55 protein-coding genes and 1 tRNA gene (2 of these 56 cut by a window edge) are annotated in these 54,884 nt (G+C 67.0%); 30 read left to right on the forward strand and 26 right to left on the reverse strand.

From position 1 onward, the window contains the following. Positions 1-933 carry the 3' portion of an MFS transporter gene (locus tag QRN25_RS21260; protein WP_271181927.1) on the forward strand. The gene continues 321 nt to the left of window position 1, outside the view, so only the last 933 of its 1,254 coding nucleotides appear in the window; its start codon lies beyond the left edge, outside the window; the stop codon is at positions 931-933. Position 934: 1 nt separating this feature from the next. Here the strand turns inward: QRN25_RS21260 and QRN25_RS21265 are convergent, their stop codons facing one another. From QRN25_RS21265 to QRN25_RS21305, 9 genes are all read right to left on the reverse strand, one after another. Then, positions 935-1,729, reverse strand: coding sequence for an NUDIX hydrolase (locus tag QRN25_RS21265; RefSeq protein WP_271181926.1), 795 nt, complete (start codon positions 1,727-1,729; stop codon positions 935-937). A gap of 442 nt (positions 1,730-2,171) precedes the next feature. Beyond that, positions 2,172-2,501, reverse strand: coding sequence for a Grx4 family monothiol glutaredoxin (gene grxD / locus QRN25_RS21270; RefSeq protein WP_271181925.1), 330 nt, complete (start codon positions 2,499-2,501; stop codon positions 2,172-2,174). Between the two features lie 31 nt (positions 2,502-2,532). Beyond that, complete coding sequence (locus QRN25_RS21275; RefSeq protein ID WP_008832123.1) at positions 2,533-2,766, reverse strand: BolA/IbaG family iron-sulfur metabolism protein; 234 nt, start codon at positions 2,764-2,766, stop codon at positions 2,533-2,535. A 10-nt stretch (positions 2,767-2,776) separates the two neighbouring features. Continuing rightward, positions 2,777-3,094 (reverse strand): DUF1476 domain-containing protein, encoded by a 318-nt coding sequence (locus QRN25_RS21280; protein ID WP_036529513.1) that lies wholly within the window; start codon positions 3,092-3,094, stop codon positions 2,777-2,779. 232 nt (positions 3,095-3,326) lie between these two features. Next, complete coding sequence (gene leuD, locus QRN25_RS21285; RefSeq protein WP_285021236.1) at positions 3,327-3,926, reverse strand: 3-isopropylmalate dehydratase small subunit; 600 nt, start codon at positions 3,924-3,926, stop codon at positions 3,327-3,329. After that, positions 3,926-4,108, reverse strand: coding sequence for a hypothetical protein (locus QRN25_RS21290; RefSeq protein ID WP_036530245.1), 183 nt, complete (start codon positions 4,106-4,108; stop codon positions 3,926-3,928). Before QRN25_RS21290 ends, leuD begins: the two co-directional genes overlap by 1 nt. Before the next feature lie 18 nt (positions 4,109-4,126). Then, positions 4,127-5,575: a 3-isopropylmalate dehydratase large subunit gene (leuC, locus tag QRN25_RS21295; protein ID WP_211149784.1), complete on the reverse strand. Its 1,449-nt coding sequence runs from the start codon at positions 5,573-5,575 to the stop codon at positions 4,127-4,129. A 216-nt stretch (positions 5,576-5,791) separates the two neighbouring features. Further along, positions 5,792-6,055, reverse strand: a complete 264-nt coding sequence (locus QRN25_RS21300) for a hypothetical protein (RefSeq protein ID WP_008832914.1) — start codon at positions 6,053-6,055, stop codon at positions 5,792-5,794. Between the two features lie 102 nt (positions 6,056-6,157). Further along, positions 6,158-6,520, reverse strand: coding sequence for a hypothetical protein (locus QRN25_RS21305; protein ID WP_285021237.1), 363 nt, complete (start codon positions 6,518-6,520; stop codon positions 6,158-6,160). A 214-nt stretch (positions 6,521-6,734) separates the two neighbouring features. Here QRN25_RS21305 and QRN25_RS21310 point away from each other — a divergent pair, with 214 nt between their 5' ends. Further along, positions 6,735-7,250, forward strand: coding sequence for a sterol desaturase family protein (locus QRN25_RS21310; RefSeq protein WP_285021238.1), 516 nt, complete (start codon positions 6,735-6,737; stop codon positions 7,248-7,250). Between the two features lies 1 nt (position 7,251). On the opposite strand, the gene QRN25_RS21315 is transcribed toward QRN25_RS21310, so the two are convergent. Both QRN25_RS21315 and QRN25_RS21320 read right to left on the reverse strand, forming a co-directional pair. Further along, positions 7,252-7,611, reverse strand: coding sequence for a YbaN family protein (locus QRN25_RS21315; RefSeq protein WP_008833376.1), 360 nt, complete (start codon positions 7,609-7,611; stop codon positions 7,252-7,254). After that, positions 7,598-8,008 carry a SufE family protein gene (locus QRN25_RS21320; RefSeq protein WP_036530240.1) on the reverse strand — a complete coding sequence of 137 codons (411 nt, stop codon included), beginning with the start codon at positions 8,006-8,008 and terminating at the stop codon, positions 7,598-7,600. Before QRN25_RS21320 ends, QRN25_RS21315 begins: the two co-directional genes overlap by 14 nt. A gap of 199 nt (positions 8,009-8,207) precedes the next feature. Between QRN25_RS21320 and QRN25_RS21325 the strand changes: the two genes are divergently transcribed. Beyond that, positions 8,208-10,268 (forward strand): NAD(+) synthase, encoded by a 2,061-nt coding sequence (locus QRN25_RS21325; protein WP_502910487.1) that lies wholly within the window; start codon positions 8,208-8,210, stop codon positions 10,266-10,268. A 623-nt stretch (positions 10,269-10,891) separates the two neighbouring features. Here the strand turns inward: QRN25_RS21325 and QRN25_RS21330 are convergent. From QRN25_RS21330 to QRN25_RS21360, 7 genes are read right to left on the reverse strand one after another with little or no spacing between them, the layout of a single operon-like run. Continuing rightward, positions 10,892-11,143 (reverse strand): hypothetical protein, encoded by a 252-nt coding sequence (locus QRN25_RS21330; protein ID WP_271181919.1) that lies wholly within the window; start codon positions 11,141-11,143, stop codon positions 10,892-10,894. Beyond that, on the reverse strand, positions 11,140-11,448 hold the full coding sequence (locus QRN25_RS21335) for a hypothetical protein (protein WP_271181918.1): 309 nt from the start codon (positions 11,446-11,448) through the stop codon (positions 11,140-11,142). Before QRN25_RS21335 ends, QRN25_RS21330 begins: the two co-directional genes overlap by 4 nt. After that, entirely contained in the window at positions 11,445-11,753 is a 309-nt protein-coding gene (locus QRN25_RS21340; RefSeq protein WP_285021241.1) for a hypothetical protein, read from the reverse strand. Before QRN25_RS21340 ends, QRN25_RS21335 begins: the two co-directional genes overlap by 4 nt. A gap of 10 nt (positions 11,754-11,763) precedes the next feature. After that, on the reverse strand, positions 11,764-12,045 hold the full coding sequence (locus QRN25_RS21345; RefSeq protein ID WP_008830687.1) for a hypothetical protein: 282 nt from the start codon (positions 12,043-12,045) through the stop codon (positions 11,764-11,766). Between the two features lie 34 nt (positions 12,046-12,079). Continuing rightward, complete coding sequence (locus QRN25_RS21350; protein WP_008830686.1) at positions 12,080-12,472, reverse strand: PspC domain-containing protein; 393 nt, start codon at positions 12,470-12,472, stop codon at positions 12,080-12,082. 27 nt (positions 12,473-12,499) lie between these two features. Next, a complete protein-coding gene (pspA, locus tag QRN25_RS21355; protein ID WP_008830685.1) occupies positions 12,500-13,330 on the reverse strand; it encodes a phage shock protein PspA in 831 nt (276 codons plus the stop codon). After that, positions 13,327-13,530: a hypothetical protein gene (locus QRN25_RS21360; protein WP_271181914.1), complete on the reverse strand. Its 204-nt coding sequence runs from the start codon at positions 13,528-13,530 to the stop codon at positions 13,327-13,329. The genes pspA and QRN25_RS21360 overlap by 4 nt, the downstream gene beginning before the upstream one ends. A gap of 160 nt (positions 13,531-13,690) precedes the next feature. On the opposite strand from QRN25_RS21360, the gene pspF reads away from it, so the two are divergent. The 9 genes from pspF to QRN25_RS21405 all read left to right on the forward strand — a co-directional run bounded on the left by pspF (position 13,691) and on the right by QRN25_RS21405 (position 22,199). After that, positions 13,691-14,707: a phage shock protein operon transcriptional activator gene (pspF, locus tag QRN25_RS21365; RefSeq protein ID WP_285021242.1), complete on the forward strand. Its 1,017-nt coding sequence runs from the start codon at positions 13,691-13,693 to the stop codon at positions 14,705-14,707. Positions 14,708-14,766: 59 nt separating this feature from the next. Beyond that, positions 14,767-15,009 carry a type II toxin-antitoxin system CcdA family antitoxin gene (locus tag QRN25_RS21370; protein WP_069709076.1) on the forward strand — a complete coding sequence of 81 codons (243 nt, stop codon included), beginning with the start codon at positions 14,767-14,769 and terminating at the stop codon, positions 15,007-15,009. Continuing rightward, entirely contained in the window at positions 15,009-15,308 is a 300-nt protein-coding gene (locus tag QRN25_RS21375) for a CcdB family protein (RefSeq protein WP_285021243.1), read from the forward strand. Before QRN25_RS21370 ends, QRN25_RS21375 begins: the two co-directional genes overlap by 1 nt. 148 nt (positions 15,309-15,456) lie before the next feature. Continuing rightward, positions 15,457-16,029 carry a ribosome maturation protein RimP gene (gene rimP, locus QRN25_RS21380; RefSeq protein ID WP_036530229.1) on the forward strand — a complete coding sequence of 191 codons (573 nt, stop codon included), beginning with the start codon at positions 15,457-15,459 and terminating at the stop codon, positions 16,027-16,029. 3 nt (positions 16,030-16,032) lie between these two features. Continuing rightward, the gene (gene nusA, locus QRN25_RS21385) at positions 16,033-17,655 is read left to right on the forward strand and encodes a transcription termination factor NusA (protein WP_285021244.1); all 1,623 of its coding nucleotides are present in this window, start codon (positions 16,033-16,035) and stop codon (positions 17,653-17,655) included. Further along, complete coding sequence (locus QRN25_RS21390; RefSeq protein WP_285021245.1) at positions 17,636-18,394, forward strand: DUF448 domain-containing protein; 759 nt, start codon at positions 17,636-17,638, stop codon at positions 18,392-18,394. Before nusA ends, QRN25_RS21390 begins: the two co-directional genes overlap by 20 nt. 22 nt (positions 18,395-18,416) lie before the next feature. Beyond that, positions 18,417-21,158 (forward strand): translation initiation factor IF-2, encoded by a 2,742-nt coding sequence (gene infB, locus QRN25_RS21395; protein ID WP_285021247.1) that lies wholly within the window; start codon positions 18,417-18,419, stop codon positions 21,156-21,158. A 93-nt stretch (positions 21,159-21,251) separates the two neighbouring features. After that, positions 21,252-21,413 (forward strand): hypothetical protein, encoded by a 162-nt coding sequence (locus QRN25_RS21400; protein WP_285021248.1) that lies wholly within the window; start codon positions 21,252-21,254, stop codon positions 21,411-21,413. A gap of 249 nt (positions 21,414-21,662) precedes the next feature. Next, positions 21,663-22,199 carry a DUF1697 domain-containing protein gene (locus QRN25_RS21405; RefSeq protein WP_036530253.1) on the forward strand — a complete coding sequence of 179 codons (537 nt, stop codon included), beginning with the start codon at positions 21,663-21,665 and terminating at the stop codon, positions 22,197-22,199. A 50-nt stretch (positions 22,200-22,249) separates the two neighbouring features. Here the strand turns inward: QRN25_RS21405 and QRN25_RS21410 are convergent, their stop codons facing one another. Next, positions 22,250-22,597, reverse strand: a complete 348-nt coding sequence (locus QRN25_RS21410) for an RcnB family protein (protein WP_008830675.1) — start codon at positions 22,595-22,597, stop codon at positions 22,250-22,252. Between the two features lie 110 nt (positions 22,598-22,707). Here QRN25_RS21410 and rbfA point away from each other — a divergent pair, with 110 nt between their 5' ends. Both rbfA and QRN25_RS21420 read left to right on the forward strand, forming a co-directional pair. Then, positions 22,708-23,100 carry a 30S ribosome-binding factor RbfA gene (rbfA, locus tag QRN25_RS21415; RefSeq protein WP_285021249.1) on the forward strand — a complete coding sequence of 131 codons (393 nt, stop codon included), beginning with the start codon at positions 22,708-22,710 and terminating at the stop codon, positions 23,098-23,100. 96 nt (positions 23,101-23,196) lie between these two features. Beyond that, entirely contained in the window at positions 23,197-23,925 is a 729-nt protein-coding gene (locus QRN25_RS21420; RefSeq protein WP_211149794.1) for an alpha/beta fold hydrolase, read from the forward strand. A gap of 12 nt (positions 23,926-23,937) precedes the next feature. Here QRN25_RS21420 and QRN25_RS21425 read toward each other — a convergent pair whose 3' ends face one another. Beyond that, a complete protein-coding gene (locus QRN25_RS21425) occupies positions 23,938-25,521 on the reverse strand; it encodes a DUF1963 domain-containing protein (RefSeq protein WP_285021250.1) in 1,584 nt (527 codons plus the stop codon). Between the two features lie 139 nt (positions 25,522-25,660). On the opposite strand from QRN25_RS21425, the gene QRN25_RS21430 reads away from it, so the two are divergent. From QRN25_RS21430 to QRN25_RS21455, 6 genes are all read left to right on the forward strand, one after another. Next, positions 25,661-26,251: a thymidine kinase gene (locus QRN25_RS21430; RefSeq protein WP_008830671.1), complete on the forward strand. Its 591-nt coding sequence runs from the start codon at positions 25,661-25,663 to the stop codon at positions 26,249-26,251. Between the two features lie 261 nt (positions 26,252-26,512). Then, entirely contained in the window at positions 26,513-27,016 is a 504-nt protein-coding gene (locus QRN25_RS21435; RefSeq protein ID WP_036530221.1) for a DUF2239 family protein, read from the forward strand. After that, entirely contained in the window at positions 27,016-27,921 is a 906-nt protein-coding gene (gene truB / locus QRN25_RS21440; protein ID WP_285021292.1) for a tRNA pseudouridine(55) synthase TruB, read from the forward strand. The genes QRN25_RS21435 and truB overlap by 1 nt, the downstream gene beginning before the upstream one ends. Before the next feature lie 5 nt (positions 27,922-27,926). Next, positions 27,927-28,196: a 30S ribosomal protein S15 gene (rpsO, locus tag QRN25_RS21445; RefSeq protein WP_271181902.1), complete on the forward strand. Its 270-nt coding sequence runs from the start codon at positions 27,927-27,929 to the stop codon at positions 28,194-28,196. A 207-nt stretch (positions 28,197-28,403) separates the two neighbouring features. After that, on the forward strand, positions 28,404-30,707 hold the full coding sequence (gene pnp, locus QRN25_RS21450) for a polyribonucleotide nucleotidyltransferase (RefSeq protein ID WP_008832687.1): 2,304 nt from the start codon (positions 28,404-28,406) through the stop codon (positions 30,705-30,707). A gap of 198 nt (positions 30,708-30,905) precedes the next feature. Continuing rightward, positions 30,906-31,616: an SIMPL domain-containing protein gene (locus QRN25_RS21455; RefSeq protein ID WP_285021251.1), complete on the forward strand. Its 711-nt coding sequence runs from the start codon at positions 30,906-30,908 to the stop codon at positions 31,614-31,616. 16 nt (positions 31,617-31,632) lie between these two features. On the opposite strand, the gene QRN25_RS21460 is transcribed toward QRN25_RS21455, so the two are convergent. Both QRN25_RS21460 and QRN25_RS21465 read right to left on the reverse strand, forming a co-directional pair. Continuing rightward, on the reverse strand, positions 31,633-32,298 hold the full coding sequence (locus QRN25_RS21460) for a peptidylprolyl isomerase (RefSeq protein ID WP_285021252.1): 666 nt from the start codon (positions 32,296-32,298) through the stop codon (positions 31,633-31,635). A gap of 30 nt (positions 32,299-32,328) precedes the next feature. Continuing rightward, positions 32,329-33,027, reverse strand: coding sequence for a GcrA family cell cycle regulator (locus tag QRN25_RS21465; RefSeq protein WP_285021253.1), 699 nt, complete (start codon positions 33,025-33,027; stop codon positions 32,329-32,331). 93 nt (positions 33,028-33,120) lie between these two features. Here QRN25_RS21465 and QRN25_RS21470 point away from each other — a divergent pair, with 93 nt between their 5' ends. Next, positions 33,121-34,023, forward strand: a complete 903-nt coding sequence (locus QRN25_RS21470) for an ABC transporter permease (RefSeq protein ID WP_036530212.1) — start codon at positions 33,121-33,123, stop codon at positions 34,021-34,023. Between the two features lie 124 nt (positions 34,024-34,147). Next, positions 34,148-36,340 (forward strand): putative bifunctional diguanylate cyclase/phosphodiesterase, encoded by a 2,193-nt coding sequence (locus tag QRN25_RS21475; protein ID WP_285021254.1) that lies wholly within the window; start codon positions 34,148-34,150, stop codon positions 36,338-36,340. Between the two features lie 18 nt (positions 36,341-36,358). Here QRN25_RS21475 and hspQ read toward each other — a convergent pair whose 3' ends face one another. Continuing rightward, positions 36,359-36,739 (reverse strand): heat shock protein HspQ, encoded by a 381-nt coding sequence (hspQ, locus tag QRN25_RS21480; RefSeq protein ID WP_008832682.1) that lies wholly within the window; start codon positions 36,737-36,739, stop codon positions 36,359-36,361. Positions 36,740-36,893: 154 nt separating this feature from the next. Here hspQ and QRN25_RS21485 point away from each other — a divergent pair. The 4 genes from QRN25_RS21485 (at position 36,894) to QRN25_RS21500 (ending at position 40,412) form a co-directional block, all read left to right on the forward strand. Beyond that, positions 36,894-36,983, forward strand: a tRNA-Ser gene (locus QRN25_RS21485). Positions 36,984-37,298: 315 nt separating this feature from the next. After that, complete coding sequence (locus tag QRN25_RS21490) at positions 37,299-37,736, forward strand: hypothetical protein (protein ID WP_271181895.1); 438 nt, start codon at positions 37,299-37,301, stop codon at positions 37,734-37,736. A gap of 10 nt (positions 37,737-37,746) precedes the next feature. Further along, the gene (locus QRN25_RS21495) at positions 37,747-39,018 is read left to right on the forward strand and encodes a hypothetical protein (protein ID WP_285021257.1); all 1,272 of its coding nucleotides are present in this window, start codon (positions 37,747-37,749) and stop codon (positions 39,016-39,018) included. Continuing rightward, a complete protein-coding gene (locus QRN25_RS21500; protein ID WP_285021258.1) occupies positions 39,015-40,412 on the forward strand; it encodes a Dyp-type peroxidase in 1,398 nt (465 codons plus the stop codon). The genes QRN25_RS21495 and QRN25_RS21500 overlap by 4 nt, the downstream gene beginning before the upstream one ends. Before the next feature lie 30 nt (positions 40,413-40,442). Here the strand turns inward: QRN25_RS21500 and QRN25_RS21505 are convergent, their stop codons facing one another. The 3 genes from QRN25_RS21505 to QRN25_RS21515 are packed head-to-tail and all read right to left on the reverse strand — an operon-like array spanning position 40,443 to position 45,849. Further along, a complete protein-coding gene (locus QRN25_RS21505; RefSeq protein WP_285021260.1) occupies positions 40,443-41,618 on the reverse strand; it encodes a catalase family protein in 1,176 nt (391 codons plus the stop codon). A 3-nt stretch (positions 41,619-41,621) separates the two neighbouring features. After that, positions 41,622-43,394 carry a GMC family oxidoreductase gene (locus QRN25_RS21510; RefSeq protein WP_285021261.1) on the reverse strand — a complete coding sequence of 591 codons (1,773 nt, stop codon included), beginning with the start codon at positions 43,392-43,394 and terminating at the stop codon, positions 41,622-41,624. Between the two features lie 7 nt (positions 43,395-43,401). Next, positions 43,402-45,849, reverse strand: coding sequence for a hypothetical protein (locus QRN25_RS21515; RefSeq protein ID WP_285021263.1), 2,448 nt, complete (start codon positions 45,847-45,849; stop codon positions 43,402-43,404). Positions 45,850-46,240: 391 nt separating this feature from the next. On the opposite strand from QRN25_RS21515, the gene QRN25_RS21520 reads away from it, so the two are divergent. The 4 genes from QRN25_RS21520 to QRN25_RS21535 all read left to right on the forward strand — a co-directional run. Next, complete coding sequence (locus QRN25_RS21520; RefSeq protein WP_285021264.1) at positions 46,241-50,398, forward strand: hypothetical protein; 4,158 nt, start codon at positions 46,241-46,243, stop codon at positions 50,396-50,398. 10 nt (positions 50,399-50,408) lie between these two features. Continuing rightward, on the forward strand, positions 50,409-52,760 hold the full coding sequence (locus QRN25_RS21525) for a caspase family protein (RefSeq protein WP_285021266.1): 2,352 nt from the start codon (positions 50,409-50,411) through the stop codon (positions 52,758-52,760). After that, a complete protein-coding gene (locus QRN25_RS21530; protein WP_285021267.1) occupies positions 52,757-54,667 on the forward strand; it encodes a gluzincin family metallopeptidase in 1,911 nt (636 codons plus the stop codon). Before QRN25_RS21525 ends, QRN25_RS21530 begins: the two co-directional genes overlap by 4 nt. A 66-nt stretch (positions 54,668-54,733) precedes the next feature. Next, positions 54,734-54,884, forward strand: the start of a protein-coding gene (locus QRN25_RS21535; RefSeq protein ID WP_285021268.1) for an ANTAR domain-containing response regulator. Its footprint extends 428 nt past the window's final position; only the first 151 of its 579 coding nucleotides appear in the window; the start codon lies at positions 54,734-54,736; its stop codon lies beyond the right edge, outside the window.

The raw sequence follows: 54,884 nt of genomic DNA on the forward strand, positions 1-54,884 counted from the left end.
TATGCGCTTTACCTGCTGGCTTACGGGCTTTGCTTCGGCCCTGCGCTGAGCCTCGCCGGATCGATCGGCCCGGCGACGCTGGTGGGACGCTGGTTCAACCGCAATCGCGGGTTGGCGCTGGGTATCGTCCACTTGCCGGTGGTGATCGCGGTGGTGCCGTGGACACTGGAGCGGGCGCTTTCCGTCGTCTCGCCCAGCGTGATCTACCTGTCCATCGGCCTGATCGCGGCGGCGCTGCTGCTGCCGCTGGCGCTGCTGGCGATCGATCACCCGCCGGGGCATACCGAGACGCTGGCGCCCGAACCCGATGCGAAGCGCACCGCCGACGGATCGTTCAGCGTCGCGCAACTGCTCGCGCGGCCGCGCTTCTGGGCGATCTCGCTGGCGGCGGTGGCCAGCATGACGAGTTCGGTGCTGCTGGGCTCGCTGCTGGTTCCTATGGGGCTTTCCTGGGGCTTCACCCGGCCCGAGGCGGCGCTGCTGCAGTCGATCATGTCGCTGGTCGGGATCGCCGGCTCGATACTGTTCGGCTGGATCGCCGACCGCATCGGCGGGGCGAGGGCGCTGGCGCTCATCGGTTTCGACTGTGCAGTGCTGTGGACTCTGCTGTTGCAGCACCCGCCGTTCTGGATGGCGGCCCTGTTGATCGGCCTCATCGGCATGCACGGCGCGGGCGCGATCCCGACGCTGGGCAAGGGGCTGACCGATTCGTTCGGACAGGCGAGCTACAGCCGGGGCTTTGGGCTCAACACGCTGATCGGGCTGCCGTTCATCGCGGTCGCCGTCGTGGGAGCGGCGCGGGTCCATTCGGTCACCGGCAGTTACGACGGTGCGATCGTGGCGATAGCCGTGTTCTTTGCGGCAGCGGTCGCGCTCGGTCTTTACGCCGCGGGTGGTGCGAAAGGGCAGGAGCCGACCGCCGTACCGGCCTGACCTAACCGCGCCGCACCGTCGCCTTGAGCTGGCCCAGCACCGGATAACCGAGCCCGGCAGGGATGACGAGCCATTCGCCGTCCTCGCGCATTTCCAACTCGGGGTGGATGCGGACGACGGGGTGGGCGGCGATGTCGGCCAGCGCTTCGGTATGATCGGCGTACTGCGCAAGGCGGTCGAGATTGCGGCGGGTCGGAAAGATCACCGAAATCTCGCCCCGATCGGCCATCGCCAGAGCATCGGCGGCGCTCGCCCAGAACAGGCGCGAGTTCTCGGTGGCATCGACCGTGACGTCCACCGCGCCGGTGCCGATGTCGGCGACGAAGAAGCGCGTGTCGAAGGCCTTCTCCCACAAGGGGCACCAGTGCGCGAAGAAGGTCAGCGCCTGCGGGTCCAGTTCCCAGCCGAAGCGCTCCAGCACGGTGTCGAGCCGGCCGACCTCCAGCAGCATCGCCCGCGCTTCTGCGGCTTCGCGGGCGGTGACGGGGGCGCGGGTGGCGATCATGAGGCCCGCTTCCTCCAGCGTCTCGCGGATCGCGGCGATGCGGGCGGAGGCGATCTCCTCCGATTCGCCGGGCAGCAGGCGGCGGGCGAGTTCGCGGTCTGCGGGATCGACGCGGCCGCCGGGAAACACCGCCGCTCCGCCCGCGAAGCGCATGCCGTCCGAGCGCTGGAGCATCAGCAGTTCGGGCGGTCCGCCGTCGGCGGCGTGGCGGAACACCACCACGGTGGCGGCAGGGACGACGGCGGGGCCGTCTGTCGGCATCGGCTGGTCGGAGGGAGCGGTCTGGATCATTGCCGCCGATCTTGCCGCTGGGGAAGGGGCACGCAAGCGGAAAAGCGCCAGGCGACTCAGGTGGCAGTGTCGGCAGAATTTACAGGGCATGACGCACGCGCTGACACGTGAACCGAAGAAATGGCTGATTTTCGGGAAAAATCAGAACTGGCACAGGCCATGCTTATGAAGTATCGTACCCCGAGAGAAGCAGTCTCGATAGAGGCGGGGCCGGACAGTCTCCCGGCCCCGCCTCCCCGGGGTTCCCCATACATCCAGGCATTCGTCGTCCCAGCTTTGTCCGGGACCGGTGGCTGTCTTTAGCCCGGTGCAGGCCGCGAGGCGCCTTGACGCAGGCGCCGCTGTTCACGGCCAGCGATCCCGGATCAGGTCCGCGATGACGGGCGATGAAAAGGCCCGGGAATCGCTTCCCGAGCCTTCGTAATCCGGTGCTGTCGGCAGATCAGCCCTGCGCAGCGATCCCGCTGTCGGTCATGAGCTGGTGCAGTTCGCCGGCCTCGTACATCTCCATCATGATGTCGCTGCCGCCGAGGAACTCGCCCTTGACGTAGAGCTGGGGGATCGTCGGCCAGTCCGAATAGGACTTGATGCCCTGACGGATTTCCATGTCCTGCAGCACGTCGACGGTCTCGTAAGGCACGCCGAGGTGTTCGAGGATGGCGATCGCGCGGCTGGAGAAGCCGCACTGCGGGAACAGCGGGGTGCCCTTCATGAAGAGGACCACGTCGTTGCTCTTTACGATATCGCCGATACGGGCATTGACGTCGGACATTTCAGTAAAACCCTTGAGTAGTATGCTTGCGTCAGTTGGGGACGGCGGTGGTGAGTTGCAAGGCGTGAAGGACGCCGCCCATGCGGCCGCCCAGCGCTTCGTAGACCATCTTGTGCTGCGCGACGCGGGGGCGGCCCGTGAAGGCGGCCGAGACGACGTGCGCGGCGTAGTGGTCGTTGTCCCCGGCGAGGTCGGTGATCGTGACTTCCGCGTCCGGCAGCGCGGCGCGGATCATGGTCTCGATTTCGGTAGCGGTCATGCCCATCGGATAGTCCTCAGCCCAGGAAAGCGCGGCGCGCTTCGACCTGCTTGGCGGCCAGTGCGGCGCGCACTTCCGCTTCGGTGGTATCGACGCCGGCGGCGGTCAGGTCGCCCAGCAGCTTGCGGATGACGTCCTCGTCGCCCGCTTCCTCGAAGTCGGCCTGGACGACGGCCTTGGCATAGGCATCGGTTTCGGCCTGCGACAAGTCCATGCGTTCGGCCGCCCATTCACCGACGAGGCGGTTGCGGCGGGCCTGGATGCGGAACAGCGTGTCGGCGTCGTGAGCGAACTTCGCTTCTTCGGCGCGCTCGCGGTCCTGGAAACTCGTCATCGGACAACCTCGGGTTAAAGCGTTGTCCATGCCGATAGGGAACGCGGGGCTGCGGGGCAATCCTTGATTCGCAATAGCGACCGATGGATCGAGAGGCGAAGAATCCTCCCTGTCGCGAAGCGATGGGGAGGGGGACCGCCGCCGCAGGCGGGGGTGGAGGGGGAGAAGACCCCTCCGTCAGCCCTGCGGGCTGCCACCTCCCCATTCCTTCGGAATAGGGAGGATTTTGCGGTCAGGCCGCCAGCACCGGGCTTGCAAGGAACGGCAGCGTTTCGCGTGCCTTGCCTTCGTAGGTGGAGATCGTTTCGCCCTGCGCCATCGTCAGGCCTACTTCGTCGAGGCCGTTCAGCAGGCAGTGCTTGCGGAACGGATCGATCTCGAAGGTGTAGCGATCCTGGAACGGCGTGGTCACCGACTGCGTGTCGAGGTCGATGTCGATCGTCTCGTCCTGCGCCACTTCCATCAGGCGGTCGATCGCCTCCTGCGGCAGCGCCACGGTGAGGATGCCGTTCTTGAAGGCGTTGCCCGAGAAGATGTCCGAGAAGCTCGGCGCGATCACGCACGTCACGCCCATGTCGAGCAGCGCCCAGGCGGCGTGTTCGCGGCTGGAGCCGCAGCCGAAGTTGTCGCCCGCGATGAGGATCGGCGCGCCGGCCCAGCGCTCGTCGGTGAAGACGTTGCCGTCTTCCAGCTTGATCGATTCGAACGCGCCCTTGCCGAGACCCGTGCGGGTGATTGTCTTGAGCCAGTGCGCCGGGATGATGACGTCGGTGTCGACGTTCTTGCGGCCGAAGGGAATCGCCTTGCCGGCGACGTGGTTGATCGCCTGCATCAGTCGGTTTCCGAGGGGAAGTGCGGGGCCGTGTTGGTCTTCGGCGGCTGCGCGTCGGCCTTCTTGCGGTCGCTGCGGCGCTTCACGAAGAGCAGGGCAGCGGCGATGGCGGCCGAACCGATGGCGGCACCGGCGGCGATGGCGGCGCGGCCTGCGAGCGAGTTGTCGGAATCGTTGGACATGGGGGAGATCCTATCAGCTTAGGCCGGTTCAGTCATTGGCGCGAGGTCGCGCACGTCGGTCAGCTTGCCGGTGACGGCGGCGGCGGCGGCCATGGCGGGGCTCATCAGGTGGGTGCGCGCACCCGGACCCTGGCGGCCGGTGAAGTTGCGGTTGCTGGTGGAGGCGCAGCGCTCCCCGGCAGGCACCTTGTCGGGGTTCATGGCAAGGCAGGCCGAACAGCCCGGCTCGCGCCATTCCAGACCCGCATCGATGATGATCCTGTCCAGACCTTCGGCCTCGGCCTGCGCCTTGACCAGACCCGATCCGGGGACGACGATCGCCCACTTCACGTTGTCGGCCTTGTGGCGCCCCTTGAGCACTTCGGCGGCGGCGCGGATGTCCTCGATGCGGCTGTTGGTGCAGCTGCCGATGAAGACGTTCTGCACTTCCACGTCGGTCAACTTCGTGCCGGGCGTCAGGCCCATGTAGTCGAGGCTGTGCTTGACCGCATCGCGCTTGGAGGCGTCGGCGAAGTCCTCAGGCGCGGGGACGAAGCCGCCGATGCCGGAGGTGTCCTCGGGGCTGGTGCCCCAGGTCACGGTGGGCTGGATGTCCTCGGCGCGGATGAACACGGACTTGTCGTAAGTCGCGCCCTCGTCGGTCGCCAGGCTCTTCCACCACGCCACGGCCTTGTCCCAGTCCGCGCCCTTGGGCGCGTAGGGGCGGCCCTTGACGTAGGCGAAAGTCGTCTCGTCCGGTGCGACGAGCCCTGCGCGGGCGCCGCCCTCGATCGACATGTTCGACACGGTCAGGCGGCCTTCGACCGACATCTCGCGGAAGACGTTGCCGGTGTACTCGATCACGTAGCCGGTGCCGCCGGCAGTGCCGATGACGCCGATGACGTGCAGGATCACGTCCTTCGGGGTGACCCCGGCGCCGAGCGTGCCCTCGACGCGGACTTCGAAGGTCTTCGACTGCTTGAGCAGCAGCGTCTGGGTGGCCAGCACGTGCTCGACTTCGGACGTGCCGATGCCGAAGGCCAGCGCGCCCAGGCCGCCGTTGCAGGCGGTGTGGCTGTCGCCGCAGACGATGGTGGCGCCGGGCAGCGAGAAGCCCTGCTCGGGGCCGACGACGTGGACGATGCCCTGTTCCGGATCGGCGTCGCCGATGTAGCGGATGCCGAACGAAGGCGCGTTCTTCTCCAGCATGTCGAGCTGCTGGGCGCTCTGCGGATCGGCGATCGGCACGCGGTTGCCGTTCGCATCGCGGCGCGCGGTGGTGGGCAGGTTATGGTCAGGCACCGCGAGCGTAAGATCGGGACGGCGCACCGGGCGACCGGCGGCGCGAAGGCTCTCAAAAGCCTGCGGGCTCGTCACTTCATGGACGATGTGCCGGTCGATATAGATGAGGCAGGTGCCGTCGTCCCGTTGGTCGACGACGTGGGCGTCCCAGATCTTCTGGTAGAGGGTGCGCGGTGCGGTTGTCATGATCAGGCGCGATTAGGCCCCGCCCTTGCGAAATTCAAGTGGCAGGGCGATTCGCTGCGCCCCTCGAATGAAATTTTCATTCAATCCGAATTGACCTGACGATCGATCGTTGCTGTTGCGAGGCGCTCGCACCGCCATGTAAAACGCGCCCGGTCCTTGCGGCCGGGCGCGTTAGGGAGTGTGCGGGCCGGAATTCAGGGTTACCGGCCCGGTCGATCAGTGGTGGCGACGATCGTAACGGTCATGGCGATCGTAGCGCGAACGATAGCGGCGGTCGTCGTGGTGGCGGCGGTCATTGCGCCAGTAGTGCTTCGAAGCGCGGTGATGCTTCACGTAGCGCGGCGGGGCGTGGTGGCCACGGCGCGCATGGTCGCGCTGGTCGTGGTGGTAGGGTGCGGCCTCGGCGACGGCAGGGGCCAGCGAGGCGCCGCCGAGCAGCGCGACGAGGGCCGGGGCGATGATCTTGGTCAGCTTGTTCATGGGGGGATTCCTGTGTGGGGGGATTGTTCTGCCGGGAGGGAAACCGCGGGCTACGGCAAAGGCTGCCGGATTATTCCGCGACTTGGGGTTCCCGGTCGCCGATCAGCCGCGGCGGCGGTCGTAATCGTGGCGCTCCATCCGCAGCGAGGCGTAGACCTTGTTGACGCGGTTGCCGAGGATGCGGGTCTCCTGCGCGGAGAGGCCGCCGCGCGAATACTGGCCGTAGAGGCGCTGGATATCGACGACGTCGCGGCGCAGGCCCGTGGCTTCGCGCTGCGAGATCGTCCGGCGGGCGGCGGCGCGGTCGATATTGGCGCGCAGGCCCTGGATGTCGGAGCGAATGTCGTAGTGGCGGGCTGCCTGGACGTGGCGGTTCGGCGCGGCCTCGGCGATGCCGGGGGCGATGGCGCCCAGGCCGGTGACGGCGATCAGGGCGGGGGCGATGAACTTGGTGAACTGGCGCATGGGTCGCACTCCTTGCTGGAAACTGTTTTCGGAAGGTCGCTTCCGATGCATTCAGGATTAGGCTTGTGAAACTGAACGTCAGCTAGACGGCCCGTCGCAATGATGTGTGCAATTGTAAGAGAGTGTCGCAGCTTCAGTCGCGTCATCCCCGCCTGCGCGGGGATGACGGGATTTTGTGTGTGAAGAGAGGCGTTGGCAGTATAAGGGCAAGGCCATGTCCGCCCTTGCCGCCGTCCTGATCGTCCTTGCCTCCGCTGCCGCAATGGAGTTCGTCGCGTGGTCGAGCCACAAGTACATCATGCATGGTTTCGGCTGGGCCTGGCACCGCGACCACCACGAGCCGCACGACAGGATGCTGGAGAAGAACGACCTCTATGCCGTGTTCGGGGCGGCAATCAGCATTTCCATGTTCGCACTCGGCTCGCCGATGGTGATGGGCGCAAGTGCGTGGTGGCCGGGCACGTGGATTGGTCTCGGCGTGCTGGTCTACGGCGTGATCTATACGCTGATCCACGACGGCCTGGTCCACCAGCGCTATTTCCGGTGGGTGCCCAAGCGCGGCTATGCCAAGCGGCTGGTGCAGGCCCACAAGCTGCACCATGCGACCATCGGCAAGGAAGGCGGCGTCAGCTTCGGCTTCGTCGTCGCGCGCGATCCGGCGGTACTCAAGCGGGAACTGCGGGCGCAGCGCGAACAGGGCATCGCCGTCCTGCGCGACGCGGTGGATTGAGCTACTCCGCCCGCGTCCAGATCCACGTCCCGATCGTCGCCAGCACCGCGAGGGGGATCAGCGCCCACATCTCGCCTGCGGTGAACCATACGATCGCGACGCTCAGGCCCATGGTCGAGATCGCCGCGATCTTGCCCTTGCGGCTGATCGCCCGCCGGTCGCGCCATTCGCGCAAGTGGCGGCCGTACTTCGGGTGTTGATAGAGCCGCTCCGCCCATTCCGGGTGGCTCTTCGAGAAACACCCGGCGGCGAGAATCCAGAAGATCGTCGTCGGCAGCAGCGGCAGGAAGATGCCCAGCGTGCCGATCCCGACGAGAATTACCCCCGCCGTGATCCAGAGATATTTCCTAGCCCTGGGCATATCGCGCGGCAGTTTCCCGGATCAGCGCGATCATGTTGGGCACGCCCTGCGTCCGGTTGGACGAGAGCTGGTTGCGCAAGTCGAACGGTTCGAGCGCCGCCGCAATGTCGGTCGCGGCCACCGTCGCGGCAGGCTTGTCCTGCACCGCCGAGATCACCAGCGAGACGATGCCCTTGGTGATCGCCGCGTTGCTGTCCGCTAGGAAGTGCAGGGTGCCGTCCTCGCGCGCCATGGGATAGACCCAGACGCTGGCGGAGCAGCCGCGCACTTTGGTGGCGTCGGTCTTGAGCGCGTCGGGCATATCGTCCAGCTCGCGCCCCAGTTCGATCAGGAGGCGATAGCGTTCGTCGCCATCGAGGAATTCATACTCTTCGCGGATATCGTCCAGGTCACGCATAGACCCGGCATTTAGAGGCGGGCGCGGCGAGGGCAAGAGGATATTGCGAACATTTCGCAAAGGCCAACCGTCGTCCCGGACTTGATCCGGGACCGCTGGCGGTCTTTAGGTGAGCTTCATCGTGCAGGGTGCCCTGCCGAGAGGAGGGCTGTTCACGGCCAGCGGTCCCGGATCAAGTCCGGGACGACGAATTCGAGGAATGCCGATGACCGACACCAGCCACCCGTTCTTCTCCATGCACGAGCATGGCTTCGTCCGCGTCGCCACCTCGACCCCGCGCGTGAAGACCGCCGACGTCGCCGCCAACCGCGATGCGATCCTCGCCGAAGCGCGCCGGGCCCATGCGGCGCATGTGGACCTGCTGGTCTTCCCCGAACTCAGCCTGTCCTCCTACGCCATCGACGACCTGCACCTGCAGGGCGCGATGATCGAGGCGGTCGAGGCTGCGGTGGCGCAGATCGTCAAGGCCAGCGCCGACCTTTCGCCGGTGCTGCTGGTCGGCGCCGCGCTGGAGCGCAAGGGGCGGCTCTACAACTGCGCGCTCGTCATCGCGCAGGGCCGCCTGCTCGGCGTAGTGCCCAAGTCCTACCTGCCCAACTACCGCGAGTTCTACGAGAAGCGCTGGTTCGCGAGCGGCAAGACCGTCCGCAATTCCACGATCACCGTGAACGGGCAGGAGGTGCCGTTCGGCGTCGATCTCGTCTTCGCGTCCGAGGTGCTGAAAAACTTCCGCTTCTTCGTCGAGATTTGCGAGGACTTCTGGGCGCCGACGCCGCCGTCCTCGCTGGGCGCGATGGCGGGGGCGACGATCCTCGCCAACCTGTCCGCCTCCAACATCGTCATCGGCAAGTCGGACGAGCGCCACATGCTGTGCCGGGCCCAGTCGGCGCGCGCGATGGCGGCCTATATCTACTGCGCGGCGGGGCACGGCGAAAGCACGACCGATCTCGCATGGGACGGGCAGGGCATCGTCTACGAACTGGGCGACCTGCTGGCGGAATCGGAGCGTTTCTCGCTCGAGGCCGAACTGTGCGTGGCCGACGTGGACTGCGATCGCATCGTCATGGATCGTCTGCGCAGCCCCACCTTCAACGATGCCGCCGACGTCGCGGGCAAGCCGGAGGAAACGTTCCGCACCGTACCGTTCCGCCACGCCCCGGCCGGCGGCGACATCGGGCTGGTGCGCCCGGTCAGCCGCTTCCCGTTCGTCCCCTCGCGCGCCGACAGGCTGGACGCCGACTGCTACGAAGCGTTCAACATCCAGGTCGACGGCCTGATGCGGCGCATCGAATCGACCCATGCGAAGTCGATGGTGATCGGCATCTCGGGCGGGCTCGATTCGACCCACGCGCTGATCGTGGCGGCACGCGCCTGCGACCGGCTGGGCCTGCCGCGCAGCTTCATCCGGGGCTACACGATGCCCGGCTTCGGGACGAGCGAGGGCACCAAGTCCAACGCGTGGAAGCTGATGGACGCCGTCGGCATCACCGCGCAGGAGATCGACATCCGGCCCGCCGCGACGACGATGCTCCATGACATCGGCCATGCCTTCGCCAATGGTGAGCCGGTCTACGACGTGACGTTCGAGAACGTCCAGGCGGGGCTGCGCACCGACTATCTGTTCCGCCTCGCCAGCCAGCACGGCGGCTTCGTTGTGGGCACCGGCGACTTGTCGGAACTGGCGCTGGGCTGGTGTACTTACGGCGTAGGTGACCAGATGAGCCACTACGCGGTCAACGCGGGCGTGCCCAAGACGCTGATCCAGTACCTGATCCGCTGGTGCGCCACGACCGACCAGTTCAGCGCCTCGACCGAGGAAATCCTGCTGGCAATCCTCGCGACGGAGATTTCGCCCGAACTGGTGCCCGCCGGTGCCGACGGCGCGATCCAGAGCACCGAGGCGAAGATCGGGCCTTACGAACTCAACGACTTCTTCCTCCACCACGTCATGCGCTTCGGTCAGAAGCCGTCGAAGGTCGCGTTCCTCGCCTGGCACGCCTGGCGCGACACGGCGGCGGGGGAATGGCCGCACGCCTTCCCGGAAGCCAAGAAGAACGCCTACGAACTGCCGGTCATCCGTTCGTGGCTGGAGAAGTTCGTGGGCCGGTTCTTCGCGTTCAGCCAGTTCAAGCGCTCGGCGATTCCCAATGGCCCGAAGGTGTCCACCGCCGGAGCCCTCAGCCCACGCGGCGACTGGCGTGCGCCATCCGACGCCAGTGCGGCGGTGTGGCTGGCGGAACTGGAGAAACGGGTGCCGTAACTTCCTCCCCGGAACGGGGAGGACGCGCGCCTAACCCCGTCATCCCAGCGAAGGCTGGGACCGCTGGCCTGTTACGGCGAGCCAACGTTCAAACGCCCTGCCGAGGGTTGAGCTTTGCGCGGCCAGCGGTCCCAGCCTTCGCTGGGATGACGACGCCGTGCGTGCAGTCAGCGCACGCGGAAACGCCCGCTGGCGAGTGCGGGCCGTTACGCCAGGGGAAATCAACGCGAATACCGAGAACATCGGGTCGGCGTCGGGAGCGTCCTCACCGGGACGCGGGGTTTTGTGTTCCGTGAAGCTCTGGCGAGCGGCCGGGTAACTCACGGTGCAGCCCGGCTCGACCTGTATTCCATCGGAAAGTCCCATGTGGCCGTCGTTAGGGTTCGCATCGTTATCGGCCGAAGGCTATCCGGGATGGCCGTCCCAAGTCCTGCCGTATGTCGCAGGAACGTATGGACGGCGTTTCCGGTAGCGCAGAGACAGTCCGGGTCTTCGATGGACGCGTGGTTTGCGCGATCGCGGCTAAACCGCATCCCGGCCCACGACGCCGACCCGATACACCTCTCCGGCGTGATCATCGCCGGATCGGATGCTGGGCCATATAACCTATTTGGCGATAAATGTCAATCCCGCAGGGCGTCGATCTCGCGGGCAAGGTCCTTGCCGCGCCGTTCGTCGGTGGCGATGCGTTCCAGCACAGCGATGCGCTTGCGCATGGTCTCGACCTCGCGCTCCAGTTCGTGTTCGCGGGCGGTGTGATCGTAGCCGCCGGCCTCGCGGTCCCGCTTGTCGCCCAGCGCGCGGTAGCGCTGGGACTTGAGCCAGGTCACGCAGCCGATGGCGAAAAGAACGACTACGGCAGTCCAGAAACTCATTGCTTGGTCACCTTCACCCTATCGCCGTCGTGCGCGTCCTCGACTCGAAGCGCTTCGATCTGGAGCGCGATGTCGTGGCCGCTGCCGCCGTCGGTGATGATTCTTTCCAGCACCCGCACGCGATTTTCAAGCGTGCTGTTTTGCGCTGCGTACTGTGCGGCCTTTTCGGCGGTCGCGCCGACGGTGATCTCCAGCTTGCGCTCGAGGAAGGCCAGGCGACGCTTGTAGGCGCCCATCAGGATCGCGAAGACCGAGATGATGGTGATGAGGACGGCGCAAAGGCCGAGGAAATCGCCGGGGCTCATTGCGATGCTGCCTTCTGAAGCGGCGCGCGCAGGCTCTCTATCTGCGCGGCGGTCGTGTATCCGGTATCGGTGACGATGGTTTCGAGGCTGGCGGTGCGGCTCTCCAGCGCTTCCAGCCGGGCGCGCAGCTGCGCGTTTTCTTCAGCCAGTCGCGCTGCCGCCGCGTGATCCGCACGCTCGGTCTTGCCGCCCCATTCGTCCTCCAGCGCATAGCCGTGGCGCGCGCGGATCCAGGTGTTGAGCACCCAGCCGCCGGTACAGATGCCGACGATGACGAGGACGAAGTCCGGTCCACCCCATTGCATGGCGGTCTCCTCAGTTGATCTTGGGCTCGGCCGTGCGGGCGCTTTCGACCTCGCGCCGGTCCCGCAGCGCCTCGATCTGGAGGGCGGTGTCATAGCCGCCGTCGGTGATGATCCGCTCCAGCACCCGCACGCGCTCTTCGAGTTCGCGGCTGTGTGAGGCGTATTGCGCGGCCTTTTCGGCGGTCGCCTCGATCTGCAGTTCGGCGAGCTTGCGCTGGTGCTTGGTCCAGATCGCGAAGCCGCCCATGATGAACGGTGCGAGCGGGATCAGCACCCAGATTGCGTCTTCCATGTCGTCGTGTCCCTGTTGCCCGGATGGCCGCGTGTCAGCGCAGCGAGTCGATCTCGGCCGCAAGGCGCGAGTTGCTGTTGGAATAGTGTGCCTCCATGTCCGCGATCCGGCGGTCCATGTCGGACAGATCGGTGCGCAGGCGGCTGGAGGAAGGCGCTGCCGTCAGCCCCTTGCGGGCGCGGCGGCGTTCCATGCGGCGCAGCAGGCGCATTTCCTCGTCCTCGGAATAGAGGCCCATCGGGCGGCTGTCTGCCAGCCAGGCCACGCCGAAGTAGATGGCGATCACGATCGGAAACCCGGCGAACAGCAGCAGCACGGCGCCCAGCCGGATCCACAGCGCATCGACGCCGGTGTAATCCGCGATCCCCGAGCACACGCCCGAAATCTTGGCGTTCGACTTGTCGAGATAGAATTGTCCGCGAGACATTGCCTGTTTTCCCTTCCCTCGAATGTCTTACTGTTGCTTGTCGGCCATCTGGCGCTTCATCTCCGCGAGTTCCGCGTCGATGGAGTCGCCATCGGCCAAGGCCGCGATTTCCTCGGCGAGCGTCGGCTGGCGGCGGTCGGAGAGGCTCATGGCCTCGGCGCGGCCTTCCGCGTAGTCGACGCGGCGCTCCAGCTGGTCGAACCGGGCCATGGCTTCGTCCACGCGCTCGTTCGCCAGCAGGGTGCGCAGCTTGACCCTGTTTTCCGCGCTCTGCAAGCGGGCCGCGATGGACGACTGGCGGCTGCGGGCCTCGCGCAGGCGGGTCTGCAGCTTCTCGATGTCAGCCTCGTAGGCGCGCAGCGCATCGTCGAGCACCAGGATCTCGGCCGAGAGCTGCTCGGCCATGTCGGCGGCCTTCTTGCGCTCCATCAGCGCGGCGCGGGCAAGGTCCTCGCGGTCCTTGGACAGCGCCAGCTGCGCCTTGTCGTTCCAGTCGGCCTGCAGCTTGTCCAGCTTGCCCACGTGACGGCGCAGTTCCTTCTGGTCCGCGATCGTGCGGGCCGAACTTGTGCGCACTTCCACCAGCGTCTCCTCCATCTCGAGGATGATCAGGCGGATCATCTTGGCCGGGTCTTCGGCCTTGTCGAGCAGGTCGTTGAAGTTGGCGGCGATGATGTCGCGGGTGCGGGAGAAGATGCCCATGGCGGTGGTTCCTGTGGTGAAGCTGCGGCCCGAGGTGAAAGTACCCGTCGTGGCCCGGATGTCATCGGCGTCGAAGCGGTAGGCGCGCCCCGGATTGAAGTGTGCGTTCGGGGCGGGATTCTGGAGCACTTCGATCTCCGCGTCGAGCCTGCTCATGCGAGCGGCGCTCCGCACGAATGCACCGAGGAGGCATGCGCCTCGGGCACCGCGACCTTGTCGGCCAGCGCCACGAGATTGAGTGCGCCCATCGCCAGCATGCTGACGATGATCGCCCAGTCGAGCTTGGTGCGGGCCAGTGTCGAACGCGGGGTGGTGGAGCGTCCCTGGCCGGTGCTGTTCGCAGTGATCGGGAGCATGTCGAAGTTTCCTCTAGTCCTGAACTTGGTCTTGCCGAGGTAATAGCAACCCCCGTGCCAAACTGCGCGAATGGCGGATTTGCGGGATTTCGGTTTCTCCGTGCGAAAGTGCGCGTAAAATGAATTGCCAATGAATGGGAAATTTCGCTAAGTTTCAGGAATGGAGCGCGACACCCACTTCATCGGCCAGTCCTCTGCCTTCCTCGATGCGGTCGAGCGGGCCAGCCGCGCCGCCGCCGTGCGCCGTCCGGTCCTCGTCATCGGCGAGCGCGGGACCGGCAAGGAACTGATCGCCCAGCGCCTGCACCATCTCTCGCCGCGCTGGGGCGAGCCCCTGGTGACCCTCAACTGCGCGGCGCTGCCCGAGACGCTGATAGAGGCCGAACTGTTCGGCCACGAGGCGGGCGCGTTCACCGGGGCCACACGGGCCAGGGCAGGACGGTTCGAGGAGGCGGATCGCGGCACCCTGTTTCTCGACGAACTGGGCAACCTGTCGATGGCGGCGCAGGAGCGTCTGCTGCGCGCGATCGAATATGGCGAGGTGGTGCGCATCGGCTCCTCGCGCGCGGTGACGGTGGACGTGCGCATCGTCGCCGCCACCAACGCCGACCTGCCGCGCATGGCCGCCGAGGGCACCTTTCGCGCCGACCTGCTCGACCGACTGAGCTTCGAGGTCATCACCCTGCCGCCGCTGCGCGCGCGGGAAGGGGACGTCGCGGAACTGGCCGACTACTACGGCCGCCGCATGGCCAGCGAACTGGAGTGGGGTCGCTTCCCCGGCTTCTCGGGCGCCGCGATGGAGGCGCTGGAGGCGCACGAATGGCCCGGCAACGTGCGCGAACTGCGCAATGTGGTCGAGCGCGCGGTCTACCGCTGGGGGGATGAGGCTGCGCCGATCGCGGAAGTGGTGTTCGATCCCTTCGTCAGTGCATGGGGGCTGCGCGCGATGGCGGAGGTGGTGCCTGCGCCGCTGCCCTGCGCGGCGGAGCCGGAAATGCCGTCAGAGGCCCCAGCCTCTCTGCGCGACGCGGTCGAGGCGCACGAGCGCGGCCTGCTGCTGGCGGCCCTGGAGCGCCTGCGCTGGAACCAGCGCAAGGTGGCGAGTGCGCTGGGCCTGACTTACGACCAGTTGCGCCACTGCCTCAAGAAGCACGGGTTGCATCAGGGGCGGGCTTAGGCTCGATATCGGACATTTAATGCTTTGAGGCGCGTTGCCTGCGCATGTAGGATGCAGGCATGTCCAAGGCTTCTGCTCCCGTAGTCCGCAAGGCTGCCAGCGTTTCGCTGGATTCAGCGCTTCTCGATGAGGCGCGTGCTCTGGATGTGGACGTATCCAGTGCCTGCGAACGGGGTCTTGCCGAACAGGTCGCGGAAACCCGCGCCGAACGCTGGCGCCGGGAAAATGCCGAGGCGATTGCCTCTTTCAATGACTATGTCGAGCGCAACGGGTTGCCTCTGGCTCGCTATCGCCCGTTCTGATGGCCAAATTCGATGTGTATCGAATGGCGCATCGTGATGGCTACATGCTTGATTGTCAGGCTGACCTGTTGAGCGACTTCGCGACCAGGTTTGTCGCGCCCTTGTTGCCACTTGCCGAAGCACCGCCTCCGGTTCCGCGTCTCAATCCCGTTTTCGAGATTGAGGGCGTGCGCTGCGTCATGGTGCCTCAACTGGTTACATCGGTGCCGGCGTCGGATTTACGGATTCGGGTGACGTCGCTCCACGAACACGATCTCACGATCGGCAATGCCCTCGACATGCTCATCTCCGGGTACTGACCCTTCTCCCCTTGCATTTTTCCAGAATCGCGACTATCTGGCCGTCATCCCGTAATTGGTGAAACAACGAACGGGCTGGCGCCGGTAGGGGCCGGCGCGAAACCGCGTTGCTCATCACACGGCAAGCACAAACGAAACGGAAGCCAGATTGGTCGATATCGCACGCCTTACCGAAGTCATCGAGCCGGAGGTCAATGCCCTGGGCTTCGATCTCGTGCGCGTGCGCATTTTCGGCAAGAGCGAAGTCGGTGACGACGAGATTGCGCTCCAGATCATGGCTGAGGACCCGAAGACCGGCCAGCTCGTGCTCGACGACTGCGCGGCGCTGTCGCACCGCATCTCCGACCGCATGGATGCGCTGGAGGAAGCGGGCGAGACGCTGATCGAGGAGGCCTATCGCCTCGAAGTCAGCTCGCCGGGCATCGACCGTCCGCTCACCCGCATCAAGGACTACGCCAACTGGGCGGGCCATGAGGCGAAGATCAACCTGATCAATCCCGTCGAAGGCAACCGCAAGGGCCTGCACGGCGACCTCGTCGGCATCGAGGGTGAGGCAGGAAGCGAAGTGGTCACGCTGGAGGACAAGAAGTCCGGCCGCGTGTCCTTCCCGCTCGCAGACGTTCAGTCGGCAAGGCTGATCCTTACCGACAGGCTCATCGCAGCAAGCCGCCCGCAGGATACCAGCGGCGCGGACGACATTCTTGAGGAACAGGAAGACTAAGCCATGGCCAGTGCGATTTCCGCCAACCGCGCCGAGCTGATCGCGATTGCGAACTCCGTTGCTTCGGAAAAGATGATCGACAAGTCGATCGTCATCGAGGCGATGGAAGAAGCCATCCAGAAGTCGGCCCGCAACCGCTACGGCGCCGAGAACGACATCCGCGCGAAGCTCGATCCGCGTACCGGCGACTTGCGCCTGTGGCGCGTCGTCGAAGTCGTGGAAGAGGTCGAGGACTACTTCAAGCAGGTCGACCTCAAGCAGGCCGAGAAGCTCCAGAAGGGCGCTGCGCTGGGTGACTTCATCGTCGATCCGCTGCCTCCGGTAGACCTCGGCCGTATCGACGCGCAGTCGGCCAAGCAGGTGATCTTCCAGAAGGTCCGCGACGCAGAGCGTGACCGTCAGTACGAAGAGTTCAAGGACCGCGCCGGCGAAGTCATCACCGGCGTCATCAAGTCGGTCGAGTTCGGCCACGTGATCGTCAACCTCGGCCGCGCCGAGGGCGTGATCCGCCGCGACCAGCAGATCCCCCGCGAAGCCGCCCGCGTTGGCGAGCGCGTGCGTGCGCTGGTCCTGCGCGTCGAGCGCCAGAACCGCGGCCCGCAGATCTTCCTCAGCCGCGCCCACCCGGACTTCATGAAGCGCCTGTTCGCGCAGGAAGTCCCGGAAATCTACGACGGCGTGATCGAGATCAAGGCCGCTGCCCGCGATCCGGGCTCGCGCGCCAAGATCGGCGTGATCAGCAACGACAGCTCGATCGATCCGGTCGGCGCCTGCGTCGGCATGAAGGGCAGCCGCGTGCAGGCCGTCGTGCAGGAAATGCAGGGCGAGAAGATCGACATCATCCCCTGGAGCGAGGACACCGCGACGTTCGTGGTCAACGCGCTGCAGCCCGCGACCGTCAGCCGCGTCGTCATCGACGAGGAAGAAAGCCGCATCGAAGTCGTGGTGCCTGACGACCAGCTCAGCCTCGCGATCGGCCGTCGCGGCCAGAACGTGCGTCTGGCATCGCAGCTGACTGGCTCGCAGATCGACATCATGACCGAGGCGGAATCCTCGGAGAAGCGCCAGAAGGAATTCGTCGAGCGCTCGAAGATGTTCGAGGAAGAGCTGGACGTCGATGAGACGCTCTCGCAGCTGCTGGTCGCCGAAGGCTTCAGTGAGCTGGAAGAAGTCGCCTACATCGATGCCGCCGAACTGGCGAACATCGAAGGCTTCGACGAGGAGCTGGCCGAAGAACTGCAGAACCGTGCGCAGGAAGCGCTCGATCGCCGCGAGGAAGCCAACCGCGAAGCCCGCCGTGCGCTGGGCGTCGAGGATGCGCTTGCCGAACTGCCGCACCTCACCGAAGCGATGCTGGTCGTGCTGGGCAAGGGCGGGATCAAGACGCTCGACGACCTCGCCGACCTCGCGACCGATGAACTCATCGCCAAGAAGCGCACTGAACAGCGTCGCCGCGACGGTTCGGTGAACAAGCGCGCTGGCCGCGACGAGGACAAGGGCGGCGTGCTCGGCGAGTACGGCCTGACCGAAGAGCAGGGCAACGAGATCATCATGGCGGCCCGCGCGCACTGGTTCGAAGACGAACCCCAGATTGAGGAGGCCGCCGATGCGGATTCCTCGCAATGAGCGCGTAAGCTCCGACATCGAAGGCACCCCGGCGGAGAGGACATGCATCCTCTCCGGTGGGAAAGCTGCGCGGGGAGAGTTCATCCGTTTGGCGATCTCGCCTGACGGCATGGTGCTCCCCGACATCCACGCGCGTGCCCCGGGGCGCGGCGCGTGGATCGGCGTTTCTCGCGCAGACCTTGAAATCGCGGTGTCGAAGAACAAACTTAAGGGAGCACTGGCGCGGGCCTACAAGGGCGCGGCCATCACCATCCCCGACGATCTGGCGGATCGGATCGAGGCTGCGCTGTCCCGCGCACTGACTGACCGGCTGGGCCTCGAACTGAAATCGGGCAGGCTGCTCATGGGCTCGGACCGCATCGCGCAGAACGCGCGTGAAGGCCGGGTCGAATGGCTGGCCCATGCCGCCGATGCGCGTGAAGACGGATCGCGCAAGCTGGACCAGGCCTGGCGGGTCGGGTCCGAGGCGGAAGGAACTGGTTTACGAGGCGTCACCTTGCCTCTGGACCGGGACACGTTGTCTGTGGCATTGGGCCGCGACAACGTCGTTCACCTGGCGCTGAGCGATCGCGGAGCGGCTGACCGAGTCGAAACGCTGCTAAAGCGCCTCCTGCATTTCCAAGGGCAGGTCATCAGCCGGGAGGCCTCGAACGGGGACGACGGCCAAAGTGACTTACACAGGCCCGGCATGGATGACACTTACGGAGCGGCCCAGGCCGACTCCGTGACGACGAATTGAGCGAAGGGCGAAGACGAGAAATATGAGCGAGACCGACAACAAACCGACCCTGGGCCGCAAGCCGCTTGGGCTTAAGCGCTCGGTGGAAGCGGGTGAGGTCAAGCAGACCTTCAGCCACGGCCGCACCAACAAGGTGGTGGTCGAGGTGAAGCGCCGCAAACTGATGCCCGGCGGCAAGCCCGAAGGCGAGGTGACTCCGGCGCCTGCCGCTGCCGCACCTGCTCCGCAGGCTGCGGCACCGCGTCCTGCGGCTCCGCCCCCGCCGCCCGTCCGTCGCCCTGCGCCCTCGAACGAAACCCCGCAGGAGCGCGTCGCCCGCATGCAGCGTGAGGCTGAAGAAGCCCGCATGCAGATGCTCGAGGAGGCGACCCGCCGCGAGCAGGAACAGCGCCAGCGTGCGATCGACGAAGAGAAGCAGCGCGTCGAAGCCAATCGCCGCGCCGAAGAGGAAGCGGCTGCTGCCGCCGCTGCCCCGGCCGAACCCGTCAAGGCTCCCGAGCCTGTCGCTGCGCCCGAACCCGCACCAGCGCCCGAGGTTGCCCCTGTGGCCGCTGAGGCACCGGCGGTCGTGGAAACTCCGGCTGTTGCCGAGACTCCTGCACCTGCCCCGGCTCCCGCACCTGTAGCGACGCCGGTTCCGGCCGCACGCCGCTTCACTCCGGTGCAGCGCCCCGAGCCGCGCCGTCCCGAGCCGACCGCACCTGCGGCGGCCCCGACTGCGGGTGGTGGCAATGCCGGTAACGGGAGTAGCGCCGGTGCCACCGCACCCCGCGCTCCGCTCGGCGCCAAGAAGGGACCGGCGACCCCGGCCCGTCCCGCGCCGAGCCAGCAGACCGACCGGAACGCCAAGGGCGGCGATCGTCGCCAGGCCGGCAAGCTGACCGTCAACCGCGCGCTCAACGACGACGAGGGGGCCCGCGCCCGCTCGCTCGCCGCGCTCAAGCGTGCGCGTGAGAAGGAGCGTCGTTCCAGCTACAGCGGCCGTTCGCAGCCACGTGAAAAGCAGGTTCGCGATGTCATCGTGCCGGAGGCGATCACCGTCGCCGAACTGGCGAACCGCATGGCCGAAAAGGCGGCGGACCTTGTCAAGTCGATGTTCAAGATGGGCATGATGGTCACCGTCAACCAGACGATCGACCAGGACACCGCGGAGCTGCTGGTCGAGGAATTCGGCCACAACGTCCAGCGCGTGTCGGAAAGCGACATCGACATCGACCACACCGTGGACGTCGATCCCGAGGACACGCTGAAGGCGCGTCCGCCGGTCGTCACGATCATGGGCCACGTCGATCACGGCAAGACCTCGCTGCTCGACGCGCTGCGCGGCACCGACGTCGTGCGCGGCGAGGCGGGCGGCATCACCCAGCATATGGGCGCCTACCAGATCAAGACCAAGGGCGGCGACTTCGTCACCTTCCTCGACACCCCGGGTCACGCCGCCTTCACGCAGATGCGTATGCGCGGTGCCAACGTCACGGACATCGTGGTGCTGGTGGTCGCGGCCGACGATGGCATCATGCCGCAGACGGTCGAAGCCATCAATCACACCAAGGCCGCCGGCGTGCCGATGATCGTCGCGATCAACAAGTGCGACAAGCCCGAAGCCAATCCGCAGAAGGTGCGCGAGCGCCTGCTCGAACACTCGATCGTGGTCGAGGACATGTCGGGTGACGTGCAGGACGTCGAAGTCTCGGCCAAGACCGGCAAGGGTCTGGACGAGCTGATCGAGAAGATCCTGCTCCAGGCCGAACTGATGGAACTGAAGGCCAACCCGGACCGCATGGCCGAAGCCACCGTGATCGAAGCCAAGCTCGACAAGGGCAAGGGTCCGCTCGCGACGGTGCTGGTCAACCGTGGTACGCTCAAGGTCGGCGACATCCTCGTCGTCGGCACCGAGAGCGGCCGCGTGCGCGCCATGCTCGACGACAAGGGCCGCCAGATCAAGGTCGCCCCGCCGGCAATGCCGGTCGAGGTGCTGGGCATCGGCGGCGTGCCGATGGCCGGTGACATGCTCACCGTGGTCGAGAGCGAGCAGCGCGCCCGCGAGGTTTCGTCCTGGCGTCAGGAGCAGGCGACTGCCAAGCGCACCGCGATGGCGCCCGCCAGCCTCGACACGATGTTCTCGGCGCTCGCCGACAAGCAGAAGGTCATCGAGTACCCGGTGGTCATCAAGGCGGACGTGCAGGGTTCGGTCGAGGCGATCAACGCCGCGCTCCACGCCCTTTCGAACGACGAGATCAAGGTTCGCGTCCTGAACTCGGGCGTCGGTGCGATCACCGAGACCGACGTGACGCTTGCCGCAGCTTCGGGCGCGCCGATCGTCGGCTTCAACGTCCGTCCGAACGCCAAGGCCCGCGAACTGGTCGAGCGTACCAAGACGCCGATGATGTACTACGACGTCATCTATGAACTGACCGCCGAGGTCGCCAAGCAGATGGCGGGCATCTGGGGTCCGGAGCGCATCGAAACCGTCGTCGGCCGCGCCGAAGTCAAGCAGGTCTTCCCGGCCGGCAAGCGCGACAAGGCCGCCGGTCTGCTGGTGGTCGAGGGCTACATCCGCAAGGGTCTCAGCGCGCGTCTCACCCGCAACGACGTCATCGTTTCGGCGACGACGATCTCCTCGCTGCGCCGTTTCAAGGACGACGTGGACGAAGTGCGCGCCGGCCTGGAATGCGGCGTCGTGCTGGCCGACACGAACGACATCAAGGCGGGCGACCACCTCGAAGTCTTCGAAGTCAGCCACCGCGAGCGTACCGTCGGCTAAGGCTCGATCTTACATCAACGCTGATCGATGCGGCCATCGTCGGGGAGACCCGGCGGTGGCCGCTTTCGTTTGCCGGGATTTAATCGGGAGCGGATGCGCATCGCGCCTATACCTCGCTGGTCGCAACTGGCGGCGGAAGGGCAGGTGATGCGGATGGATTTGCAGACGACGGTAACACTGGTTCTGGGCGTAGCGACATTGATCGTCGCGCTCGTGACCCTGACGATCAAGCTGATCGAACTGGGGCGTAAATAGCCGGTGAGGAGGTCGGCGCTGCAACGCCGGCCTCCGATATGCCCAGCCTCCAAAATGGAAAGAGCCCGGACGCTGCAACGTCCGGGCTCGGCAGGCTGAATGGACATTCAAACCACGGTAACGGCCGTAAATTACATCGCTCCACGCCCCCTTGCAAGGGCGCGCCTTCCGGGCCTTGCGGAACTTTAACCGGGCGCATCAATCGTGGTAGGCGAGGTCGGCCTTCATCAATCTTCGGAAACATTCAAGATGACCCGCTACTGCGCCTTCTTCGCCTCGATCAACGTGGGCGGTAACCGCCTGACCATGGCGGACTTGCGCTATGCCTTCGAGCGCGAGGAGTTCGAGAACGTCGAAACCGTCGTCGCCAGCGGCAACGTCCTGTTCGATTTTGACGAGCGGCCTACCGACGGGCTGGAAGACCTGTTCGCGCACATGATGCTCGACCGCTTCGACATGAACACCTTCGCCGCCGTGCGCAACGCCGGGGAAGTACGCTCGGCGGTGGAGGACAATCCGTTCACCGGAATCGGACAGGACCATTACGTCCACACGCTGTTCCTGGAACGCGATGCCGATCAGTCGGCATTCGACAAGCTGGTGGCCGACCATGCCGGGCGCGGGCCGGAGAAGATCGCGATGGGGCCGCGCTGCCTCTACATCGATTATGTGGACGGCGCGGGCCATTCCAAGCTCACCAATGCCTTCATTGAGCGGCGTCTCGGCTGCCGGGGCACCGCGCGCAACGTGCGCTCGCTCGCGCGGATCGCCGCGAAGATGGCATGAAAAAGGGCGGGCCGCGCGAACGGCCCGCCCTCTGATCCCGCCAGTCGGCCTTAGCGGAACTGGCCCGCCAGCACCGAGGCGACGATACCGCTGGTGATGCCCACGAGCAGCATGTCGTTGCCCGAGCGCACGTAGTGGTAGCCGCGCGGCGGCGCCTTTACGTTGCGGTACTTGCGATAGTCGACGACCTGATAGTTGCGCGCATAGCGGCGATCGAACTTCTGGCCTTTGCGGAAGGACTTGTAGGTCGTCTTCTGCGTCACGACGGTCTTGTGTGGGCCGCGATCGTCGCGATTTCCACGATCGTCGTGGTGGGCGGGCTGCGCCATGGCAGGCGCTGCGGCGATGCCGGGGACCAGCAGCGCGGCGCTGAGCAGGGCGGCGGTGAACTTTTTCATGGTGCGACTCCTTTGACGGCACGTTTCATCCGGGATAACGCCAAGAGCCGGGTAAGGAGGCGTAACAGTTTGTTGCAAATTGTCGCGCCCGGCCCACATGGACGCATCAAATGGCAAAAAACCAGACAACTCCCGAACAGCACTCCGTCCGCCTCCTCAAGGTGGGTGAGCAGGTGCGCCACGTCATTTCCGAGATTCTCGCCCGCCAGCAGGTCCACGACGACACGCTGAGCGCGCATACGGTCTCCGTCACCGAAGTGCGCATGACACCCGATCTGCGGCAGGCCGCCGTCTTCGTGAAGCCCTTGCTGGGCGAGCACGAGGAGGAAGTGCTCAAGGCGCTGCGAACCAACACCGCCTATTTCCAGCGCGAGGTCGCTCAGCGGCTCAAGCTGAAGTTCGCGGCCAAGATCCAGTTCCGCTCCGACCAGACGTTCGACGAGGCGCGCCGCATCGACGCACTGCTCAACGACCCGCGCGTGAAGCGCGACCTCGAGGGCTGATAGTCCGCACCGCTGGGACGATCACCCGGCGCTGCCTCTTCCTCCGCTCGCCCGGCCCGCTACCCTGATCGCAATTCGATGATCGGGAGAGCGGGTATGCGCGACATGGTGTTCCTCCATGGCGGCGGACAGGGCGGCTGGGTCTGGGAGGAGACGATCGCGGCGGTCGGGCGTCAGTCCGGCGGGGCAGTGCGCTGCCTTGCGCTGGATGCACCCGGTTGCGGCGCGAAGCGCGGCGTGGATACCGCCGCCTATGCCTTCGCCGACACGACGCGCGAACTGATCGGCGACATCCTCGCCTCCGGGCTGCGCGAGGTCATGCTGGTGGGCCATTCGCAGGCAGGCATGACGATCCCGCACATGGCTGAACTTGCGCCCGGCGGCCTCATCGGCAAGCTGGCCTACGTCACCTGCTCGGCGCCCCTGCCGGGCCTGACGACGCTCGATCAGATGGGGCGCGGGCCGCGCGGGTCGAGTGTCGAGGAAGTCGGCTATCCATTCGGGGCCGAAGCCGAGCGCTACGCAACCATGTTCTGCAACGACATGGAGGAGGGCGAGGCGGCAGCCTTCCTTGGAAAGCTCGGCCACGACGGATGGCCCGCGAGCGCCTATACCTACAGCGAATGGCGCTACGACCACTTGCGCGCGATCCCGGCCTGCTACGTAGTCGCCTTGCGCGACATGGCCTTGCCGGCTTCGTGGCAGGAGCGCTTCGCCGACCGGCTTCATGCGCGCCGACTGCACCGCATCGATGCCGGGCATCAGGTCATGAATACCCGTCCCGAAGCGCTCGCCGAAGTGCTGCTGGCCGAGGCGCGGTCCTGACCGGCCGGCCTGTCAGTCCGTCTCGAACGCCAGCGTCGCTGCCTGCCAGTCTCTGGTAAGCAGGGCCTGGGCGCCGATGCGGAAACGCCAGGCGCCGGTTTCCTCCCATGCCCACTCCATCAGGTCGTCGTAGCTGAGCTGCAGCAGCAGGACTTCGCTGCCATCGGTTTCGGCGTCGAGCATCCGGTGGTGATGAACGGGCGGCATGCGGTATTCGCGGTTGATCCGCGAGAGCACGGCGTCCGGCACGGCGGCGAGGGTTTCGGGTGGGCCGGACACCATCGTGCGCAGCGAGATCGTCGCGAGGTCGGCAAGCGTGCCGGGCAGGTGCGCCTGCACCACTTCGCCGTACCTCTCGTGCAGCTCGGCGAGGATGTCGCCGACCACCGCAAGTTCCTCGGCCGTCAGGCGCTTCATCGGCTCGCGCCCGGCGATGAACTGGTCGAGCGCGGCGACCATAGCGGGCAGCGCGGCGCATTGGTCCTGAAGCAGCGCGTATTCGCCCTCGATCTGCTCGGCGATCTCCTGCGCATCTTCCAGTGCGTAGGGGATCGCGGCCGCATCGGTGCGCAGTCGGGCGATTTCCGCGTTCTGGCGCGCCATCTCGTCACGGCGGCGGGAAAGCAGGCGCGGTGCCTCGTCGAGCGCCTCGTGCAGGCGGTCGGACAAGTGGATCACCGCATGCCACCACAGGGCCTCGACCGGAGCGCCGACGCCTGCCGCGTAGAAGGTATGATCACGCAAGGCCGCGCCGAGGCGGACGGAGAGCGCCGCGTCGCTCTGCGGGCCGGTCGGGTCGAGCGCCACCGGGCTCACCGGCCAGAACGGGAAGAACCAGCGGGTCAGGCGGGTGTGGCGGGTGGGGAAGGGCAGCCCTCCCTCGTCATAGGCGGGCGGCAGGTCGGTGGGCGGGTCTGTGAAGTCGTGGATGCCCTCCGGCACGGCGACGACTGCACCCGCGCCGAGGAAGAACGCCAGCGATCCACTGCGCGGCAGCGGCATGTCCGGGCGGGCGGCGGCGAGTTCGGACAAGTCGATCTGCGCCGCGAAGGGCAGCGGCGTCCCCGCTTCGTCGCGCGGCCATTCGGCATTGCCGAGGCGCGGCAGGCCGCCGAGCCAACTGGCATCGCCGAACCAGTCGCGCCGCCGCTCGCGCTGCTTGCGCACGAGCACGACGGGGGCAGACGCCACCGTCGGCTGCGGGGAGAGGGCGGGGGCTTCCGGCTCGTCCGCGGGCTCTTCGGTGGCAGGCTCCTCGAACGGGAGGGCGTCCTCATCGAGGCTCTCTTCTTCAGCCGGGTCCGGCTCGGCGGTGAGCTTGCGGCGGCGGCGGCCGAATTGCTGCGGTGCGACTTGCGGTTGATACGTCAGTCGTTCGGCGGGTTTGCCGCGCACCGCGAGCGCGGCCAGCACGGCAAGGCCGATCCCGGCCATCAACAGCGCGAAGACGGCCGCATTGCGCCCCTGCATGCCGATCACGCGCTCGGCGAGCGGATCGAGCGAGGCATACTGCCCGCCCAGCGGCGCGAGCGCCAGCCAGGCGGCAAGGAGCGCGGGCAGCGCAAAGGCCGCCAGCGCGGCGATCAGTTTCTTCATGCGCCCGGCTTCTTCATGACCACGGCCTCATCCGGCACTCCCTTGGACTTCGATCTTGATTGTTAAGGGCAATTGACCCGGGGAGAAGCCCGGGAAAGACCGTGCGCCGCATTCGGGGCGGTGTTATCCCCAGCAACCGATGGCCAAGCTCTATTTCTACTACGCCAGCATGAACGCGGGCAAATCGACGACGCTGCTGCAGGCAGCCTTCAACTACCGTGAGCGGGGTATGAAGACGATGCTGTGGACCGCCGCGATAGACGATCGCAGCGCCGGAATGGGCGCCGACCACGCGATCGAAAGCCGCATCGGCCTGCATGCCTCGGCGCACCGGTTCGGCCCGTTGACCGACTTGTGCGAACAAGTGCGCGCCGCCCACGCGGTGGAGCCGCTGTCCTGCGTGCTGGTGGACGAAGCGCAGTTCCTCACCGCTGCGCAGGCGTGGCAATGCGCGGACATCGCCGACAAGGTGGGCATTCCGGTCCTCTGCTATGGCCTGCGCACCGATTTTCGCGGCGATCTGTTCCCCGGAGCGGCGATCCTGCTGGGGATCGCGGACTCGCTCATCGAGCTCAAGGCGGTGTGCCACTGTGGGCGCAAGGCGTCGATGAACTTGCGCGTGGATGACGGCGGCCGGGCCGTCAGCGAGGGCGCGCAGACCGAGATCGGCGGCAACGACCGCTACGTGGCGCTGTGTCGCCGCCATTTCAGCGAGGCGCTGGGGCGGTAGGGCTATTCGGACTGCCCATTGCGGACATTGCCTGATCCTCCCTGTCGCGCAGCGATGGGGAGGGGGGGCGCCGACGCAGTCGGTGGTGGAGGGGGCAAACCCCTCCGTCAGCCCTGCGGGCTGCCACCTCCCCATTCCTTCGGAACAGGGAGGATAGCACGGCCGCTTCCCGTCAAAAGCGTGCCTAAATCAATTTTAATCCGGGTATATTGACAATTTCATCCGGGTTAATGTAGCGGCGCTGTCCGAAAGGAAGTGCCCATGGCCGTCACCGTATTCTACAAGGACGACGTGATCGCGCGCGGACAGCCGGGGGATTTCACCCAGGCGCTACGCGATCTCGGTCCGCTCGCCCGCAGCAGCGATCTGCTCGCCTTCGACGACGATACCGGGAGGCAGGTCGATCTCGACCTGACCGAACCCGCCGCACCGCGTCCGCGCGGGCGGCCTTCGCTCGGCGTGGAGGCGCGCGAGGTCACGCTGTTGCCGCGCCATTGGGAATGGTTGGCCGGCCAGCCCGGCGGCGCCTCGGTCACCTTGCGCAAGCTGGTCGAGGCGGCGATGCGTGCCGGACGCAGCGAGCGCGAGTGTCTCGACGCCGCCTGCCGTTTCCTCACCGTCATGGCGGGCGACCGTCCGGGCTACGAAGAGGCGATCCGCGCGCTCTATTCGGGGGATCGGGAGAATTTCGATGCCCTGTGCGTGCTGTGGCCGACCCCCATCGCGGATCACGCGCGGTTGCTCGCATGGCCGAAGGAAGCATGATGCCGCACGGATGGATCATTCTCGACAAGCCGCTGGGCCTCGGTTCGACGCAAGCCGTGGCGGCGGTGAAGCGCAATTTGCGCGAGGCCGGGTACGGCAAGAAGGTGAAGGTGGGCCACGGCGGCACGCTTGACCCGCTGGCGACGGGGATTCTCCCGGTGGCGCTGGGCGAGGCGACCAAGCTGGCGGGCCGGATGCTCGATGCCACCAAGGCTTATGAGTTCACCGTGAAGTTCGGCGAGGAAACCGACACGCTCGACCTCGAAGGCGCGGTGATCGCGACCAGCGACGTGCGCCCCTCGCGCGGGGATGTGGAGGCGGTGCTGCCGCGCTTCACCGGGCCGATCGAGCAGGTGCCGCCTGCCTACTCGGCGCTCAAGGTCGATGGCGAACGCGCCTATGACCTTGCCCGGGCCGGGGTGGATGTGCAGCTTAAGACGCGCAGCGTGACCGTGTTCGACCTGCAACTGTTGAATTTCGATCCCGAAGCGGGCGCGACACTGCTGGCCACCGTTTCCAAGGGCACGTATATCCGCAGCCTCGCGCGGGACATTGCGCAGGCGCTCGGAAGCTGCGGCACCGTCACCATGCTGCGCCGGACCAAGGCGGGGCCGTTCGACTTGTCTCACGCGATTTCGCTGGACAAATTGAACGAATTCGGTAAGGGCGCGCCTCTTGAGCAGATACTCTTGCCGCTGGAGGCGGGGCTGGACGACATCCCGGCCCTGAACCTCGACCCGGAGCAGGCAAGGGCGGTCCGACAGGGCCGCGTTCTCACCGGAATGCCCCAGGAAGACGGGCTATACTGCGCGTACGAGGGCACCGTCCCCGTCGCTTTGGTACAGCTTACGGACCGCGAGGTCCGCGTCGTTCGGGGGTTTAATCTATCCGATGTCGCGGAGTAAATGAAATGTCGGTTACCGCTGAAAAGAAGCAGGACATCATCACGGACAACGCACGCGTCGCTGGCGACACGGGCAGCCCGGAAGTCCAGGTCGCGATCCTCACCGAGCGCATCCGCAACCTGACCGAGCACTTCAAGGCTCACCACAAGGATAACCACTCGCGTCGCGGTCTGCTGGCCATGGTCAACAAGCGCCGCTCGCTGCTGGACTATCTGAAGAAGAAGGATGTGGCGCGTTACAACTCGCTCATCCAGAAGCTCGGTCTGCGTAAGTAAGATCAAGCTACGGCCCGCTTCGGCGGGCCGTTTTGCATTTGAAGCATGAGGCGTGGTAAAGCCCGCGCCGATGAAATTTCCGGGCATCCTCGCAATTCGGCGCAGGCAGCCCAGGGGCGACGAAAAAGCCCCGCACCGGACCGGGACGGTATCCCCGGCAGTAAGCCCCGCATGGCAATAGGGCCGCGCGGGTCAAGGAAATCGAAAATGTTCGACGTAAAGACCGTAAGCATGGAGTGGGGCGGCAAGACCCTCACCCTCGAAACCGGCCGCATCGCCCGTCAGGCCGACGGCGCCGTCCTCGCAACCTACGGCGAGACCGTGGTGCTCTGCGCCGTGACCGCCGCGAAGTCGGTGAAGGAAGGCCAGGACTTCTTCCCGCTGACCGTCCACTACCAGGAAAAGTATTCGGCCGCAGGCCGCATCCCCGGTGGCTTCTTCAAGCGTGAGCGCGGCGCGACCGAAAAGGAAACGCTGACCAGCCGCCTGATCGACCGTCCGGTCCGTCCGCTGTTCCCCGAGGGCTTCTATAACGAAATCAACGTCATCGCCCAGGTCCTGAGCTATGACGGCGAAACCGAGGCCGACATCGTCGCGATGATCGCCGCTTCGGCCGCGCTGACCATCTCGGGCGTGCCCTTCATGGGTCCGATCGGCGCCGCGCGCGTCGGTTTCGTCGACGGCGAGTACACGCTGAACCCGAAGCAGACCGCGGCCCTCACCGACGGCCGCCTCGATCTCGTCGTCGCCGCCACCGGCGATGCCGTGATGATGGTGGAATCGGAAGCCAAGGAGCTGACCGAGGAAGAGATGCTGGGTGCCGTCGTGTTCGCGCATGACGAGATCAAGAAGGTCGTCAATCTCATCATCGACCTGGCGGAAAAGGCCGCCAAGGAGCCTTGGGACATCGACCTGTCGGACAACACTGCCGACATCAAGGCGAAGCTCAAGAAGGCCGTCGGCAAGGACGTCACCGCCGCCTACAAGCTGACCGACAAGTCGGCCCGCTCCAACGCCCTGAACGCCGCACGCGCCAAGGCCAAGGAAGCGTTCTCGGGTGAAACCCCGCAGCTGCAGATGGTCGCGATCAAGACCATGAAGAAGCTGGAAGCGGACATCGTTCGCGGCGCCATCCTCAAGGACGGCAAGCGCATCGACGGTCGTACGCTGGAGCAGGTCCGCCCGATCGAGGCGATCGTCGGCTTCCTGCCGCGCACCCACGGTTCGGCGCTGTTCACCCGCGGTGAAACGCAGTCGATCTGCACCACCACGCTGGGCACCAAGGACGCCGAGCAGATGATCGACGGCCTCGAAGGCCTGTCGTACTCGTCGTTCATGCTGCACTACAACTTCCCGCCCTACTCGGTCGGTGAAGTCGGCCGCTTCGGCGCCCCGGGCCGCCGCGAAGTCGGCCACGGCAAGCTGGCATGGCGCGCGCTGCACCCGGTGCTGCCCGCCAAGGAAGACTTCCCCTACACGATCCGCGTTCTCTCGGACATCACCGAGTCGAACGGTTCGTCCTCGATGGCCACCGTCTGCGGCGGTTCGCTGTCGATGATGGACGCCGGCGTGCCGCTGGTCCGCCCGGTCTCGGGCATCGCCATGGGCCTGATCCTGGAAGGCAAGGACTTCGCCGTCCTGTCCGACATCCTGGGTGACGAAGATCACCTCGGCGACATGGACTTCAAGGTCGCGGGCACCGAAGTCGGCATCACCACGATGCAGATGGACATCAAGATCGCGGGCATCACGCGCGAGATCATGGCCAAGGCTCTGGAGCAGGCCAAGGCCGGCCGCGCCCACATCCTGGGCGAGATGACCAAGGCTCTCGGCTCGTCGCGCACCGAGCTGTCGGCGCACGCCCCGCGCATCGAGACGATCCAGATCGACAAGTCGAAGATCCGTGACGTCATCGGCACCGGCGGCAAGGTCATCCGCGAGATCGTCGCCGAGACCGGCGCCAAGGTCGACATCGACGACGAAGGCGTGATCAAGATCTCGTCCTCGGACATCGCGCAGATCGAGGCCGCCAAGAAGTGGATCCTCGGCATCGTCGAGGAAGCCGAAGTCGGCAAGGTCTATCAGGGCAAGGTCGTCAACATCGTCGACTTCGGCGCCTTCGTGAACTTCATGGGCGGCAAGGACGGTCTCGTCCACGTGTCCGAAATGAAGAACGAGCGCGTGGAAAAGCCCACCGACGTCGTCAAGGAAGGCCAGGAGGTCTACGTCAAGGTCCTCGAGATCGACCAGCGCGGCAAGGTCCGCCTGTCGATGCGCGTCGTCGATCAGGAAACCGGCGCCGAGCTGGAAGACACTCGTCCGCCCCGCGAACCGCGTGAAGGCGGCGACCGTGGCCCGCGTGGTGGCGGCGATCGCGGCGGTGACCGTCGTGGCCCGCGCCGTGACGGCGGTGGTCGCGGTGGCGATCGCGGTCCCCGTGGTCCGCGCCGTGACGGTGGCGGCGAGGGTGGCAACCCGAACCACATGCCGGCCTTCCTCAAGGAAGACTGATCGGCACACTCCGCTTAGGACGCAAAAAAAGGGTCGCGCGAAAGCGCGGCCCTTTTTGCTTTGTGACCAGCACGAAAGCTGCTTGCGAGCACCGGACCGTGCGATAAGCTGATGAACAGGCTATCGAATTTTGCGCGGAGACGGGGAATGCGGGTTCTTGCACTAGCGATACTGACAGCGGCACCGGGTTCCGTGGCCATGGCGCAGGCACAGCAGGCGCCGCAGATCCTCGTCTCGGCCAGCGGCACAGCGAAGACGGCGCCCGACATGGCGACGATCAACTTCACGTTGCGGGGGGAGGGTACGACCTCCGACGAGGCGGCCACCAAGCTGAAGGATCAGGCCGCAGCGATGAGCGCGGCGATCAATGGCCTGCTGCCCAAGGCGGCGGATTTCCGTTCATCCAATTTCTCGCTCGCACAAGTGCGCTCCAAGGAGTGCGATGCCAGCCCCTATGGGCAACAGCGGCTCTCGACCGGGGCCTGCGCGATCATCGGGTACATTGCGACGCTGCCGGTGTCGGTCGATACCTCGCGGCCGAAGGATGCGGGGACGCTGGTGAGTCTGATCGGCCGCATGGGCGGTCTGGATGCCTCGCTGCAGCGCTTCTGGCTGCGCGACGATGCCGCTGCCCGCAATCAGGCGATGCAGGCCGCTCTGGCGAACGCACAAGGCAAGGCAAAGCTCATAGCCGAAGGTTCCGGCACCCGTTTGGGGCCAATCCTGCGTGTGCAGGATTCGGACTATCGTGAAATCGCGATGGAGCCGGAAATCGTGCAGGCAGCAGGTTCCCGCGCATCTGCGCCGCCGCCGCCCGCTCCGCCACCGCCGCCCGTGCAGGTCGAACTGGCGCCCCGGCCGATCGAGACGACGGTGCGCCTAATGGTCGCCTATTCGATCGGAAACTGAAGGGCGACCGGAAGGGTCAATTGCCTGCGGGTAGAGCCTTGGTCCGGCGGGCGGTGATGATCTTCACGTCCTGCGCAAGGATCTGCCCTTTCATCACGCCTTCGCCCTTGGTGGCGGAGCGGGGGAGGTTCCAGAGCGCCTTCACTACGTCCATACCCGCCGCGACATGGCCGAAGGCGGCGAAGCCCGCGCCGGGGTCCTTGCCGTCATTGCCGGGGGCGGCGTCGAGCGAGGGCATGTCGGAGAGCAGGATCAGGAAGTCGGCCTGGGCCGAGCCCGGCGCGAAGCGAGCCATCGAGATGGCGCCGGCGACATGCTTGATCCCGGTCTTGCTATTGGGCTCGTGCGCGACCGGGGGCAGCAGGTTGGCGCCGTTGCGCACGCCGCCTTGCAGCAGGCCCTGTTCAGGGTCGTGATCGAGATGCATGGCGCGGTAGAACACGGCGCCATCCATCTTCTTCGTATCGACGTACTTGAGGAAGTTGGCCGTCGTCAGCGGCGCATGAGTCTTGTCGAGTGCGAGGGTGATGACACCCTGCGGCACCGTCAGCGCGACGTAGACGTACTCGGCCGGGACTGGAGCAGGTGCCGCAGCCGGTGCAACCGGCGCGGCGTCCTGCGCGAGGGCCGGGGACAGCGCCAGCGGCGCCGCGAGAAGAGCGAGCGCCGCCCGGAGCTTCATCCCCGAACCCATTCCGATCAGCGGACCCGATCAGCGAACACGGGGGCCACCGAACGGCAGCGGCGGGGGCGCACGGCGTGCACCGCGCGGCAGCTGGGCTTGGTAGGCGCGGCCGCAGTGCTCGACGCAGTAGGGGAACCCGGGGTTCACCTTGTCGCCGCAGAAGTGGAAGTCCGGCTCGCCGGGGTGGCCCATCGGCCAGCGGCAGATACGGTCGCTGAGGTCGAGCAGGCTGGTCTTGTCGGCGATTTCCGGGCTCGGCTTCGCGGGCACGAGGCGGCGCGGCGGCGCGGGCGGGATCGGCTGTTGCTGGTCTCCGGGGCCCTGGCGCAGGAAGCCGCCGGGACCGACCGAGACGATGCGCGGCTGCGGCGGCGCGGCCGGAGCATCGACAGCGGGCGCCGACGAGGGCTCTGCACGCTGCACGGGCGGCTGCGGCGCGGGGGCGGCGGCGCGGGCGACCGGTGCTTCGACTCGCGGCGCGGGGGCGGGAGCCGGTTCGGGCGCGGCGGTGACTTCGGGCTTGGGCTTCTTCGGAGCGGGCGCGGGGCGCGCGGGCTTCTCGTTCGCCTTCACCGGGGAAGGGCGCGCCTTGAGGCCGAGGCGATGCGCCTTGCCGATCACCGCATTGCGGCTGACGCCGCCGAGTTCGTCCGCGATCTGGCTGGCGGTGGAACCGCCCTCCCACATCTTGGTCAGCTTCTCGATCCGCTCGTCAGTCCAGCTCATTCCAGTTCCATCACTTCATGCGGGACGAGAGAATCGCCCCTGATTTCCAGGCGCCGCTTGCCTCGGAAGGCATCAGCCGATAGTCGCCGGTGCATGGCCGATCAACCCCATTCGACTGAGCTGCCCGGCACCTCCGGGATCCTGAACCCCGACGGCACCAACGGCAACACGACTCGCCGTTTTCCGGCAAAGGGAGAACCCCTGATCCACCAGGTGAACTGGGAGGGGCTCAAGACGCTCTATATGAAGGAGGTCAGGCGCTTCTTCAAGGTCCAGACCCAGACGATCTGGGCTCCCGCGATCACGACCATGCTGTTCCTGGTGATATTCACCGTGGCGCTGGGCCGGGGCGACCGTCAGGTGCTGGGCGTCAACTTCGCGACCTTCGTGGCGCCGGGGCTGATCGTCATGGGCATGATGCAGAACGCCTTCGCCAATTCCAGCTTCTCGTTCCTGGCGGGCAAGGTGCAGGGCACGATCGTCGATTACCTCATGCCGCCGCTGACCGAGGCGGAGTTGATGGTCGCCATGATCGGCGCGGCGGTCACCCGCGCGGTGCTGGTGGGCCTCGCCCTGACGCTGGCGATGCTGCTGTGGCCGGGCGTGAGCCTGTCGATGGCGCATCCGTGGGCGGTCGTGTGGTTCGGCCTTGCGGGATCGGCCTTCCTGGCGCTGTTGGGCCTGCTCTCCTCGGTGTGGGCAGAGAAGTTCGACCATAACGCGGCCGTCACCAACTTCGTCATCGCGCCGCTCTCGCTGCTGTCGGGCACCTTCTACGTGATCGACAACCTGGCGCCCGCTTTCCAGGCGATCAGCCGGGTGAATCCGTTCTTCTACGTGATCTCGGGCTTCCGCTTCGGCTTCCTGGGCCAGAGCGATATCGGCGACACCAACATGGCCGTGCTGCACAGTGCACTGGGCGTCGGTGTGCTGGATGCGGCGCTGGCGACGGTGCTGTTCTTCGTCCTGCGGTCAGGTTGGAAGCTTAAGGGCTGAAAAGGCCCGTTATCCGTAAATATTCACATCGGACGACAGGCTTTCGTTAAGGAAAAGTTATTCGCTCTGGTGCAGGCAGTCGTGTGTGACATCACGATTGGCCTTGGGCGAAAATCGCAAGCGGATGGTCGGTCGGTTTACGGCTCCGATCGTGGCGGCGGCGTTGTGCCTGCTCGCCCTCATGCTCGGCCTGCTGGAATGGTCCGGGCACGAAGTCGATCGCATCGCCCGCAACCGCGATCACGCCATCGTCTCTCTGGTGCTGGCGCAGAGTATGGAGCGCGTCGCCCATGCGCAGGAGTCCTCGACCGTATGGGACGAGGCCGTCCGTGAGGCGCGGAAGCGCCCGCTGGACGAGCGCTGGCTCGACCTGAACCTCGGCGTCTGGTTCGAGGACTATGCCGGGATCGACGAGGTCTATCTGCTCGACCCGCAGGGCGCGCCGATCTACGCGATGCGGGCAGGCAAGCGCGCGCGTCCGGAAAGCTACATCGCGGTGGAAGACGCGACGCGGCCGCTGCTGTCAGGCCTGCGCCGCGCGCCCATCATCCGCAAGCGCACGGAAGCCGACGTGGCGATGCTCTCGCCCGGACAAGCCGACATCGCCATCGTCCGCGGGCGCCCGGCGATCATCAGCGTCAAGCCGATCGTCACCGACAGCGGAACAATCCGGCAGAAGCCGGGAACGGAAGCCCTGCATGTCGCAGTGGTCTATCTTGACAACCAGTTCTTCGGCGGCGTGGCCGAGCAGTACGGCCTTGCGGGAGCGCATTTCGCCCTCGCACCGCCCGCTAATAACGGGCAGCGCTCGGTAGCGCTCCACGACCGCGCCTCGCGCGTCGTGGGCTACCTCGTGTGGCAACCTTTCGCGCCCGGCAGCCAGGTCATCGCGGCACTGGCTCCGGCGCTGGCGATCGTCCTGCTGCTGATCACCGTAGTCCTCTTCGTGCTGGCGAGCCGTCTGGCCCGCCGGACGCACGACCTCGAGGAAAGCCGCCTCCACGCGCAGCACCGCGCCATGCACGACGATCTGACGGGGCTCGGCAACCGCGCGATGTTCGAGCAGCGGCTCGACGAGGCGCTTGCCCGCTCGCGCCGCCACCGCACGCTGCTGGCATTGCTCTACATCGACCTCGATCGTTTTAAGCAGGTCAACGATACGCTGGGCCATCCGGCGGGCGATGCGCTGATCCGGCAGGTGGCGCGGCGGCTGGTCGCCGAAGTGCGCGGCTACGACATCGTCGCCAGGCTGGGCGGCGACGAATTCGCCATCCTCATCGGCGAGCCGGAAGGGCGCGCCTCGATCGAAGGCATCTGCGCACGCATCGTCGCGGAACTGGAGCGCCCCTTCGACCTGGCCGGCTCGCAGGCGTTCATCGGCGCCAGCATCGGCGTGGCGGTCTCCCCGGTGGATGGCCTCGACCGTACCGAACTGACCCGCAAGGCCGACATCGCTCTCTACAAGGCGAAGACCGACGGCCGCAGCCGCTACGTCTTCTTCACGCAGGACATGGACCACGACGTCCGCTCGCGCGAGGAGACCTACCGGGAGCTGCGACTGGCGCTGGCGGACTGCGACCGTCAACTGGAACTGCACTACCAGCCCATCTGGTCGCTGGAAGACCGCCGCATGGTCGGCGTGGAGGCGCTGCTGCGCTGGCAGCATCCCGAGCAGGGCCTCGTCGCGCCCGGCGCCTTCATCCGCTCGGCCGAGGAGAGCGGCCTCATCACGGTGCTGGGTGAATGGGTGCTGCGCCGCGCCGTGCAGGATGCGCGCGCCTGGCCGGGTCTGCGCGTTGCCGTCAACGTCTCGCCGATCCAGCTGCGCAGCCGCAAGTTCGTCGAGATCGTGCGCGAGGTGCTGGGGCACGGCGGCGTGACCGCCGAGCGGCTGGAACTGGAACTGACCGAGACGGCGCTCATGGCGGCGTCCGGCGAAGTCGCCCGCTCGCTTGCGGATTTGCGCGGGCTTGGCGTGCATTGTGCGCTGGATGATTTCGGAACCGGCTACTCCTCGCTCAGCCATATCCGTGACATCGCAGTGGACCGGATCAAGATCGACCGTTCGTTCGTCAATGCAGTCGATACGGTGCCCGGGGCGGCATTGGTGGAAGCGATCGTCGGTCTGGCGCGCGCCAACGGCCTGCGCCTTACCGCGGAGGGCGTGGAAACCCCCGAACAGCTCGAGTTCCTGGAGCGGGTCGGCTGCCACGAAGTGCAGGGCTACCTGTTCTCGCGGCCCGTCCCCGCCTCGGCGATCGCCCGGCTGCTGACGAAGCGGGCGGGCGAGGGCGATCGGTCCTCCGCAGCGCTCTGAGCCGTATCGACGGGGAAATCAGTGCGCCAGGCCGGGGCGCAGCTGGTAGCGGCCGTTGTCGTAATCGTCGAACATCTGCGACAGTGAGGGATGATCGACCGGCCCACCATCGGCGTCCCCGGTCAGATTCTGCTGGCTGACGTAGGCGACGTAGCTGGAATCGTCACTCTCTGCGAGGAGGTGGTAGAAGGGCTGGTCGCGCTTGGGGCGCACTTCGGCAGGGATTGCCTGGTACCATTCCTCGCTGTTGGCGAAGACGGGATCGATGTCGAAGACGACGCCGCGAAAGTCGTGGAGTCTGTGGCGCACGACATCACCGATGGCGAATCGTGCCCGCGTCCGCAGCGGTGCGTCGATGACACGCCCGGCCTGGGGCGAGAAGAATGACGCTCTGTTCATGGCCGAGATATAGGTTTCATGGGCATTTCAAACAAGCGAGCATGCGGGGCTGTTCCCGAAAATTTGAAATGAGGGCTTGGCAAGCGCGATCAGGTCCGCTAACGGCGCGCTTCCCGACCCGGTGGAACTTGTTTCACCGCCTAAATCTTCTAGCGGAGAGGTGGCAGAGTGGTCGAATGCGCTGCACTCGAAATGCAGTGTACGGGAAACCGTACCGTGGGTTCGAATCCCACCCTCTCCGCCACTTACATCCTCATATCTAAGCTCATATGTGTGCTCGTTACGACGGGGCATATCGCTTGCTAATCCCTTTGGGGCGCATGTTTCAGCGTCCATGGCGGAGACGTAATCGCTTAACAACCAATGTCAGTGGTGGCAGAGTGTGCAGAATAGTACGCTGTGGTTGGCGCATTTTGTTCGCTGTGTTGATTGTGATCCGACAGGTCGGATTAAGGCGAATATCAGAATATTGCCGCCAGTTTAATCAAATGTATAAGTCATTATATTGTATTGATTTCTGATACGCACAGACCTGGCAGGCTGATTTGGGAGGATCGCCATGGGACAGTCGGTATCGCAGTGGCTCAAGATGGACCAGGCTGCGCTCGATGCGCTGTTTTCCGCGCACGAGGCGGGGCCGATTCCCGATGGAGAGGCCAAGGGGACGGCGATCATCGCGCCGGGCACCTCGGTTTCGGACGAGATCGCCAAGCTCATCAACATCTTCGCCTGGCAGGGCAAGGTCTTCGACGGCGAGCATGGTTTCCTGCGCAACACCATCCTGCCGTTCGGGCTCAAGGCGATCGTCGCCAAAGTCTACAAGGAGCCGAGCTGGCTGGACGGAAAGGAGTGCATCGTGCTCGACTATTCCGACACCTCGCTGCTGGCATCGCACGTGCGCGACGAGATCCGGATGATCGAGCCGGGGCTCTATCTGGGCAAGGTCTACTGGGACAAGACGCGGCTGATCGACTTCGCGCTCGAGTTCGGCGGCTGATCGGGCCGCCGTGATCCGGCAGGGACACATCTTCATCGCCTCGCCCCTCCGCTTCGGCGTACGCGTCGAACTGGAGCGGACGCTGGCGTCGATGACCTCGTCTCCCGGCCAGGCAGAGCCCGAGAACTGGCTGGTGCCGTTCGGGCGGCTCAAGCGCATCCATGTCGCGCGGTTCGTCGTGCTCGACGATCCCTCGCTGCGGGACCGCATCGCGCTGGCCGAGAGCCTGCCGGTGACCGAGCCGGTGCGATTGGCGTTCATCGCCGACTACGATGGCGGGGATGCGGAGTTCCTCGAGGCGCTGGCGGTGGTGGCGGGGCCGGGGCTGCGCAAGATATTCGGGTTCTGCATCGACTTCGAACCGCGCACCGACCTCATCGCGTGGATGCGCGCGCATCGCTGCCGGACGGCGGCCAATTACATCAACTGGCGCGGGCGGGGCACCCGGCAGATTGCCGAGGAGGCGGCGCTCCATCGTGCGCTGCGCGCGGCGCGGCTGGCGCACCGGACGGAAGATCCGGAAACGCTCTGGCCGATCCTTGCGCAAGCGGGGCAGGCGGTGCCGCTGACGCCGCTGCAGAAGATGCCGCTGCTGCACAGGCTTGGCGACATCGCCCACTTCCTGCTGCTCCCGGTGCTCGCCCTGGCGCTGCTGCCGCTGATCGTGCCGGGCCTGCTGCCGTTCGTGCTGCTGCTGCGCCGCCGGGAAAAGACCGACCCGGTGCTCGCCCCGGTGCCTGACCGGGAGCGCAACCGCATGCTCTCGGCGCAGGAGGACCACGACATCACCAACCAGTACAGCGCGATCGGCTCGCTCAAGCCGGGGCGCTTCCGGCGGTGGCTGGCGGTGGTGGTCCTGTGGGTAATCGGCTGGGGCGCGCGGCACATCTATCGCAAGGGGCGGCTCGCGCGGGTGAACACGATCCACTTCGCGAGTTGGACGTTCCTTGACGACAGGCGCCGCGTCTATTTCGCCAGCAATTACGACGGCAGCCGCGAGGCGTACAACGACGACTTCATCAACAAGGTGGCCTTCGGGCTCAACCTGTCGTTCTCCAACGGCCTGGGCTATCCGCGCACCGACTGGCTGATCCGCGGCGGGGCGAGGCGCGAGGAGGATTTCAAGCGCTACCTGTTCCACCACCAGATCCCGACGCAGGTGTGGTTCAAGGCGTTCCCGGGGCTCTCCAGCTACGACATGGCGCGCAACGCCCGCATCCGCGCGGGGTTCGAGGCAAGGCCGCGCGGGCGTGCGCTGCGCCGCTGGATCGCCGAGATATGAACGGGCTGAACGCCGACGTGCAGGCGCTCGTCGGGCGCGGGTTCGGGTCGCTCGGCGGCGCGCGCTATGTGCTGCTGCAGGTTGCGCAGCCGGGCGCGGCGCGGGCGTGGCTACGCTCTCTGGCGGTGACGACGCTGGCCGAGGCGGAGGCGCGGCGGCTGGAGCGGGTCTGCCAGCTGGCCTTCACGGCGGCGGGACTGCGGGCATTGGGCCTGCCGGTGGACGATGTGCCCGGCTTCGCGCCCGAGTTCCTCGACGGGATGGCGGGCGATCCCTCGCGCTCGCGGCGGCTGGGGGACGTGGAGGAAAGTGCGCCCGAATACTGGCGCTGGGGCAGCGGCGAGGCGGAGCCGCATGTGCTGCTTATGCTGCTGGCCGGGGAGGGCGACGTCGCCGCGTGGCAGGATGCGATACTCGGCGCGATGCCGCCGGACGCCTGCACGCTCCTGCGCATCAACGACGCGAGTGGACCGGTCGGGCGCGAGCCGTTCGGCTTCGTGGACGGTGTCTCGCAACCGGAGGTCGACTGGGAGGGCACGCTGAGACCCGGCGGGGCGAAGGACCGCTACTATCGCGATCGGATCGCGCTCGGCGAATTCCTGCTGGGGCATGGCAACGAGTACGGGTTCGTGGCGGATCATCCGGTGGAGCGCGGGATCGGGCACAACGGGACCTATCTCGTCTATCGCCAGCTGGTGCAAGACGTCGGGGGCTTCTGGGACTGGACGGCGCGGATCGCCGGCAGGGACGGGGCGGTCGCGCTGGCCGAGCGGATGGTGGGGCGGGGCATCGACGGGCACCCTCTGCCTGAACTGGCGGCGCAGGGGCTCAACGGCTTTACCTTCGCGGGCGACCCGGACGGGATTGCATGCCCGGTGGGCGCACACGTCCGCCGCGCCAATCCGCGCAGCGGCGACGATCCGCAAGGACGGCGCGGGTTCCTGCGGGATGTGGTGTCCTCGCTCGGGTTCAAGGGCACGGCCATCCATGACGCGGTGGCCTCGGCGCGGTTTCACCGGCTCCTGCGGCGGGGGCGACCTTACGGGGCGGCGCCGGAGCCGCTTGCGGTGATCGCCGGAGAGGCGGTGGCGCAAGAGTGCGGGCTGCACTTCATCTGCCTCAACGCCAGCCTCGCGCGGCAGTTCGAGTTCGTGCAGGGCAGCTGGATCGCCAGCCCCTACTTCGGCGGGCTTTCGGGCGAGCAGGACCCGCTGCTGGGCAATCGCTGTCCGGTGCGCAGCGGGCGGGCGACGGATGCCTTCGCGTGGCACGACGGGGATGGCAATCCGCGCCTCGTCGCCGGACTGCCGCGCTTCGTGACGGTGGTGGGCGGGGCGTACTTCTTCCTGCCGGGGATCGGCGGGCTGGCGCGGATACTCGAGGACGCGCCCTAATTCGTCGTTGCGTTCGCGGGTGACGAAAAGTTAGTCGAACTGCTCGAGCCCGGTCGGCTCGGCGTGGCTTTCGCCGTTCTTGCCCTGCCGGTAGCGCGACATCTCGAAGTAGAGCCGTCGCCGTGCGCGGTTCTGGTTGCCGAGGGGGCGGTGTTCCGGGACGCAGTGCCAGGGGTTCCACGTCAGTTGCCGGGCGAAGGCGAACTGTGCAGGCGAGCGGAATTCCTGGGCGGGGATCGTGATCCGCGCCACCGGGATATAGGGCGTGCGCGCCGGGTCCCACAGCACCGCGCCCTGCTCGATCGGCTGAAGGAACGGGTCGCGCTGCAGCCTCAGGCGCATCTCGAAGCAGGCTTCGCCCTCGCGCAGCGAAGCGGCGAGGTTGTCGCGCAGGTAGTCGTCGCCGGGGCGCAGCGGCAGGCGAGGAATGCGCGTCGTGACGGGGGTGAGGGGGTGGAAACTGTACTGCATCGCCTGCCCCTCTCCCAGCAGGTAGGGCGTGCAGGAGAAGTACGTGTTGGCCAGCGGATTGGCGAGCGTACGGTTCCACAGCGCCTGCATGATGAAGTCGCGCACGTGCGGGCGCCTGAGGTTCAGGAAGTACCAGACCCCCATCTCGCGGCGGCTCCAGTATTGCAGGTGCGCGTTGGTGCGCGTGTCGGGCGTGGGGAAGGTGATGACGGTGACCGAGGTGAAGTCCTGCGTGAAATGCTCGTCGTCCATCAGCTTGGGGCCGGGCACGTCGCATAGCTTCACGCTCATCGAGCCGAAGCCGACGTCGTCGATGTCGGGCTCGACATGGGGGCCGGGGTTGGAGAAGCGGACCCATGCCGGAAAGCTGCGCTCCGCCGCGAAGACGCCTCGGCGCACGTGCTCTGGCAGGCCCGGCAGTACCGTGAAGGTCGCCCGGACGAGGCCGTGCGTCTTGGTATTGCCCGCGCGTTCGTAAGTGCCGGGAGTGAAGTCGAGGTCGAGGTGATGCTGCATCTCGGCGATGATGGTGTCGAGGCTGATGTCCTCGTCGGGATCGATGCGCTCCTGCGCCAGCGGCGGCACGTCGCGGCTGCGGGTGACGTTGATGGTCCAGTTGAAGAACCGCGTCAGCGGCATGCGCACCACCGCGTCGAGTGCGGGGCGGAAGAAGGGATCGAAGCGCCGCTCGAAGTGGAGGCCCGCTTCGAGCAGGCGGTGCAGAAAGCGCAGCATCGGTCAGCTCTCCCTATTCAGGCGCAGGATGTCGGCGGCCAGCTTCTCCGCCGCGAGGTAAATCGGCGCGGCGATGAACAGGCCGGGGATGCGCGGGAAGATCGAGGCATCGACCACGCGCAGCCGCTCGATCCCGTGGACCCGGCCCGAGGGATCGAGCACCGGCCCGATCGCCGCGCTGCCGCAGGCGTGGTGTCCCCATGCGTTGGCGCGAACCCAGTCGCGCAAGGGCGCGCCGGTGAGGTGAGGGCCGGGCAGTTCCTCCTCGGCGATCACCCCGCGCGCGATCAGCGGGCGGGCGAGGGCGCGGGCCATCTCCAGTCCTTCGACGAGGCCGGTGAGGTCGGCCTCCCCGTTCTGCGCGAAGTGGGCGAAGTCGATACGCGGCGGATCGCGCGGGTCGGCGGAGGCAAGGCGCACGGTGCCCGCGCGGTTGCCGGTCTGGCCCTTGAGCACCGTCCAGCTGAAGCCGTCGAGCCCCGGCCAAAGCTCGGCGGAATAGCCAGGATAGTACCCTTTAAAGCGCGCCATGAGCCCCATCAGGAACAGGTCGGGCGCGTGGTCCCGCGCGGTGCTGGAGCGACGCAGCGCGGCGAGCGCCGCGCCGTTCGAGATGTACATGCCCCGCCGCCGCTTCCGCCACATGTGGTGCAGCGGATCGCCGGGGCTGAAGGTCGCGCCCTGCAGCGAGCGCCAGGGCTTCGCCATGCGGTGGACCAGACCGATCTCGTAGCGGTCCTGCAGGTTGCATCCGACTTGCGGCAGATGCTTGCGGCAGGCGATGCCGTGTTCGGCGAGATGGCTGGCGTCGCCGATGCCCGATAGCATCAGCAGTTGCGGCGTGGCGAAGGCGCCGCCTGCGAGGATGACCTCGCGCCGGGCGAAGCTGGCGCCTTCCTCGCCTCCTGCACGGGGCTGCGGGCTGGCGCGGTGGAGGTGGCGGCCTTTCAGCCAGGCGACGCCGTTTGCGACCCCGCTCCTGTCGAACAGGACGCGGGTAGCGAGGCAGTCCGTCAGGATGGTGATGCGGTCGGGGTGAGCCTCGCGCACGGCCTCCAGCCGCTCGCGCGCGCCGCTGCGGGCGTGGCCGCGCGTGGTGAGCGGGGTGTAGCAGACCTGTTCGCGGTCCTGCCGCCTGTCGTCGTTGGGATCGCCCCAGTCGCGCAGGAACACGCCGATGCGCGAGAGCCAGTTTCGGCCCCGCGCCACGTCCACCAGCGTCGCCAGCAGCAGCGAGCGGATCAGCGCCGCATCGCGCAAGGCGCGCATGGGCGCCGCTTTCTCGACCGGCAGCCAGCCGTCCCAGCCATGTCCGGTCGGGTCGATGCCGAGGCGGGCGAGCAGGCGCCAGAACGGGCGGTGACGGCAGTCCTCGACCACCTTGCGGTGCCTTCGCATCGCTTCGGGCGACCAGCCCGGATCGCCGGTCAGGGTGGCCAGATGTGCCCAGTCGCTGTCGGGGGGGACCAGGAAGATCATCGCATTGTGCGCCGTGCAGCCCCCCAGCGCGCCTGCACGGGGGTAGCTGACGAGATCGCCTGCAGGAGCGGCGAAATGCCGCACGCGGTAGTCCCACGCGAATTCAGGGTTCTCCGAGGCGAAGGGATGGAAGGCGGGCACCGCGTAGTCCGCCTGTGTCCTCGCGTCCCCGGCGCAGGGGTCCGGCCCGGCCTCGATCACCAGCACCCGCATTCCCGCTTCGGCAAGCCGCGCCGCGACGGTGCCTCCGGCCGCGCCCGACCCCACCACGATGTAGTGGTGTTCGGGCTGCGGCACCGCCTGCTCAGAGCGTCTTGAGGTATTCGACCAGTGCCCGCTTGTCCTCGTCGGACAGGACAGGCTCGCGGCCGAAATCGCGCTCGTCGCGGGTGCGCTGATAGCGGTTGAACTCCTCGGTGCCGAAGTAGTGGCCGCGATTGACCACGAAGTCGGGGCATTTGTTGAGCGCCATCAACGGTCCCCGCAGCGAGGCGAAGTGAGCGCGCACGGCCGCGTCGTCGGCACCGCGCGGCAGGGTCAGCAGGCCCTTCTTGAGCTGTGCCAGCAGCACGATGAGGTCGCGGTAGTGGCGCGCGATGGTGGCCGGATCGCGGCTTTCCGCCAGCGGCTGGAGCGAGGCGAGCAGGTTCACGGGCATTCCCTTGGGGATCGGCCCCAGTTCGATGTCGCCGTCCGCGTTCTCCAGCGAGCGCAGGGCCTTGCGCGCCTGATCGTCCAGCGGTCCCGGGGCGTCGGGGATGAACGAGGAGGGCACGTAGAGTTTGCTGCGCGTCGTCGTGCGGTCGACCATGCCCCAGGCGCCGGGCAGCATCGCGTCGCGCTCTCGCAGGTTCGGCCAGAGCATCTTGGCGATGCCGTCGTCGAAGGCCGCCATTCGCCCGGCGACGGACGGGTCGCCGTTGAACGTGCCGACCGTGTTGGCCAGCAGGAACGGCGCGGTCGACCACAGCGAGACCAGCGAGGGCACGCGCGTATAGCCGCGTCCTCCGGCGGGCATGCGATAGGCGCGGGCCTCTCCGGTGAAGGGGTCCTGATAGGCGACGGTGCCGACCGAGGGCAGGACCTTGTAGCTTTCGGACGAGAAGTTGTCCCAGATGTTCCCGCGCAGGGCATTGGTCGCCAGCGGGCTGCACAAGTTGGTGCGCAGCAGCGTCACCGGGATGCGCGCATCGGTGCTGAAGTAGTTGCCCTGCCGGAAGTCCGGCCGCGCGACGAGGGCGCGCATCCTGCCCTTGAAGTCCTCGCTCTGGGTCCAGCGCCACCATGCCTTGAAGCGCGTCAGGTAGTCGGGGCCGATGGCATCGACCAGCGAAGCGCCTGCGGGCGCGTCGGGCTGCTTGCTGGAGTGGCAGCGCGCGCAGGTATTGGCGAAAGCCATCGCGCCGCGCTGGAGCACTTGCGGGCTCGCCTTGAGGTAGCCCGCACCGCCCGGCGCATTGGCCAGAGGATCGGGCCGCGCGGCCTTGAGGAAGAACAGCGCGGTAAGCGGCGTCCCCGCCTCCGTCGCGCGCCAGTAGGCGGAGTTGCGGCGGGCGGTGGCGATCTCGATCGGGCTGATGATCTTGCCGCCGACGACCGGGTTGAAGTGCGTTAGCCACTCTTCCGAGAACAGCCCGATGTTGAGATAGACGCGGTTCAGAGCCCCCAGCGCGCCCACCGCGTCGGCGCCGTCCTTGAGCACGTGCGGTGTCCAGACCGTCGCAGGCTTCTCGAAATACTGCGTGAGCGGGCCGGAATCGAGGATGTCGTTGAACTGGACGTTCTTCGTGCTGCCGCCCGCCAGCGTTTCGCGCCCGAACTTGCGCGCGGCGCCGAGCCGGTCGCCGAGCAGGTAGACCGCGTTCATCGTGCGCGGGTTGTTGATGTTGTCGGTGGAAACCAGCGAGGTGTCCATCGCGCCAGGCCGGTACGTCGAGACGAGCTGGTACATGTAGTTCGCCGGGTCGGCCTTCCACATGAACAGCCGGTCCACCCACATGTACTGCGCGCCGACCGTGGAGTTGAGGTTGGCGAAGGCGGGTTTCTCGGGATCGGCGGGCGGGCGCGTCGGGCTGGGGCCGAGGTGGCAGAACCCGCAGCTCATGCCCACGCGGTAGGGGCGCACCAGCCTGGGATCGTTGTAGTAGCGCGCGTCGCTGTAATAGCGCTTCGCGTCCCAGCGGGCCTTGGCCTTCTCGTCGAAGTCCGGATTGGGGAACAGGCGCAGGCCGAGGATGCCGGAGGGTTCGCCGAAGTAGGAGCCCACCGGCACCGTCGTTCCGCGCGCGCCGATGCGGATGCCCGGGTACTTCTTTTCATTCGCGAAGGGATCGGGTGCGCAGCCCGGATCGCGCGTGTCGCGCCACAGGCCGTAGCCGTCCGGCTTCGTCGGCGCGGAAAAGCAGGGTTCGTTGACAAGGCCCATGACCTTCCAGCGCGTCGGCCGGGCATTGGGGCTGCCGGGCGGCGGGGCGACGATCTTGAGCAGGTCGAAGCCGCCCAGCGTCGGCTTGCTCATGGTGTCCCAGAAGCGGTCGTTGCCGCCGCTCCACACCAGCCACATGTTGCGGCCCTTCACTTCGTCGGGGGTGAGGGTAACGCCGTCGTCCATTTCGTGGAAGTAGTCTTCGTCCGCCTGGACGAGCGTGTCGTCGCGCACGCCGACTTTCTGCGCCTCGTCCTTCGGCCCGCCGTGACAGGCGGCCAGCGCCGCGAGCGATCCGCTCAGGAGTATTCCTCTGGCGATCACCATGCTCCCCCCTTTCGACAGCACCTTGCCTGACTATGCCCTTCAAGGAAGGCTCCCGTTTCGCAGGGCGGTCAAGTGACGATATTTGTAATGGAAGAAGACGATGGTTTCCGGATTGCCGAAGTTGACCAATAGTCGTCATGATATTCAACGGCTTGTAGAGTGAACGGCGTTCGGTGAAGTTGAGCGGTCCTGTTTGATGGCATGTATCGTCATGATTTGGGGGCTTGCGGCGTCCGGTAAATAGTGTTCGTGAAAAGCGCCGGTAAATACGGCGGATTTGGGACAATGTTGCGCCCCTGAGGTAAATGCTTAAGGGCGTCTTCGGATAGGGGCATGCCGGTGGCCGGATGGTTTCGCCTTGCAGGTTCGTTGCGGCGCGGGATCGGCTGACGTGGCCGGCGTCGCATCCCTGCCGGGCGTCCGCTCGCTCGCCGTGCTGTTGTCGACAACGATCGCGGTGGTGTTGTTCTTCGGACTGCTGCTGATCCAGGCGCGCTCGGACCTCGTGCTGCGGCGGCAACAGGCGGACTTCGGCGAAGTGGCGCGCATGGCCAGCCTGTTCCGGGACCTTGGCGACATGGTGACCCGGCGCGCCTCGCAGGACGGACAGCGCGACGGTTCGAATCTCGACAGTTCGAGCGACCGCTTCCAGGTGCGCTACGCGGCGCAGGACCGGTGCCGCGCGATGCCGACCGCGCCGACGAAGCTGCGCCTGACCCTCGACGGTTTCCAGGCGCGTGACCGCAAGCCGGTGATGTCGGCCTTCGCGACCGAGGACGGCGAGCCTTTCTGTGCGCAGAGTTCTGCGCAGTCGGTGATCCAGGCCCCCGTAATCCCGGGACGCAGCGAGCAGACGCGGGCGCGCGAACTGGCGATCACCGGGCCGGACGGCGAAGTCCTGCTCGTGCTGCGCGGGGACTGGCCCCAACGCATCGAGCCGCTCGCAGCGAAGGACAAGGCCGCGCTCGAAGGCGGCGCGGTGCCCGCGCCCGACACTTCGGGCAAGACCCCGAAGATCGAGATCGGCGGGCGGGAGCGGCTGGTTTACCAATGGCCGCTCGACCTTGGACGGCCGGTGACGATCCAGCGGGAGGAAGGCCACTACGTCTGCGCGCCGCGCCGGTGCCTGCTCAGCGCTCTGGGCGATCCGCCGAGCGCAGGGGCGGTGCTCAACAATCTGAGCCCCTTCACCAAGGCGGCGTTCGGATTCTCGGTGGTCGTGCTGCTGCTGCTGATCCCGCTGATCAAGCTGGCCTCGATCGACCATAATGCCTCGCTCGGCTGGATGGACGTTGTCGGCATCATCGCCGCGGTGCCGCTGATGGTGGCGACGCTGGTGACGGCCTGCGCGGTGATCGCGTTCTGGGGCGACCTCAGGCGTGACAACGACACGATGGCGCAGGGCCTTGCCGCCGCCATCGCGCAGGACGTCGATCGCGAAGTGGGCTTCAGTCTCGGTGCGATCGAGCGGGATACCAGGGCCGTGTGGGGGAATGGCTGGGCCTCGTCGCAGCAATCGGGCGCAGGGGCGGCGTCGTCGCCGTGGCAGACTTACCCGGCGCCGCTGCCGCTTGCTGCGCTGCAGTTGCGCAGCATGGTCGGCAGCACGATCATCGACCAGTTGCCGACGAAGGACCGCCCGCTCGCCGACATTCGCGAGCGCCGCTATTTCGGCCGCCTGCGCGCCGGGGAGGTGATCCCCTGCACCGGACGCCAAGGGGAGGCACACGCTGACGGCGGCTTCGGCTGCGGGAAGGGGCAGGTCTACACGATCGACCAGGTGCCTGCGGCGGCCAACGGCGACGCTCGCATGGTGGTGCTGCTGACGCGCGCGGGGGCGGCGAACCTCGTGATGTCGGGAAAGCCGCCCGCCGCGACACTGGCGGTCCCGGTGCCCGAGGGCTTCGGCTATGCGGTGATCGATCCCGCCAGCCTCGAAGTACTGCAGCATTCCGACCCCGCGCGCGCGCACAACGAGACGTTCGGCAGCCAGCTCGATGCCGTCGATATGCTGTCGCGCATCGCGGGATCGGTGGACGAGCGTTGCGGGCTTGCGGATGCTGCGCAGCATGGCCGGGCGGCAGAGCCCATTGCAGGCGCTCCGTTCGACGCGCGCTACGGCGGCAAGCGGGTGCGCATGTCGATCGGCGTCGCCTGCTCGGCGCACTGGCTGGTGGCGACGTGGTACGACCGCTCGAAGCTGCAGAGGGCGGCGCTCGATCCGGCTTTCGTCGCGGGGGTCACGATGCTCTGCGTCGGGCTGGTGCTGGCGGCGGGGCTGGGCGTGATGGCCTCGACCGACCCGCGGTCGCTGCTGCGCAAGCTCTGGCCCGATCCCGAGCCATTTCACAGCGCCGAGGCCGACCAGTGGTATCTGCGCGGCATGTCGGCGCAGCTGGCGGTGGTGGTGCTGATGGCGGCCGGGCTGCTGCTGGCGCGGGGCGACGCGGCGTTCCTGCATGCCGCGCTGGGGCTGTTCCTGCTGCTGATCTTGCTGGCGCGCAAGGATGCCGACCATAGCTGGGGCACTCTGCCGGTCGGCTGGGGCAAGGTCGCGACTGTGTTCTACGCCGCGCTCGGCATCTATGCGAGCGTGGTGCTGGCCTGCTGCCTTGGCGCGAACTGGCGGGCCTTCGCCTATCCGGTGCTGCTGGTGGCGATGTGGATAGTCGCGGCGCTGGACTGGTTTTCGCTGCGCAAAATCGACGTCAGATTGCCGGCGTGGATGGAGCGGATGCGCGCGGCGCCTGCCGGGTTCGTGCCGCCTTCCGTCATGCGCCGCGTCAACCGCGTGCTGCGCCATCAGTTGGTGACGATCTACTTGCTGGCGGTCATCCCCGCACTCGCTGCGTGCTGCGCGGGGGCTGGGCAGTTGCGCGCCGACCGCTCGCTGTCCGATGCCTGGGTGCTGCAGCAATCGCGCACGCAAATCGCCGACGACATCGCGCAGATGCGGCCCTTCTACGACAGCGCGCCCAAGGCGAAGACGCCCGCGCCTGCCGATCTGTCCGCCCGCAAGCTCGTCGCCGACCATGCTGCAGCGGAGCCCGGCGCGCCTTCGCAGATGGCCTCCGCGATCATGCAGTTGTGGACCGACGATCCGGTCCGTTTCGATCATCCGCTCGACCTTCGCCTCGGCGTGCTGGCCGACTACGCGCGCTGGGCGCAGGCGCGCACCGGCATCTCGCTCGTCACCATGCCGCGCAGCCCGGGGCTGGTGGTGCTGCGCGACTGGCTGCTGGCGGTCGGCGCCATGGGCGTGGCGACGTTCCTGACCTGGCGCCTGCTGGTGCTGGCGGCGCAGAACCTGTTCGGCCTGCAGCATTTCGGCTTCCGCGCGCTCCACCCGCGCCACACGCCCGAGCAGATCCGCACCAAGTCCACCCGCCCGATCAAGGCCGTCTTCATCAACTATCCCACGCGGGAATTCCGCAAGCTGCAGAACTCGCTCGACACGCGCGACCGGCTGGAGATGTTCGACCTTGCGCTCGAACGCGGCAAGCTGGGCGAGAAGAGCATGGCGCTGCTCACGGCCAAGTCGTGGATCGTCACCGGCTTCGAAAGCATCGTCGCCAACCGCGATCTGCGCGTGAAGACCTTGGCACTTCTGGAGCAGCTGACCGCCCGGCCCGAGGTCAACGTCTACTTCTTCGTCCAGACGATGCCGCTGGTCCGGCTGCGGCAGGCGCGCGACCGCGAGAAGCGCGAGGCCGAGGTGGCGGGCAGCGCCGGGATCATGAACGAGAGCGAGTCCTACCGCTGGGCCGAGCTGTTCTCCGAATTCATCACCTACACCTGGACCGAGACGCTGGCCGAGCCCGCGCCGCTCGACCCTGAGCCCGATCCGCCGCGCGGCGGCGCCAATCTGGAGCGGCTGCTGGAACTGATCGACGACCCGGTCAACCGTGCCTCGGTGCGGCGCTGGGCGGCGCGCAATCCGGCGGTGGCGGAGGCGATCGCCAGCGAGATGATCCAGGTGCCGTCCGACCGCATCCAGGACCAGATCCGCTCCTTCGGCATATCGATCGACGACATGACCGCGCCCACCCCGCCGGGAGAACTGGGCGTGCTCAACGATCTCAACGACGTCTACCGCGAGCAGATCCACGAATACATGGCGAATTTCCTGGGCGACTACTACCAGGGCGAATGGGTGCGCTCCAGCAAGGAGGAGCATCTGACGCTGCACCATCTGGCGCACGGCAAGTTCATCAACACCAGCAACTTCCCGGTGCTCAACAGCCTGCTGACGCGGCGGCTGGTCAAGACCGATCCCAACTTCCGGCTGATGAACGAGAGCTTCGGGCACTGGATCCGCACGCTGGAGCAGCCCGAGTGGTTCCACCAGTTCCGGCAGGACGCGCAGCGCGGCGGGGCGTGGAACGTGCTGCGCGTGCCGCTGCTGCTGCTGGTCGCGGCGGGCTCGGTGCTCATCACCTTCCTCGATCACGAGGGCTCCGGCTCACTGCTGACCCTGCTTCCCGGCGTCGTCGCGACGATGCCGATGCTGCTGTCCCGTTTCACCCGGCCGCTACAGGCCAATGCCTAGGAGGATGCTCATGGCCGCTGCGCAGAAGGACTGGCTCGCGATCGAGTGGGTCGGCAATGTCCCGGTCAAGGAACTGACCGAGCAGTTGAAGGCTTCGGCCGCGCTCAGCCAGCGCTTCCACTACCTGCTGTTCCCCGACGGATCGATCCGCGCCAACCGCAGGCTGGAGCCGGGCCAGCCGGTCGAACTGCTGGTGGTGCGCGAGGGCGCTGAGCCGGGCGCGGAGCAGTTGGAGCGGATCGCGGCCTTGCGGGATTACTTCGCGGCGTGGAACGCGGCCGAGGACAAGGCGGGTGTCGTGGCACCGGACTGGCTGCCCTCGGCCGGGGAAGCGCCCGAGGCCAGGACGCGCGGTGGCGACACCGTGGCGGTGTCGCCCTGGCCGGTCTTCGTCGATCCCGGCCCGTTCACCGGCGCGCCCGAGCAGCTGCGCGAACTGGCGCTCCATGTCGTCAATTTGCGCAAGGGCGTGCTTTCCGACGACGGGATCATGGCGACGCACGAGACGGATCTCGACCGGCTCGTCAGCGCCATCGTCGACAAGGCCAAGCAGGGCTACCGGCTGATGCTCTACGCCCACGGCGGGCTGACCGACGAGCGCAGCGGCCTCGCGGCGGCATGGGCCTATCACCGCTGGTGGATGGCGCATGGCATCTACCCGGTCTACTTCATCTGGGAGACCGGCGGGCTGGAGACCTTCTGGCAGATCGTCGAGGGTGACCGGCGCAAGGGCCGCGCCCTCTCGCGCGACATCTACGATTATACCACCGACCCGGCGGTGGAGCTGATCGGCGGCAAGGTCGGCACCTTGCTATGGGACGCCATGAAGGACAGCGCCCGCCGGTCGAGCGACACCGGCGGCGGCGCGCGCCTCTTCGCCGAGAAGCTGGCGGCGGCGTGGAAGGAGCCAAGCGCGATCTTCGCGCTGGGGCACAGTGCGGGCTCGATCTTCCATGCGTATTTCCTGCCGGTGCTCTGCGCTGACAAGCTGCGCGTGAAGCAGATGCACCTGCTGGCCCCGGCGATCACCAACGACCTGTTCGCGCAGACGCTCGGCAGCCTGATCGGCAAGAAGAAGATCGAGGAGGCGAGCCTCTTCGCGATGACGCGCGAAGCGGAGCGGGCGGACAACTGTGCCAACATCTACCGCAAGTCGCTGCTCTACCTCGTCAGCCGCGCGTTCGAGCCGAAGAAGGGGACGCCGATCCTGGGCATGGAGGACTTCATCCGCACCGACCCGGAGGTGAAGCGGGCTTTCCGCGACGCGGTGATCCTGTCTCCCACCGCGCCTGCCGCGAAGCCGACGATGGCCTCGGGCTCGCGCTCGCACGGCGGGTTCGACAACGACGTGGCGACGCTCGAGAACGTGCTGCGGCGGATGCTGGGGCTGAGCGATGCGGGCGCGGTGAAGCCGCGCTTTCCGGCGGGCGAGCCGCGCGTCGGCCGGGCGATTGTGGCGGCGAACTACTACGGCATGCCGGCGGGGCTGTTCGAGCAGCCTGCCGAGTTCGTGCCCGTCGCACCACCTCCGCCTCAGGCGACGGCGCCGGTGCAGCTCGGGGGCCAGAAGATCGCGCTGTGCATCGGCAACGACGCTTTTCCTGAAGGCATGCGCCTCTACGGCTGCGTCAACGATGCGAACACCTGGGCGGATACGTTCCGCCAGCAGGGCTACGCCGCCACCGTTCTCTCCGATGCCGGGGCGGGACAGATCCGCGAGGCGCTGCGCGGGGTTCTCGGCAAAGCGCGCGCCGGGGACAGCGTGATGATCCATATCTCCTCCCACGGCACCCGCGTCCTCGACGTCGACGGGGACGAGTTGCAGGACAAGCAGTTCGCCGATGACAAGGACGAGGCGCTGGTGGCGCTCGACTGGCGTGACGGCGGGCTGATCATCGACGACGAATGGCCCGATCTGATGAAAGTGGCGGACGGCGTGAAGGTCATCCGCTTCCATGACTTCTGCCATTCGGGCCGGTCGAGCCGGATGGTGCTGGGCGGCTGCATCGACCGCCGCCCGCGCAGCGTCAGCCTGCCGGACGCGATCGCGCTCAAGGCTTACGAAGCACGCAAGGCGGCGCGCGGAAGCCGGGCTGCGGCCGCGCCATCCGAGATTTACGGCGCCGACTTGTCCTATGTCACCTTCTGCGCCTGCCTGCCCGAGCAGTCGGCGATGGAGGAGGCGGGCTCAGGCGTATTCACCCGCGCGGCGACGAAGATCCTGCGCGGGCAGGGCGCCGGGATGACCGCGCAGGACGTCTTCGCCGCCATTGCCCGCGAGATGGCGGGCGAGGACCAGAAGCCGCTGCTCGAAGGCTCGGCGCTCTACAGCGCGCAGGCGCTGTTCGGCCTGCCCGCATGACTGACGGCGTGGTCATAACCGTCTCCCCCCGCGTCCTGCGCGAAGTGCGCAGCGCCGAGGACGAGGCGGACGAGCGCAAGCGCGCGAGGGACCGCTGCCCGGCCGCCAATACTGGCGCCGAGACCGACATGCCGATGGTGCGCCGGATGCGGATATTCGCCATCGACCCCACCGCCCGCTCCGATCGCGGCGGGGTCGTCACCGTGTCCGAGCCTTACGAGCCGCTGGAGTTCTCAGGCGACGGCAAGACCCTGCGCGGCCGCCGCTTCGCCGTCACGTTGCCGGTCTGGTCGGAGGACAAGCCGCAGTGGCGCTCGGTGCGGACGATCATCGACGCGATGAAGCCCAACAGCATCGTCACGATCGCCGATGCGGGCTATCCGCCTTCGCTGAGCGATCCGCGCTTCATCGCGCAGATGGTCTATGCCACCGCTTCGCAGCTTTACGGCACCTTCCGCAAGGCGCTGGGGCGCGAGATCGTGCTTGGCCTCATGCACGATCCGGCGACCGGCGAATGGTCGCGCGCGGATCGCTTCCACCTCGCGCCGTGGGAGGTCGAGGAGGCGCAGGCGTGGTTCGACCCGGCGCGCGCCTGCGTGGTCTTCGGCTACTACAAGGCGCGCAGCGACACGGTGGGCTATCCCCCCGGCAGCCGGGTGTTCACCGCGCTGTCGCACGACGTCATCGTCCACGAGATGACGCACGCCCTGCTCGACGCGGTGAAGCCCGAGTTCATGACCGCCACCCACCGCGACGTCCTTGCCTTCCACGAGGCTTTCGCCGACCTCGTGGCGATCTTCCAGCGCTATTCCTACGGCGAACTCGTTGCCGCCCAGATCACCGAGGCGCGCGGCGACATAGAGCGGCTGGGCGTGCTCGGATCGCTGGCCCGCACGTTCTCCGAAACGGCGGGCGGCGGCGCGACGCTGCGCCCGCTGATCGGCGACCTGCTCTATGACAGTCCCGAGATCGGCGATGAACCGCACCAGCTCGGCAACGTGCTGGTGCAGGCGGTCTACCGCGCGTTCCAGAAAGTCGCTGGCGCGCGGATCGAAGGGCTGATTGCCATCGCCACCAACGGCAGCGGCATCCTCCCGCGCGGCGCCCTGTCGCCCGCGCTGGCGCAGGAGATCGCCGCGCGGCTGGGCAAGACGGCGCAGATGTTCCAGTCGATGCTGATCCGCGCGCTGGACTATGCGCCGCCGTTCGGCATCACCTTCTTCACTTTCCTGCGCGCGGTGATCTCGGCCGACATGCGCCTCGTGCCGGTGGACGACGAGAACATCCGCGTCGCGTGGATGGAAGCGTTCCGTCACCACCGCATCTTCCCGAGCGACGGGCTGCATTATGCCGAGGAACAGCTGGCATGGCCCTTGCCGGAGGACGTGGCGGCCTTCGATCTCGCCATGCTGAGCTTCGCGCAGACCGCGTTCCAGGGCAATCCGGGCGACCTGCTGTCGCTCGACATCGCCGCGATTCAGGCGGCGCGCGTCGCGGCGCACATGAACGGCGAGGAAGCGGCGGCGTGGCAGGCGCTGCTGGGCCTCGAGGGCGCGGGCAGCGAGACCACCGCCGACATCGTCGGCTTGCGCAGCTTCGCGAGGCCCGGCCCCGGCGGCATGACCGAGTTCGGCACCATGCTCGAAGTCGTCTGCCGCAGCTTCACCGATCGCGACGCCAGCGGTTTCATGGGCGCCACCGGGGCCAGCCTGGTCTACGACAGCGCCGGGCGGCTCATGTCCTGCGCGATCGAGCCGCAGCAGGCGGGCGCCGTCACAGGCGGGGGAGGCCGCCGCGAGGACATCGAGGGTTACGCCGTCAGCAAGGAAGGCGCGCGCAGCTGGCTGCTCAAGCAGGGCCGCTGGCAACTGCGCCCCGACGTCGCGCGGGGGTTGTGCATGCGCTGAGCGACCGCGCGTTGACGCGGCGCTCCTGCTGGGCGATGGCAGCGAAATGGCGTCGGGGCGGGTTACATGAGAATCGTCATCATCGATGACAGCGGCCTGCGCGCCACGGTCCTGGAAGAGGGCCTGCGCGAGGCCGGCTACGACGACATCCACATCGTCCCCCCGCGCGGCGCGTTCGTGGCGCGGCTGGAGCGCATGGCGCCCGACGTCGTGCTCA

Source organism: Novosphingobium sp. fls2-241-R2A-195 (genome assembly GCF_030209485.1).
Classification (GTDB): Bacteria; Pseudomonadota; Alphaproteobacteria; order Sphingomonadales; family Sphingomonadaceae; genus Novosphingobium; species Novosphingobium resinovorum.

What these genes read in the sequence shown, in the direction of transcription:
- QRN25_RS21435 (WP_036530221.1), top strand. Translation starts at nt 26,513, where the DNA reads ATGGCCGTCACCGTATTCTACAAGGACGACGTGATCGCGCGCGGACAG.
- QRN25_RS21305 (WP_285021237.1), bottom strand. Translation starts at nt 6,520, where the DNA reads ATGCGCCAGTTCACCAAGTTCATCGCCCCCGCCCTGATCGCCGTCACC.
- pnp (WP_008832687.1), top strand. Translation starts at nt 28,404, where the DNA reads ATGTTCGACGTAAAGACCGTAAGCATGGAGTGGGGCGGCAAGACCCTC.
- QRN25_RS21390 (WP_285021245.1), top strand. Translation starts at nt 17,636, where the DNA reads ATGCGGATTCCTCGCAATGAGCGCGTAAGCTCCGACATCGAAGGCACC.
- QRN25_RS21265 (WP_271181926.1), bottom strand. Translation starts at nt 1,729, where the DNA reads ATGATCCAGACCGCTCCCTCCGACCAGCCGATGCCGACAGACGGCCCC.
- QRN25_RS21345 (WP_008830687.1), bottom strand. Translation starts at nt 12,045, where the DNA reads ATGGAAGACGCAATCTGGGTGCTGATCCCGCTCGCACCGTTCATCATG.
- QRN25_RS21530 (WP_285021267.1), top strand. Translation starts at nt 52,757, where the DNA reads ATGACTGACGGCGTGGTCATAACCGTCTCCCCCCGCGTCCTGCGCGAA.
- QRN25_RS21405 (WP_036530253.1), top strand. Translation starts at nt 21,663, where the DNA reads ATGACCCGCTACTGCGCCTTCTTCGCCTCGATCAACGTGGGCGGTAAC.
- QRN25_RS21335 (WP_271181918.1), bottom strand. Translation starts at nt 11,448, where the DNA reads ATGAGCCCCGGCGATTTCCTCGGCCTTTGCGCCGTCCTCATCACCATC.
- QRN25_RS21280 (WP_036529513.1), bottom strand. Translation starts at nt 3,094, where the DNA reads ATGACGAGTTTCCAGGACCGCGAGCGCGCCGAAGAAGCGAAGTTCGCT.
- hspQ (WP_008832682.1), bottom strand. Translation starts at nt 36,739, where the DNA reads ATGAACAGAGCGTCATTCTTCTCGCCCCAGGCCGGGCGTGTCATCGAC.
- QRN25_RS21300 (WP_008832914.1), bottom strand. Translation starts at nt 6,055, where the DNA reads ATGAACAAGCTGACCAAGATCATCGCCCCGGCCCTCGTCGCGCTGCTC.
- truB (WP_285021292.1), top strand. Translation starts at nt 27,016, where the DNA reads ATGCCGCACGGATGGATCATTCTCGACAAGCCGCTGGGCCTCGGTTCG.
- QRN25_RS21375 (WP_285021243.1), top strand. Translation starts at nt 15,009, where the DNA reads ATGGCCAAATTCGATGTGTATCGAATGGCGCATCGTGATGGCTACATG.
- QRN25_RS21475 (WP_285021254.1), top strand. Translation starts at nt 34,148, where the DNA reads ATGGTCGGTCGGTTTACGGCTCCGATCGTGGCGGCGGCGTTGTGCCTG.
- QRN25_RS21360 (WP_271181914.1), bottom strand. Translation starts at nt 13,530, where the DNA reads ATGCTCCCGATCACTGCGAACAGCACCGGCCAGGGACGCTCCACCACC.
- leuD (WP_285021236.1), bottom strand. Translation starts at nt 3,926, where the DNA reads ATGCAGGCGATCAACCACGTCGCCGGCAAGGCGATTCCCTTCGGCCGC.
- QRN25_RS21310 (WP_285021238.1), top strand. Translation starts at nt 6,735, where the DNA reads ATGTCCGCCCTTGCCGCCGTCCTGATCGTCCTTGCCTCCGCTGCCGCA.
- infB (WP_285021247.1), top strand. Translation starts at nt 18,417, where the DNA reads ATGAGCGAGACCGACAACAAACCGACCCTGGGCCGCAAGCCGCTTGGG.
- QRN25_RS21490 (WP_271181895.1), top strand. Translation starts at nt 37,299, where the DNA reads ATGGGACAGTCGGTATCGCAGTGGCTCAAGATGGACCAGGCTGCGCTC.
- QRN25_RS21275 (WP_008832123.1), bottom strand. Translation starts at nt 2,766, where the DNA reads ATGGGCATGACCGCTACCGAAATCGAGACCATGATCCGCGCCGCGCTG.
- QRN25_RS21420 (WP_211149794.1), top strand. Translation starts at nt 23,197, where the DNA reads ATGCGCGACATGGTGTTCCTCCATGGCGGCGGACAGGGCGGCTGGGTC.
- QRN25_RS21410 (WP_008830675.1), bottom strand. Translation starts at nt 22,597, where the DNA reads ATGAAAAAGTTCACCGCCGCCCTGCTCAGCGCCGCGCTGCTGGTCCCC.
- QRN25_RS21525 (WP_285021266.1), top strand. Translation starts at nt 50,409, where the DNA reads ATGGCCGCTGCGCAGAAGGACTGGCTCGCGATCGAGTGGGTCGGCAAT.
- rpsO (WP_271181902.1), top strand. Translation starts at nt 27,927, where the DNA reads ATGTCGGTTACCGCTGAAAAGAAGCAGGACATCATCACGGACAACGCA.
- QRN25_RS21460 (WP_285021252.1), bottom strand. Translation starts at nt 32,298, where the DNA reads ATGAAGCTCCGGGCGGCGCTCGCTCTTCTCGCGGCGCCGCTGGCGCTG.
- pspA (WP_008830685.1), bottom strand. Translation starts at nt 13,330, where the DNA reads ATGAGCAGGCTCGACGCGGAGATCGAAGTGCTCCAGAATCCCGCCCCG.
- QRN25_RS21470 (WP_036530212.1), top strand. Translation starts at nt 33,121, where the DNA reads ATGGCCGATCAACCCCATTCGACTGAGCTGCCCGGCACCTCCGGGATC.
- QRN25_RS21320 (WP_036530240.1), bottom strand. Translation starts at nt 8,008, where the DNA reads ATGCGTGACCTGGACGATATCCGCGAAGAGTATGAATTCCTCGATGGC.
- QRN25_RS21400 (WP_285021248.1), top strand. Translation starts at nt 21,252, where the DNA reads ATGCGCATCGCGCCTATACCTCGCTGGTCGCAACTGGCGGCGGAAGGG.
- QRN25_RS21465 (WP_285021253.1), bottom strand. Translation starts at nt 33,027, where the DNA reads ATGAGCTGGACTGACGAGCGGATCGAGAAGCTGACCAAGATGTGGGAG.
- QRN25_RS21340 (WP_285021241.1), bottom strand. Translation starts at nt 11,753, where the DNA reads ATGCAATGGGGTGGACCGGACTTCGTCCTCGTCATCGTCGGCATCTGT.
- leuC (WP_211149784.1), bottom strand. Translation starts at nt 5,575, where the DNA reads ATGACAACCGCACCGCGCACCCTCTACCAGAAGATCTGGGACGCCCAC.
- grxD (WP_271181925.1), bottom strand. Translation starts at nt 2,501, where the DNA reads ATGTCCGACGTCAATGCCCGTATCGGCGATATCGTAAAGAGCAACGAC.
- QRN25_RS21330 (WP_271181919.1), bottom strand. Translation starts at nt 11,143, where the DNA reads ATGAGTTTCTGGACTGCCGTAGTCGTTCTTTTCGCCATCGGCTGCGTG.
- QRN25_RS21315 (WP_008833376.1), bottom strand. Translation starts at nt 7,611, where the DNA reads ATGCCCAGGGCTAGGAAATATCTCTGGATCACGGCGGGGGTAATTCTC.
- QRN25_RS21425 (WP_285021250.1), bottom strand. Translation starts at nt 25,521, where the DNA reads ATGAAGAAACTGATCGCCGCGCTGGCGGCCTTTGCGCTGCCCGCGCTC.
- QRN25_RS21325 (WP_502910487.1), top strand. Translation starts at nt 8,208, where the DNA reads ATGCCGATGACCGACACCAGCCACCCGTTCTTCTCCATGCACGAGCAT.
- rbfA (WP_285021249.1), top strand. Translation starts at nt 22,708, where the DNA reads ATGGCAAAAAACCAGACAACTCCCGAACAGCACTCCGTCCGCCTCCTC.
- QRN25_RS21370 (WP_069709076.1), top strand. Translation starts at nt 14,767, where the DNA reads ATGTCCAAGGCTTCTGCTCCCGTAGTCCGCAAGGCTGCCAGCGTTTCG.
- QRN25_RS21430 (WP_008830671.1), top strand. Translation starts at nt 25,661, where the DNA reads ATGGCCAAGCTCTATTTCTACTACGCCAGCATGAACGCGGGCAAATCG.
- QRN25_RS21290 (WP_036530245.1), bottom strand. Translation starts at nt 4,108, where the DNA reads ATGTCCAACGATTCCGACAACTCGCTCGCAGGCCGCGCCGCCATCGCC.
- QRN25_RS21500 (WP_285021258.1), top strand. Translation starts at nt 39,015, where the DNA reads ATGAACGGGCTGAACGCCGACGTGCAGGCGCTCGTCGGGCGCGGGTTC.
- QRN25_RS21515 (WP_285021263.1), bottom strand. Translation starts at nt 45,849, where the DNA reads ATGGTGATCGCCAGAGGAATACTCCTGAGCGGATCGCTCGCGGCGCTG.
- pspF (WP_285021242.1), top strand. Translation starts at nt 13,691, where the DNA reads ATGGAGCGCGACACCCACTTCATCGGCCAGTCCTCTGCCTTCCTCGAT.
- QRN25_RS21455 (WP_285021251.1), top strand. Translation starts at nt 30,906, where the DNA reads ATGGCGCAGGCACAGCAGGCGCCGCAGATCCTCGTCTCGGCCAGCGGC.
- QRN25_RS21505 (WP_285021260.1), bottom strand. Translation starts at nt 41,618, where the DNA reads ATGCTGCGCTTTCTGCACCGCCTGCTCGAAGCGGGCCTCCACTTCGAG.
- nusA (WP_285021244.1), top strand. Translation starts at nt 16,033, where the DNA reads ATGGCCAGTGCGATTTCCGCCAACCGCGCCGAGCTGATCGCGATTGCG.
- QRN25_RS21350 (WP_008830686.1), bottom strand. Translation starts at nt 12,472, where the DNA reads ATGTCTCGCGGACAATTCTATCTCGACAAGTCGAACGCCAAGATTTCG.